We start from the raw sequence: 57,671 nt of genomic DNA on the forward strand, positions 1-57,671 counted from the left end.
TTTTTATTCTACAACTCGACCCGGCGACCTTCCCGACACGTCGGGACATTCTAACCAGCTGAACTACCACTCCAATATTTTTATTCTATAACTCGAACCGGCGACCTTCCCGACGCGTCGGGACATTCTAACCAGCTGAACTACCACTCCAATATTTTTATTCTATAACTCGAACCAGCGACCTTCCCGACACGTCGGGACATTCTAACCAGCTGAACTACCACTCCAATATTTTTATTCTACAACTCGAACCGGCGACCTTCCCGACACGTCGGGACATTCTAACCAGTTGAACTACCACTCCAATATTTTTATTCTATAACTCAAACCAGCGACCTTCCCGATACGTCGGGCAATTTTGCCAGCCTTTAAACCTGAATTAATCAGGGTGCATAGTTACTTCGAATGTTGTTTTATGATGTGCTTCTCTTTTGAAGTGATGCAAAGGTAGGTGTTTGTTTTTTTTCTCACAAGGGGAGCCGGGAAAAAATATTGGAATGGCATTTATTGCTTTCATTTTCAATGAGATTGATTTTTATGGGTGGGTTCCCAGATGGTATGGTTTTAAATGGAAGCCTGATCACGCTTTGAAAGTAAATTTGAGCGCAGGGGTTGTTTAGACTTTTCACAAGGAAAAGAGGTATTTATTGGACCATTTTGTCTGCAATTGTGAAAATAATTTTTATATTAAGCCAATTCATCTTTTTTACAATTTAAATTATTTAATCGTGAAAGAATCCGTATTGCACCAGGAAATCCCGTTTTTTAAGAGCCTTCAGGAATACCTCAGAGAATTTGTATATGGTGGAATAGACGGAGCGGTGACCACATTTGCTGTGGTTGCAGGGGCGGTGGGAGCAGGACTTGATCCCCTGATCATCATTATACTGGGCTTTGCCAATCTTTTTGCCGATGGCTTATCCATGTCTATTGGGGCTTACCTGTCTTCCAAGTCAGATAAGGAGAATTACCAGAAGCATAAAAACATCGAATATTGGGAAATAGAAAATTTACCAGAAAAGGAAAGGGAAGAAATTGAAGTGATCTACAGGGATAAGGGATTCGAAGGGGAATTGCTCCAAAAAGTGGTCGATGTGATTATTTCAGACAAAGACAGGTGGGTAAATGAAATGATGAAAGATGAACTCAATATGATGGAGGAAAGTAAAAGCCCTCTTAAAATTGGACTGGCAACCTTGATTTCTTTTATCGTCGTGGGATTTATTCCCCTTACCGTGTATGTGTGGGATTACTTTTATACCACTACTTTTGACGTCTTTTTCTGGACTTGCCTGCTTACAGGATTGGCATTTTTGGTGGTAGGCACCTTGAAAAGCTGGGCCAATCAAACAGGCCTCTTTAAAAGTGTATTAGAGACACTTGCATTAGGTTTTGTCGCAGCCCTCGTGGCCTATTATGTAGGAGATCTGCTTGAAGCGTTCCTCCTGAAATAAAAAAAGGAGCCAATGAATTCAAAGACTCCGTTATGGGTTTATATTAACTGACTGCAGCTATATTCTTTGGCAATTTGCCGTACTGAGTAAGTATTTAATTAGTAATAATTTTTTAAACTTAACAAAAACTTATGTAAGCACAAGGGACAAATAAACTTATCTTTAAATAAAAATGAATTAAAATATAACATTCTGTTATATCAATAATATTAAAATTAAATTTTGATTAATTAAATCAAAAAAGCCAAAATAAGTGTTAAAAGTACATTTAATAAAGGGATTTTACCAGCAATCCAGGTGGCAATAGCCCATGACCAGGCTGGTTCGGAATGAATTTAATTCTTTAATTTTGGAGTATAACAAAGAAAATTTTTTATTACCTCCTTCTATTTCTATAGTCAACAAAATCACAGCTAAAATTTTGGTTTAATGCAAAAAAATGTTTAAAATACCATATCGATTTTTATAAATATAGCACTGTTTGGTTTAATTGCCTTAAAGCACCACAAAGGTTATACTTATAAAATTTGATGTGAATTAACCATTAAACCTAAACACCAGTTTTATGCAACAACAAGACTACTTGTCATCAGGATTTCCATACTTTCGGAAAATCCTGATAATTGTTTGCCTATTGGCTTTCAATGCCCTGAGTAACTCACTTTACGGGCAGCAAAGAACAGTAACGGGAACCGTTACTTCAGCAGACACCGGCGAAACACTTCCCGGCGTAAACATCCTGATCAAAGGCAGTTCTACCGGAACAGCCACGGATATTGATGGCAATTACAGCATACAGGTTCCTTCCTCAGATGCCATCCTCTCCTTTTCGTTTATTGGATTTGAAGTATTGGAAATCAGGGCAGGAAATAACAGTACAATTGATGTGGCATTGGAGCCGGAGTTATCCGCACTGACGGAAGTTGTGGTCGTGGGGTATGGTACTCAGGAGAGGGCCAAAGTCACCGGTGCCATCTCATCCGTAAGTAGTGAACAAATCCGTGCTTTGCCGGTGCCCAACCTGGCCTCTGCCATCCAGGGTAGGGCAGCAGGAGTAAGTGTAACCAATGCAGGTTCGCCTGGTACAGATCCCATTGTCAGGGTTCGTGGTATTGGTACGGTTGGAAACAATGACCCACTTTATGTCATTGATGGTGTTCCTGCCGGAGGACTGAATCAAATCAACCCGGCGGACATCGAATCAATAGAAGTTTTAAAAGATGCTTCCGCTGCGGCCATTTATGGATCAAGGGCTGCCAATGGCGTGGTATTGGTTACCACCAAGAAGGGAACCCAGGGAGCAGCCAGGGTTTCGGTGGATTCCTATTATGGAACACAGACTGCCTGGAGACAGCTCGATTTGCTCAACAGAGACCAGTACCTTGATTTTGGAAGGGATCTTCTGGAAAATGGAGGAGATTCCGCCCCTCAGCGTTTCGATAACCTGGGAGAATTTGCCAATGTGGAGACAGACTGGCAGGCTGAAATGTTTCGTTCTGCGCCTATTCAGGACCACAACGTAGCGATCTCAGGTGGAACAGAAACGGTTTTATACAATGTGTCTGTAGGCTATTTTAAGCAGGAAGGAATCATGAGGGGAACAGGTTTTGAACGTGTTTCATTCAGAAGCAATACGGATTTTAAGATCAATGACCGGATTAGTATCGGCCAAACGCTCACCCTTGCCTATTCGGACAGGGACAATGAACCTTTCTCAGGAGGCAGAAGCCAGATAGAACATATCGTCAAACAGGTGCCGTATATACCGGTACGTGATGCCAGCAGGTTAGGAGGCTTTCGCTCCCCGGACAGGGTGGATGGTTCAGATCCGGAAAACCCGGTATTGAATGCAGAATTGAGAACCAACCGGCAGCAAGATTTCAAGATTTTAGGTACAGGATATGTGGATGTGGCCATTTATGACAACCTGAAATACAAGTTTCTGGTAGGACTGGACATAGGTTTAGGTACCCAGGATCAATATACTCCGAGATTTGATGCCGGAGATTTTAATTTCCAGCCCTTTGCTTCTATCCAGCAAAACAGATCCACGTTTGTTTCGCCACTAATCAGCAATCAATTGTCTTACAGCAAGACTTTCGGAGACCATACCATTGATGCGCTTGCCGTACTGGAACAGCAAACATTCAAACAAACCGGACTTCAGGGTTCGGGGCAGAACTTCCTGACCAATGACGTGAGGGTTTTACAAGGGGTCCAGAATCAGACTACCAGCGGAAATGAAACAGAATATGCCCTGATAAGTTATATCGGCAGGATCAATTATGATTACGCCCAGAAATACCTGATCAGTGCTTCTGTAAGGAGAGATGGGGGATCCAGGTTTGGGCCGGCAAACAAATGGGGTACCTTCCCATCACTATCCCTGGGCTGGAGGATGAGTGAGGAAGGTTTTATGCAAGCTGTTCCGGAAATCAGTGACCTGAAATTGCGGGCCAGCTATGGAGAAACAGGAAATGACCGTATAGGGGATTACGTTTATCAGGGGACAATCAATAGCAATTTCTTTTACAATTTTAATGAAAGCCTACAGGGTGGTAGTACCATATCCAATTTGGCCAATGCTGATCTGAGGTGGGAAACCACCATCATGCGGAACATTGGTCTCGATCTGGGTCTGTTCAATGACCGCTTCAATCTTTCAGTGGAATGGTTTGACAATACCACCGAAGGAATGATATTGGGCGTACCGATTCCCCCTTCGTTGGGATATGACGGCGCTCCTGTTGCCAATGTTGGGAATGTATCCAACAAAGGCCTTGAGTTTACCGCAGGTTACCGGAAGTATACAGGAGATTTTCAATTTTCCATAGATGGAAATATTGGCTTTGTCAATAATGAACTTACTTCTTTGGGAACAGGAAATACCATATTCGGTCCCGGCTTTCAGGGTGATCAAATGACTTTCACAGAAGAAGGGCAGCCAATCGCATATTTCTACGGTTGGCAGACTGACGGTATATTCCAGGAAGGAGAGGATTCCAGTATGCAACCCAATGCTTCCCCGGGAGATATCAGGTTTGTAGATACCAATGAAGATGGAACAATAGATGATGCAGACAGGACCAATCTGGGGCATTACCTACCTGATTTCACCTACGGATTGAACCTGTCCGCCAATTATAAGAATTTTGATTTGAACATGTTTGTCCAGGGGGTTCAGGGTAATGAAATATTTAATCTACTGAGGTTCCACACCGAAGGTATGACCAGGCTTTTCAATGCAGGCACTCAGGTTTTGGACCGGTGGTCTCCTGAGAATCCCAATACGGACTTCCCCAGGGCGGTCTCCGGTGATCCAAACAGGAATGCCAGGGCCAGTTCCCGATGGATTGAGGATGGGTCCTACTTAAGGATCAAAAACCTTTCTTTGGGCTATACCATTCCAGCGGCTACATTGGAGGCATTTAGCCAAGGCTCCATTTCCAACATCAGGGTTTACCTTTCCAGTCAGAATCTCCTGACTTTGACAGATTACTCAGGGTATGATCCGGAGATTGCGGTGAGAACCGGTGTGGACTCCACCCTGGGAACAGGAATTGATTACGGGCAATTTCCCGCTGCCAGGACCATCATGGCAGGATTACAGCTTACCTTTTAATTACGGATGAAACCATTTGAAATCATGAAATCGACACGATTAAAATCATCATTAAACACACAGGGCAATGATTATTTTAATCGTCAAAGATTCCATCTGACCAATAAAAAAAATTATAAACAGATGAAAACAAAATATATTCTTACTATCATGCTGCTTTTCATTGGATTTGTATCCTGTGACGAGGAAAAATTAGATCCGGTTAACCCCAATCAATTGGGTATAGGTACCTTTTACCGAACCGGTCCCCAGCTTGAAGCGGCAGTAAATTCAGTTTATGCCGGATTGCAGGCCAATAACCTGTATAACCGGGAATATTTCTTCCTGCAGGATCTTTTATCGGATGACTGTGATACCGGAGGCCCTCAATTGGAAGCACCCAGGGCTCAGGTGCTCAATCATGTATTTGATGCTTCCAATCCTTTGATTACAGCCAATTGGAGAGGTTGGTTCAGGGTGGTTCACAGAGCTAATCTGGTATTGGAAAATGCAGAAAATGCAGTTGAAGAGATTTCAGATAACCTGCGAGATCGAATAGTAGGAGAAGCCTATTTCCTAAGGGCTTTAGCTAACTTTGAACTGGTGAGCCTATGGGGTCCCATTCCATTGATGACCTCGTCTGCCGAATCTCCTGATGGTTTTCCCAGGTCTCCTGAAGAGGACGTGTATAATCAGGTCTTTAATGACCTTACAGAGGCCATCAACAGGCTCCCCCTGAAGAGTGAGTATTCTGGTGAAGACCTGGGAAGAGCAACCAAAGGCGCTGCCCAGGCCCTTGCTGCTAAGGCTCACCTATTCAGGGCAGATTTTCAGGCTGCCAGGCCTTTTTTGGAAGAAGTGATCAACTCTGGTGAGTATGCCCTGGTAGATCGCTACCTGGATAATTTTGAAGCAGAAAATGAAAACAATGAAGAATCAGTTTGGGAAGTTCAGTTTTCAGAGGAATTCGGTAATGATGGAGGCTGGAATGCAGATGGATCGAATATTGCAGAGGTAACTTTCAGGGGTCAGGAATATGGCCCCACCGCCTGGAGAAATGTTATCCCTTCAATTGGTCTGGTGGAAGCATATGAAACCGTAGAAAACGGGGCAGAAAAAGATGATCCCAGAGGCAGGTACACCTTTTTCCGGATTGGAGATACCTACAACAATGGTCAGAGCGTGCTGACCGGGGACAAAGTACAGGGATCTACAGACCGGCCTAGCTGGAGGAAATACCAGGCCATCTATAAAAGAGAAAATGAAGATACCAATTCCGGTATAAATTTCAGGGTAATTCGCTATGCCGACGTATTGCTGATGATGGCAGAAGTGGAAAATGAATTGTCAGGTCCTGCAGCTGCATTGCCCTATATCAATCAGGTAAGGGCCAGGGCCGATGTGGATATGCCTCCCTACCCCACCACTTTGTTTCCAACCGGATCCCAGGAGGAAATGAGGCTGGCCATCATGCATGAGCGCAGGGTAGAACTCGCTGGTGAGCAAGTGAGGAACAGAGACATCAGAAGATGGAGGAGACAAGGTGTTTTACCGGCAGAACCTATCCCGGTTTTCCAATCAAGAAATGATGTATTGCCCATTCCTTTGGTAGAGATTGACAATAATTCTGCCTTGTCCAATGCAGATCAGAATTCAGGTTATTGATAAATAATATGTAATCACCATAAAAACAGCCGCAGATGTTGCGGCTGTTTTTTGTTTGCTGCATTTTTTCTGACAAAAGGTTTGATTTGCATTTACTTGTCTTCTTTACGGTTCCCTTTATTCGGAAATGAACCCTAATTTGGTTAAAAAAGCAGTTGTTTCAGTGATGGTTTGTTGGTAAATATCCTGGTTTTTAAAATTAAAAAAACCATGTCCCTCCCCCTCATAAAGGATCAATTCACAATAACTTCCTACCTTTTCCATGACCATTTTGTAATATTGAGCTGTGACTACGGGGATCAATTGGTCTTCCGTACCTAAAAAAAACAACGTAGGAGGCGCACCTTCCGAAATATTGTGAATGGGGGAAAAATTCTTGTATTCGTCTCCGATCCTCTCATATCCATAACCTCCCGGACCATTGTCTATTACTGGATTGAAGAGAACAAGGGCAGCAGGTTTGGGATTGACCCTATGATGATCCGTATCAAAACCTTTTGTCAAAGCAGAGGCTGCTGCCAAATGGCCGCCGGCGGAACCTCCGGATGCCACGATCCTGGAACTGTCAACACCCCATTTTTCAGCATTGATTTTAAGATACCTTAGGGCTGCTTTGGCATCCTCCAAAGCTTCAAATGGACTGGTTTGATGCCTGGATCGGACCCGGTAATCGGCCAATACGGTAACCATTCCCTTTTGGGCAAAATATTCGGCATGTGGCCTAAACTGGTCCGTAGAACCACCGTTCCAACCGCCTCCAAAAAAGAATATTATTGCCGGCCTTGATTCGTCTTTATCCTGCGGAAGGTAAACTTCCAGGCTCAGGCTATCCTCTGGAGTGGTTTTGTATATTTCTTTGATCGGACCCTGGGCAAAAGCCAGGGAATACCCTAAGAGAAAAAGGGATAAGCAAGGCATGATCCGCCCGGAAATAATGGTGTTTTTCATATGATTACAATTGTTTTTTTAGTGGCCATATGGAACCTCGCATACTTTGTAATCTTCCCTCTGTGGGTCGCTTGCGTCATGCTCGATTTCATGTGATGATGGTTTGAAATTGAAGTCCCTGATGTTTGATGCGGTCCATTGCTTCCACCGCTTTTTCTATGCCATGGGCTACTCTTCGGTCAAATAATTTCCGGGTAGATATCAGGCTATCTCCAAGGTAGCCGGAGTCAGGTTGGATGATGATGGTTTGGAAGGATTTTAGTTGCTGGTCGGTCCTTTTCCGGAGTTTGTAGTTAAAATTAAACAGGTTTTGGTCTTCACCTACCTGGGTTAGAATATCATTGATCCTCAGGTATTCCCTGATGTCATTGTTAAATATTTCATTGAGGCTGATATCAGTCAAAGCCCTCAGACCAATTTGTGCGATGTTGGCTCGTTGATAATCACCCGGAACAGGATCGTGAGCATTACAATTGATAATCATCAGGGTATAATCGTGTTGCGGATCGTTATTAATATCATCCAATACATCCCCCAAAGGAGAAACATTTTTGATACCCCCGTCTATCAATTGATCCAGTCTGCCCCTGCTGGTTTTTATCAGGGGAACAGGAGCCCAAATGAGCGGGATGGAAGAAGAGGCCAAAACACCTTTCTGAAAATCCTCATCTGAGGAAAATTCCTGGCTTTCTACGGCATGGTAATTCCCATCATTCAGGGATACAAAACCACATCTGAACAAGCTATTCTTAACATTTTCTTGCTTTATAAGTCCTTTTAACTTTTTTTCGAGTGGGCTATTGTCGGATAGGGCCTTGAATTCACTGAAGTTAAGGGTAAAGGCTTCTGCTGCCTGATCGAGGGTTTTCCGTAAAAAATCCCTTTGTTTTCTTTTCGAGAAAAGGAGGGGAAGGATTTGCCAAAAGGACAAATCGGGTTTGAAATCCGGTAAAAACCTGTCGAACAAGAAGGCAGGGTTGATTTTGAACGCAATTTCTTCAGAGGTGGATTGGGTATCAATAAAATCAGAGGTGTAGATTTCTTCCACGCCATTTTGTCTGACTTTTGCCCAGATTTCATTTAAATCATCAAATTGTCTGCTGGCTATCAGTGCTCCATTCAGTGAGCCTACCGATACTCCGGCGACAAGGTCAAAATTCAGGGGATCCCGGTCACAACCCAGGGTATCCCAGTTATCCTTGATATAATTTAGCGCACCCATTTGGAAGGCTCCATTAAAACCCCCTCCACTAAGGACCAATGCTAGTTTCTTCATTTTAAAATTTGCGAATAAATCAGCTAAAATGCAATTTTATATTTGAGAATTATGGGATCTTCTTCATCAGATAACCTTTGAATGCTTTGAAGCAGTTGTTTTTCATGTCTTCCAAAATAAGATATATCCAGAGCTCTTTGCCAATCCTCTTGCCGCATTAGCTGATAAAAATACCCATCTTTGGCGTAGGTTTTATTACGAACATTCATTAATGCTTCCGTTAGTTTAACCTTTTCTGTATCACGTTGGATAAAAACATCATAGAAAGGAAAAGTGGAAAGATCATCCATGTTAAAATGGGGGTTTTTTCGTATTCCGTAGGCCATTAATTTTAAAGTTCCATCACTGATAGAGATGTGACCGGTGTTAAAGGCATAATTTTGTGACAGCAAAACTTTTTCTATAAATGCCCCGCCGTCCAGCTCGAAATCGATCGGATCAATGCTTTTATCACCAAAATTAAGGGTAGTATAAATGAATACAGTATCTTCGTGATAAAGGTAAATGGTGTCAGAAAGCCCAAAATTTAGTAAATGACTATTTCCCATTCTGGCGAGCAGTCCAGGATTCAACTCTCCGCTATATGGTAAGCTGGATACAGGGAGGGTTTTTGAAGTCTTTGATTCCAAATGAATTTCATGAAATATTTCATTTCTTTCGTTTCCTGAGGACTCAGATGATATCAAGAATTTATTAGGGGAAATAAACGAAACTGTAGGTACAAAGTTAAAGTCTCCTAAAACTATTTGCTCTTTAAACTCGAACGCCGGAAGGCCATATTTAACAATGGTTCCTTTCCCTGTATTGACATACATTTCATTATTTTCCACCATCAATCCATGCAAGGATGGATATTCTTCCGGACCATCACCTTTCCGGTTCCAGCTCCTGATGTAATTTCCTGCCAAATCAAAAGCATGTATGGATAAGTCATTGTGGCACCTACTGGCATAGTATAACCTGTCATTGATGACCAATTCGTGAATTCCGCAAGATAGGTTTATCAAACTGTCTTTTGGAGCAAGTAAAGGAATAAATTCAACATCCGATACACAGTCTTCAAAACCAAGAATAGAAGTCTCATCTAATAGAAAGGATGAGGCATGGAGGATGTTTTTTTCCTTAGGTTGGCATTGGACCAAAACCCATCCCAGCAAAAAAATGATCGACAAGGAAACTTTGTTGTTTTGGATTTTCTTAATTGGGCCCGGCTTTGGCAATATTTTCATCGACCTGATGTTTAAATTTTTCAAAATTTTCCCGAAACAGTTCAACCAGGGCACTTTTGGTTTTTGAAAACTGTTTTTGGTCTTTCCAGGTGTTTTCCGGTACCAAAATTTCGGAAGGAACTTTGGGGCAGCTTAATGGAATTTCCAATCCGAAATCTTCCTCTTTTTGGGTTTTTACCTGGTCAAAATCCCCCTGGTGTATGGCATCCAAAATGGCCCGGGTATACTTCAGTTTTATTCTGGATCCCACACCAAAAGCACCACCACTCCAGCCGGTATTTACCAGCCAGGCAGAAACCTGGTTCGTTTTCATTTTTTTAGCCAATAATTCCGCATAGGTATTGGGATGCCACATCATAAAGGCGGCCCCGAAACAAGCACTAAAGGTGGCCTGGGGTTCCTTGATACCCATTTCCGTACCTGCCACTTTAGCGGTATATCCGGATATAAAATGATAACTGGCTTGTTCAGGGCTGAGTTTGCTTACTGGCGGCAAGACACCAAAAGCATCACAGGTTAAAAAAATGATGTTTTTTGGTGCACCCGCAACACATGGTATCTGGGTGTTTTCTATAAAATCAATGGGGTAGGAGGCCCGGGTATTTTGTGTAATTGACGTGTCTGTGTAGTCCACTTCTCTGGTTTCCTGATCAAATACTACATTTTCCAGGACTGTTCCATAGCGGATAGCATGAAATATATCAGGTTCCTTTTCTTCGCTCAGGTCAATGGCCTTGGCATAGCATCCCCCTTCAATATTGAATACCCCATTTTTGTGCCAGCAATGTTCATCATCTCCGATGAGTTTTCGTTTGGGATCTGCGCTCAGGGTAGTTTTACCAGTGCCGGATAAGCCGAACAACAGGGAAACGTCTCCCTCGGTTCCTACATTTGCAGAACAGTGCATGGGCAGAACATCCCGCATGGGCATCAGGTAATTCATGATGGAAAATATGCCTTTTTTCATTTCTCCGGCATATTCTGTCCCCAATATCACCACTTCTTTCCTTTCCAGGCTCAAGCCAATGCTGGTTTTTGAGGTCATGGTGGTGGTAAAGTGATTGGCAGGAAAACTTCCTGCATTAAAAATGACATAATCTGGTTCACCAAAGGATTTTAACTCTTTCCTTCCGGGCATGATCAGCATATTTTGCATAAACAGGGCATGGTAAGCTCGGGTGCATATGATCCGGATCTTCAGTCGGTAATCAGGGTCCCAACCGGCAAATGCATCCACTACATACAAGTGTTCCCTGGTGTTGAGGTAGTCTATGGCCCTTTCCCTATTGACCATAAATGTATGTTCGTCCATGCCATAATTTACCGGGCCCCAATCTATGTTTTTCTCAGATGCAGGATGCTTTACCACCCTTTTATCCTTTGGGCTTCGTCCGGTTTTCTTTCCTGAATACACCATTAAGGCACCTTTATTGGAAATAGCGGAGCCTTTTTCTAACTTTAGAGCAGACTCATAAAGGATAGCGCGCTCACTGTTTCTCAAAATGTTGGTTACTTCTATACCGTAAGCTTGCAAATTAAAATCCATAAATAATTTTGGTTTCCATTAACTAAAGTTTGAAAATACAAACTTTTCTTTAAATGGTCAAAATAAGAAACCAAAAGCCTGATATTTATCAGGCTTTTGGTTTTTAATTGGTATGGTACGGGAATTACATCTTACCTTTCAGCATTTGATTCCAGTAAAGATAGGGCAAACCATATTTTTTTAGCAACCACATGGGGTAGAGCTCTTTGGAGGTATCAAAAAGCTTGCTCAGCAGTGGATCACTGTCCCTTACATTATCGTATTTAAATTCGGCTAATACCATCTTGCCATACCCGGTAACCAGCGGGCAACTGGAATAACCTTCATATATTTTTTCTCCGATTTTATTGCTTTTGATCAAATGAAGCAGGTTGTTAGCCACTACAGGAGCCTGTTTTCTAATGGCGGCACCTGTTTTGGCAGTGGGTAATGCTGCTACATCACCTAAAGCAAATATATCAGGGTAATCCAGGTGTTGCAAGGTATTGATGTCTACCTTTACCCAACCTTTAGAGGGGCCTTCCTGGTAAGCAATTTTTGATTGTTGTATGAATTTTGGTGCTTCCTGTGGTGGGGCCAGGTGCAACATCTCATAGGGCATTACGATTTCGGTGTCTTTGACAACTTCTTCATTGATGCGATTATCTTCAGTCCCTACACAACTGTTGATGCCGGATTGGGAATATTTAAAATGGATCTTTTTATTTTTAGCGTCGATCTTTATGGGAGAATAAAAGGGTTTGAAATAAATATCTCTTTCCTGAATAATTTTGTTCAGGGTTTTAGCAAAATCCTTCACCCCAAAAATCACCGTCCCGGGTGTAGCAAAAATTACATTTGATTGCTTTCTCAGCCCATTTTTCCTGAGATAGTCCTCTGCCAGATACATGATTTTTTGCGGCGCACCGCCACATTTGATTGGGGTGGTTGGTTGGGTAAATACTGCATTCCCTCCTTTAAAGTTGCGAAGGACTTCCCAGGTATATTCCGGATCCACATAGTTGGAACAAACCCCGTTTTTACCCAAACTTTCTCTTAATCCCTCAATTCCGTCCAGATTCATAACCAGGCCCGGAGCGACGACCAGAAATTCGTACCCAAATTGGCCGGAGGTTTCTGTAGTAACCATTTTTTTCTCAGGATCAACGGCAGTTGCAGCATCTTTGATCCAATCAACTCCTTTGGGTATATAGTCTTTCTCTTCCCTTATCGTTTTCTGCATGTCAAATGTCCCAGCCCCCACCAGGGTCCAGGCTGGTTGGTAATAGTGCTTCTCTGAAGGTTCAATTATCGCAATTTGCAGGGTTTTATCTGCTCTTTTCAATCGTGCTGCCACCATAATCCCTGCAGTTCCTCCACCGATAATTAAAATCTTATAATTTTTCATTGGTCTTTTTGGTTAATTACTCCTAAAAAAATGAAATTTAAACATATTAGTATGTAATAAAAATCACAAAGCACTCAGCTTTTTTGCTTTGGTGTTTTGATGCAATGAGGTCAATTGCATAAATGCTGCTTTATCAAAGCTCGCATGATCGGAATGTAGTGGCAGGGAAGGTGCCAACTGTTGCATAAAAAATCGGGTACCCTTCATCCATCCAACCGGAAAAACTCAGATAATATGGTTTTGGCCTTGCTTTTTTTCCATTTCAATAAATTCTAAAAAATAAGGGTACTGGCACGATGTTTAGCGGTAGCCTAGGGTATCCATTTGATGTGTTTGAAATTGGGTTTTCGTTTTTGAAGAAAGGCATCCCGCCCCTCTTTGGCTTCCTCCGTCATATACGCCAGGCGGGTAGCTTCCCCGGCAAAAACCTGCTGCCCCACCATGCCATCATCGGTAAGGTTGAAGGCAAATTTGAGCATTTTTATGGATGTGGGTGATTTGGCCAGGATTTCCTGTGCCCATTCATAGGCTGTGCTTTCCAAGTCATCATGTGGAATGACTGCATTGACCATTCCCATATCGTAGGCTTCCTGTGCAGAATAACTTCTACCCAAAAAGAAAATTTCACGCGCTCGTTTCTGCCCTACCATTTTGGCGAGGTAAGCAGAACCATACCCACCATCAAAACTGGTCACATCCGCATCTGTTTGTTTGAAAATGGCATGTTCTTTACTGGCAAGGGATAAGTCGCAAACCACATGCAGGCTGTGTCCACCGCCCACTGCCCATCCCGGAACCACCGCAATGACCACTTTAGGCATGAAACGAATCAGGCGCTGTACTTCCAGAATGTTAAGTCGGTGCATACCGTCGTCTCCTACATACCCCTGATGCCCCCTGGCTTTTTGATCTCCCCCACTACAAAAGGAGAATACCCCATCCTTGCGTGAAGGTCCCTCTGCAGATAACAGCACAACTCCTATTTGGGTATCTTCCCTTGCATCCAGAAAGGCGTCATACAATTCTGTAGTGGTTTGGGGCCTGAACGCATTTCTAACCTCAGGTCTGTTAAAGGCAATTCTTGCCACACCTTCACATTTATGGTAGGTAATATCCTTGTAATCCTTTACTTTTTTCCAATCGATCATCATTGGGATAATTTTAGCAGGCAAGATAACAGGGGAAATTAATTTTTAGAAATTATTACCAAAGTAATCTACCGAATGGTCCCTTTTTACTTAGTTTTGCTTCCAAAAAGCAGTTATGATCGTTTTCGGCAATATTTCCTATACCATAGATCAGATAAAAGCTGGTGATAAAGGCTCCCTGCCCATCCGTTTTGAGAAGGGTTTTGAATTTTGCTGGCAATGGCTTAACGGATGGGACCGTTTTAGTCTGCAAACTTCCGGATCCACTGGCAAACCAAAGGAAATCGAAGTGAACCGGAAGCAATTTATTTCAAGTGTCAGCGCAACCGGAGCATTTTTTGGGGTAGAAAAAGGTTGGAATTTGCTCTGCTGCCTGGATACCGAAAAAATAGCCGGTAAAATGATGTTGCTCAGGGCCTTGGAATGGGAGGGGGATTTGTTGGTTCAGCAGCCCGGCGCCAACCCCCTGGAAAAACTGAAGGATTGTGATTTTGACTTTGTGGCCATGGTTCCGTTGCAGGTGGAAGCTTGCCTAAGCAATCCCAGTACAAGAGAAGCATTGCATGAAATTAAAAATCTGATCATAGGAGGAGCTCCTATTTCCATTTCCTTAAAAGAAGATTTGAGCCAATTGCCCGGAAAGGTGTTCCAATCCTATGGCATGACCGAAACCGTTTCACATATCGCCCTGGCCGATGTAAAAAAAGCAGGGACGTTGGTATATGGTGCGTTACCAGGTGTGGAATTGAAAACCGATGGCGACCATCAACTTTTGGTCAAGGCACCCATGACAGGGGATAAGTGGTTAGCTACCAGGGATATTGTGTGCATGAAAAGTCCAGATTCCTTTGTTTGGAAGGGGAGAGCCGATTTTGTGATCAACTCTGCCGGGATTAAAATACATCCGGAGGAAATTGCCCGTCAGCTCCATACAACCATTCAGGTTTTTTTTCCAGAAAAAAAATTCTTTTTCACCGGCAAACCTGACCATAAATGGGGGCAAGCCCTTATTTTGGTCGTGGAAGGCGTTGCGGATCAAAAAAAAGCAGCAGCTTTTTTACGTCAGGCGAAAGAAATGCTACCCAAATACAATAATCCAAAAGAGGTGATATTTATTCCTGAATTCAAACTTAGCAGTTCCGGAAAAATAGATCAATTGCTTACTTTAGCCACATGGAAAAATTCATGATATTTATTTTCCTGGCCGTTTTGGTGAAGTCAGAAAGTCCTGATCCCACCCTTTACATTACCGTATATGTGATGGGTCAGGAAAAGGGCCTGGTACAGTTGCTGGTCTTTGATTCGCCTGAGGGGTTTCCTGATCAACCACATAAGGCCCGTAGAAGGGAGGCAGCAGAAGTAGTAAATGGAAGAGCCCTTTTTGAATTTGGGGGCTTGAAGGAAGGAAGCTATGCCGTTTCTGCTTTTTATGATGCTGATAGAGACGGTAAGATGAAAAAAAATATTTTTGGTGTACCCAAAGACCCCTATGGGTTTTCAAAAGATGTTAGAAAGGCCTTTTCTGCGCCCACCTTTCAAAGTGCCGCTGTCCGGCTACCGGCAGATGGATTGGCAATAAGCTTTACTCTCAAATGATGATGAATAAAACCCTTCAAATAACGGTTGCTGTGATAGGGCTATTGGCAGCGCTGCTATACATGCTTTATTTTTTCAATGTAGTATCTCATCCTTATATCCCCTCTATAAGTGGTGGCCTTGTCATAGCGGCGTACTTATTCGGTATTTATGCCAAAAGGCAAAACAGGGAGTGAAATAGGGCGGTAGTTCATGAACCGGCTGTTCAGAGGTATTAAAATGCAGGGTAAATCCATTAATATGATGTTTGTCATATTTTTTTCTGACAGATGTGAGATATTAAATATTCGGTATTGGCTATATTTGAATCAGTAATACAAAGCCATTTAAATCTAACCAGTCATGAAAAAGCTATTGGTTCCCACCGATTTCTCTCCATATGCAGATGCTGCCCTGGATTTTGCCATACAGCTGGCACAAAAAGTAGATGCTGAAATACTGATCATGCATGTGATCCTGACCCCTGTCAATTGGGTCAAATTAACCAAGGAACAAGAGAAACTATATCCCGACACTTTAGAGGTGATCAGGAAGGCAAAAGTTGAATTAAGCACCAGAAAATCAAAGGTCAGTTCCCTGGGACTAGAAGTAAGGGAGTTGATTCATTTCAGCGATGGTAAAGAGCGGCTCATCAAATTTCTATCTCTTGAAAATATAGATATGGTAATAATGGGTTCCCATGGAAAGTATGGGTTCAAATCCCACGTCCTTGGGTCCAATACCTATACGGTACTGAGAAAATCTGAAATTCCTGTTTTTATAATTAAACCAGGTGACAAAGCCTTCAGCTTCAAGAAAGTGATTTTGGCCACTGATTTCAAAGAGGATTCCGGAAAAGCTTTTCAATTACTGGGAGATACCATTCGTTTGATGGGTGGAGAACCGGAGTTGCTCTATGTGAATACTCCTGCAGATTTTCTGGAGGATGAACAGATCAGAGAAATAGGAGCGGATTTTTTGGACAAATATGCTTACTATCCGCATGAGATCCATATTTATAGTGCCTATAATGTAGAGCGGGGTATTATACAATATGCACGGTCGGTAGATGCAGATGCTGTAGCCTTAATAACACATGGAAAAACTGACTTGCAGCAGTTGTTTTCACCCTCAGTAACAGAAAATTTAGTAACGTATCTGGATAAACCTGTAATCAGCTTAAATGTAACAGCTAAAGAGCATTAAAAAAGGCCGGTAAAGCCGGCCTTTTTTAATGCTTTGTTAGTGATTTCAGCCAAAAAACTCCTTGAGGGCGTTTATTTTACGCTCAAGAGACGCTTCCGTTTTTCGGTAAGCAGCCCTGTTGGGTAATGGTTCATTGACAGAAATATAGTATTTTATCTTGGGTTCCGTACCCGATGGTCTGGCAGATATTTTGCTCCCATCCTCAAGGTAAAACTGGATTACATTTGATTTATCCAGGTCCAGGTGGAATTCCTTTCCAGCTATCATGTCATAAATCCTGCTTTCCTGAACGTCGATAATTTTTTCGACTTTTATTCCATTGATGGATGATGGCTTGTTGGTTCTAAAGCCTTTCATCAGCTCCTGAATCTGCTCAGCGCCATCCTTGCCCTTTTTGGTAATGGAGATCAGGGATTCTTTATAAAATCCATATTTCTGGTATATTTCAGCCAGTACATCTATCAAACTCATCCCTTTTTGCCTGTAATAAGCCGCTATTTCAGCTACAATGGCACAGGCAGAGACACCATCCTTGTCTCTGGCAAAATCGCCAACCAGAAAACCATAACTTTCTTCTCCTCCGGCTATAAATTCTTTTTTACCCTCATTTGCCAGAATAACCTGGGCGATATTTTTAAAACCTGTCAATACATCATAGTAATCAACCTCAAAATCTTTACTGATTACACCCAGTAAATCAGTGGTTACAATCGTACTGACCGTAAATTGCTTACCTGTCAAACGGCCTTGTTCCCGATAGAGGTTTAACAAATAGTAAATGATCAAGGCACCGGTTTGGTTGCCGTTTAACAATTCGTAATCTCCATTCTCATTGGGAACAACCGCTGCTGTACGGTCACCGTCAGGATCACAAGCCAAAACCAGCTCAGCTTTGACTTTTTTGGCCAATTTGATCGAAAGATCCAATGCTTCAGCCTCCTCAGGGTTAGGGTATATAACGGTAGGAAAGGTACCATCAGGTTCCTTTTGCTCTTCCACGATGTGTATGTTTTCAAAACCAAAAACCTTCAGTGCGGCTGGTACCATTTTGCCGGAAGCCCCATGAATAGGAGAGAAGACAATGGGCATGTCTTTGGCCAATATATTGATCTGCGGAGAAAGACTTAATTTTTTCACTTCATTGAGGTAGATCAAGTCAAAGTCCTCTTCAATGAATTCTTTCAAATCATCATTTTTATTCCAATTGACATCGTCAATTGATTTAATTTTTAAAACTTCGGTAATGATATTCTTGTCATGGGGAGCGACTACTTGCCCGCCATCATTCCAGTAAACCTTATAGCCATTGTATTCTTTGGGGTTATGAGAGGCAGTGACCATCACGCCGCTCTCACAACCGAAATGTCTGATGGCAAAAGAAAGCATTGGCGTTGGGCGCATTTCCCTGAAATACCTGACCCTTATACCATTTGCCGTCATTACATTTGCCGTTGTATCTGCAAATAGGGTATTGTTGAGCCTTGAGTCGTTTGTTACGGCAATGCTGATTTCCTGGTTAGGGAAACTTGCTTTCAGGTAATTGGCCAGTCCCTGGGTCGCCATGCCTATGGTATAAATGTTGATCCTGTTGGAGCCTACCCCCATTATGCCTCTCAAACCTCCCGTACCGAATTCCAAATCCCTGTAAAATGAATCGATCAATTCAGTTGGGTCTTCTGCATTTAACAAGGCATTTATTTCAGCTTTGCTTTGGTTGTCGATGTTGCTGTTGAGCCAGGCCTGGGCTTTGTTAATTATGGATGCATCTGTCATGTGTAAAAAAAAGCTTTTTTGTTTTTTAGGTTTTGAGCCAAAATATAAGCAATAATATGGATTTACCCTTTATTGCCTGGTAGATTTTTAGGTGCGTTCCATTTTAAAAATTGAATGTTCAATTTTTAAAATGCGGTGTTGGAATATGTTTACGGATTATATACCTTCATATTTTAATTGAAAATAGCAGATAGTTTTTATGGATTTTGATAAATTAGACAAGGAACTTTCCCAAATCGTGGAGTTGCGCATAAGGCTGAGTGAAATTACCTATGCGGATGCCGAATATGATGAAATTGAGGAACAACTTCATGATCTTGAAGATACCCTGAATGAAGAGTATGGCAATGAACTGGAAGAAAAGCTGGAAGAGATATATGCCACCTTGTCTTCAGATAACGATGTTTTATTGCCTTCGGCTTATCTGGCCAATAAATATATCCCCATGCAACCGGATGCCAGGGGAGTGGTAACCTATGATGTGCAGGGTATGGAAGGTGTGCCCATAGAATCAGAACAATTTGACGGTCAGGATGTACGGATCGCTTTGGTACCCAACCCTGTCAGGTTTGTGATGGTAATCAATGGCAGGCCGCTCAAAGACCTCTGGCGGTCTAGATAAGCTGCGGCCGGAATAACCCAGATTTTATTAGATTTTTTACAGCAATGACTGATTAATTCTTGAATGGCAACAAATACGAGGAGTTTCATTTCATTGCTATTTTTATTATTATTCCATCTCTTCGCCGGATGTTCTGATTATATGAATAGTCGTAAAATAAGGGATGCATCTGTAGACCCGGATGGTCAGTCTGTTTTCAATGAAAATGCTACAGAAGCACTTACTGGCAGTACGAATGGGGAGGACATACAGGTGGGTGTTTTCTTTATGCCTTCCTGGAATGTATCTGGAAATGAAACGCAGGACCTGGACAGTTTCTGGTCGTGTTTGCGGGGAAGGGAGAATTGTAGTTTTCTGGCCGATAAAAGATCCTGGGGTCCCAATGGGAGGATATACAATGCCAGATACCCCTATGAAGGTCCCTATTTAGATAAAAAGCCCATTAAAGAATTGAAAGGTTTCTACCAAAGGGATGATCCGGAGGTGGCCCGAAAACAATTGGATTACATGCATGATTATGGGATTGATTTTTTTGCCTACAATTGGTTTTTTGGCAGACATTATTATTACCATAAAAACTTTGCGCCTCAATCCGGGCTTTACTACCCCGAAGATTGGCCCATTGACTCCCAGAGGGATGGACGGGTGAAGGTCCCGGGTTTGGAAGAATGGGATGGTCAGTTACAAGTTTTACTGCAGGAGAACTCCAAAAGACCGGAAAGCAAGCAGCTGAAATTTGCCTTGAACTGGTGTGATGACAGTGAGGATCGTTGGATACAATGGCTCCGTATGGCTTCCCCCCAGAACATCAACTCCCGGACCAATTTTCCGGGAGAATCTCCCGATCAGCAGCTTTACCTCAAGGTCCACGATAAAATCACCCTATTGTGGATTGATAAATATTTTCAAAGGAAAGACTATTTGAAGGATGAATCAGGAAGACCGGTGGTCTATATTTATTTTCCTCATGATACAGAGGCCAGGGCTGGATATTACGGGATTGGATTGGATGAATTGCTCGACAGGTCCAGGGAATTGGCCAGAAATGCCGGCTTTCCGGGTATAAAATTTATTGCCGTAACATCAGGAGCGATGACCCCTGACCTGATGCCTTTTGCCTTGCCTACTTCCTGGAAGCCGCTGGATCCAAAACAGCCCTGGCAGGGCGGAAGATATGCTGATCGCATGCTGTTTCAGAATTATGTTCCCCGGCTCAAGGGGTTGGGCTTTGAAGGAATGACCGCTTACATCTACCATGATTTTTATGAACGGAATAATAAAAGTTATGCTGACATGCAGAAAACCTATCAGGGGCATTGGGACAAATGGTCAGGCTATTTTAAAAGGGACCGTAATTTCGAATATCAGGTGCCCGTAGCCATGGGTTGGGATAGGAGGCCGGCTGGTGGTACCTGGCCTCAACAAAACGGGCTTCCAAGTGAACCACTAAAGGATAAGGTGATTTCAGACAAGTCTTCATTCCGGACAAAGCTTGTCGCAGCCAAAAAGGTATTGGTTGAAAACAGGGATACCAATGGAAATACCCTGATGGTGTGTTGTTGGAATGAATACCTCGAAGGCAATCACATTGAACCTACTGAGGGGCATGGTTTTGATTATCTGGAAGTGATTAAATCCCTTTTTTAATCCCGTAACTTCTGATTGCTTATACCCAAAGCCGCCGGAAAAATAGCAGGGAATTTTTGAAGCTCAGGATCAACCGAATCCAAGATTTTTCCTTATTTTATCCAATAATATATTGGCGGAGTTGCGGGCCTTCCTTTCTCCGGCCTCAAGCCTGGCTTCCAACTCCGGAAGATGATTCATGTAGTGATCAAAGGCTTCCCTTTCTTTCTGGTACTTATCCAGCACCAAACCCAGCAATTCTTTTTTAGCATGCCCGTATCCAAAGTTCCCGCCAAGGTATTTTTCTCTTAGCACCTGTGTTTGGGAGGGATCAGCCATTAGTTGGAATAATTTAAATACCGTACAGCTATCAGGATCCTTCGGTTCTTCCAGGGGCGTACTGTCTGTAACGATGGTATTGATGTTTTTCTTCAATTGCTTTTCGGGCAAAAAGATGTCTATATAGTTGTTGTAGGATTTGCTCATCTTCTGGCCGTCTGTTCCGGGTATGATCATGACATTTTCGCTGATTCGGGCTTCCGGAATGGTCAATAGCTCCTCTCCAATGCGATGGTTGAATCCGCTGGCGATATCCCTGGAAATCTCTAAATGTTGCAATTGATCTTTTCCTACCGGTACCAGATCAGCCTCATATAACAATATATCCGCTGCCATCAAAACCGGATAGGTAAAGAGGCCGGCGTTTACATCTGCGAGGCGGTCGGCTTTGTCTTTAAAGCTATGGGCATTGGCCAGCATGGGGAAGGGGGTAAAGCAACTCAGGTACCAGGTAAGTTCCGTCACTTCCGGAATGCGGGATTGTCGGTAAAAAACTGTTTTTTCAATGTCCAGGCCGAATGCCAACCAGGCGGCAGCCACCGCATTTACATTTTCCACCCGCTGCTTTGCATCCTTAATGGTAGTCAGGGAGTGAAAATCTGCAATAAAAATAAACGATTCATTGTTATCCCTAAGGCTAAGGTCTATAGCCGGTTGTATGGCTCCCAATATATTGCCCAGATGAGGTTTTCCTGAACTTTGAATTCCTGTAAGTACTCTTGCCATGACTATAATTTTGTTGCAAATTAACTAATTAAAGAATAATTTGCGGCAATTTTAACGTTATTTGCTGGTATGAAGAGGATAGTATTTTTATTGGGCTTTAGTAGTTTATTGTTTTCCTGTTCGGGAGAGGTTAAGAGTCAGGATGTTGAAGGTTCTGGCCTGGTTTGGGAAAAAAAGCTGTTAAATATTGGAGCGGTCTTGGAGGAGAATGGTACTGCGACCGCTGATTTTTATTTTGTCAATAAAACAGACACTTTGGTTCTCATTGAAGAAGTGATGACAGATTGTGGTTGTACAGTGGCTGAATATTCAAGTGATACCATTGCGCAGGAAAAGGTAGGCCATGTCATGATCACTTATGATCACCAATCCAGAGGAGGTACTTTCTCCAAGATGATTGTGGTCAAAACGAATGTCGATCCGGAAGGGGATTCTTTATTTCTGGAAGGTGTAAATGTACCCTATCCCAAAAATCCTGAGACCCATTATAAAGTAAAAAAGGGAGGTTTGGGTTTTGTTTTTGAAACCAATAACTTGGGAACGCTATTTACCAATCAGACCAAAATTAAACCACTGGATTTTTATAATTTCAATGATTCACCTTTGCAGTTGAATCAGGTGCAAAAGAATATCCCGGAACACATGCAGGTTCAAATGATCCCGGCTGTGGTACAGCCAGGAAGCCGTGGCGTGTTGGAGATCAGCTATGATCCAGCTTTAAAAAATGACCTGGGCTTTATTGAAGAAACAGTAGATCTATCTTTAATTTCCTCGGAGAAAATCGACTTGTCATTAAGTTTTATTGCCATCATTCATGAATACTTTGACCCTGTACCTGTCAATCAATTGGATAGTGTTCCGAAACTAAAGATTAGCGAATTAGAGGTGGATTTGGGTAAAATCAGTTCGGGGAATAAAGTTTCCAAAGTTGTCACGCTGGAAAACGCAGGTCCCCATCCCTTAAACCTGAGAAAAGTGGTTTCCAATTGTGCCTGCATTTCTTTAGATATTCCCACACATGAGCTTCAAGCCGGCCAAAGAGTAGATTTGGTGTTTACCTTTGACCCCAAAGGCAGGAGGGGAATAGACCATAAAACCATCACTTTCTTTAGCAACGATCCCCTTAATCCAACCCAAACAGTAATCATCAAAAGCCGGATAGATTAAGTATTTGTTTTGGAATGGCCCCTCAGTCCGGAATTGTTTCGTATAATTCAGGCATAAAATCGGCTAATTACCCTGGCAGACTTGTAATTTTGGTTTTTATACCAGAATTTTGGTATCCATTGAAAGCTGCTTGTGCCGCGTCATCGTCCAGATAAAATTGGATCCTATTTCAGAACCATTGCATGGATAATCCCAAGAAAGAAATCATAGATAAAATCAGGCAGTTAGAAGAAAAATTCAGGGCATCAGGTCAGGATTTATCTTCTTATTTGGAAGGATTGCTTCATGCGGATTACCTGAATTATTGGGACTATATCAATTTGGACACATTACTGACTTTACAACAACCCAGAACTTCATTTAAGGATGAAAAAATTTTTATCATTTACCATCAGATCACAGAATTGTATTTTAATCTGATCTTGTGGGAATTGGAGCAAATGGCTGCGGTGAAGGAAATAGAGCTCGATTTTTTCAAGAGCAGATTGAAAAGGGTAATCATGTATTTTGACTTGTTGATTTCGTCGTTCGCAGTGATGTGGAAGGGGATGGAACGGGAACAGTTCATGAAGTTTCGCATGTCTCTGTTGCCGGCAAGTGGTTTTCAAAGTGCCCAATACAGGATGATCGAAATCATGTGCACGGATATTCAAAACCTGGTTTACCTGGGAGAACGGGAAGATTATAAGGACATCAATCTGACCAGCATCGATAGTCTTTTTGATATCCTGTACTGGCAGTATGGTGCCAAGGAGTTGGCCACCGGTGAGAAAACCCTAACCCTTAAATCTTTTGAGCAAAAATACGGCGGCTCCCTGAAAGAACTCATAGCCAAATTCAGAAAGAACAACCTGTGGAAAAAATATTTGTACCTGCCCGAAAAAGACGAAGAATTAACAAATTTAATGCGGGAACTGGATGAAAAGGCCAATGTTTACTGGCCCCTTGCCCATTATAAATCTGCCGTGAAATACCTTCAAAAAGACCCCATGGATATAGCAGCTACGGGTGGGACGAACTGGCAAAAATTTCTCCCTCCCCGGTTTCAAAAGGTTATTTTTTACCCGGAACTCTGGTCAGAGGAAGAGATCAGTGAATGGGGCAAGAATTGGGTAGAGAAAGAATTGTTGGGAGGAGCAAGATAACGATGAGAAAAGTACTGAATCTGGTTATCACACCTGAGGAAGCGTTTAACGAAAAACTTTTTTTCCAGGTAGTCAGCAAAAAATCAGGTTTAGCTGATAAAGGGGATTTAATCATTCGTCCAGTTCACCGGTCAATTGATGCCAGGGGAAGAAAAGTGAGGGTAAATGTAACCGTCGAAGTATTCCCGGGTAGTATTCCTCCTCCACGTATAGCCTCGGTCAGGGATTACCCCAATGTCCGGACCAGGGAACCCCTGATCATCGTTGGGGCCGGTCCGGCAGGCTTGTTTGCAGCCCTGAGGGCCATTGAACTGGGGGTAAAACCCATTGTTTTGGAAAGGGGAAAGGATGTCAGGTCCCGAAGAAGGGATTTGGCAACTTTAAACAAACATCATGTGGTAGATCCGGATTCAAATTACTGCTTTGGGGAAGGTGGAGCCGGTACCTATTCCGATGGTAAATTATATACACGCTCAAAAAAAAGAGGGGATATCCGAAGGATCATGGAGATATTGGTTGCACATGGAGCCAAGGAAGAAATCTTAGTAGATGCCCACCCTCATATCGGTACCAATAAATTACCTGTTCTGGTAGAAAACTTGAGGGAGCGAATCCTTCAGAGTGGTGGAGAAATCCATTTCCATACCAAAGTATTGGATTTTATTTTAGACCAGGGTAGCATTAGGGGTGTCATTACCTCTGAAGGGGAGCAGTGGAAGGGTATGGGAGTGATTTTGGCTACCGGACATTCTGCCAGGGACATTTATCAGTTATTGGCCCAACGAAAGGTCCTCATAGAAGCCAAACCCTTTGCTTTGGGTGTGCGGATAGAGCACGATCAAAACCTCATTGATCGCATCCAATACCACTGCCCGGTAGACAGGGGGGAATATTTACCACCTGCTGCCTACAGTTTGGTTCAGCAAACGGTTATGGAAGGAAAACAAAGGGGTGTCTTTTCCTTTTGCATGTGTCCGGGAGGATTTATTGTGCCGGCTGCCACTTCACCGGGCGAGATAGTAGTTAACGGAATGAGCCCCAGCAGGAGGGATGGTAAATTTGCTAATTCCGGTATGGTGGTCGCAGTGGAATTGGAAGACCTGAAAGCCTACAGGCAATATGGTCCTTTGGCTGCCATGCATTTCCAGCAAGAGGTGGAGCAGGCCGCCTGTTTGGCGGGAGGAGCTACCCAAACAGCCCCTGCCCAACGCATGGTGGACTTTGTCCGGAATAAGCCGAGCAGTCAACTTTTGAAAACCTCCTACCAACCTGGAATTCAAAGTGCAGACATGCAGGATATTTTACCGGATTTTATTGGCAAACGGCTGGCCATGGCTTTTCCATTGATGGGTCAAAAAATGAAAGGGTACTATACCAATGAGGCACAATTGATAGGGGTGGAAAGCAGGACTTCTTCCCCGGTGAGGATTCCCCGTGATAAAGAATCATTTGAACATCCTCAAATTAGCAGGTTATATCCCTGTGGTGAGGGGGCAGGTTATGCAGGCGGGATTGTTTCTGCAGCAATGGACGGAGAAAGGTGTGTAGAAAAACTGGTTTCCAAATACAAAAGAAAACTGGCTTGATGCTTGATGAACATTCAGCCATGAGTAAATTAACTATGCCGAAAGAAAAAAAGACCGTAATAATCGGAGCCAGCCCCAATCCTTCCAGGTATGCCTTTATTGCTGCCAAAATGCTGAAAGAAAATAATATACCCATAGTGCCTGTGGGAATCAAAACCGGGAATGTTTCCGGCGAGGAAATCATGAACCTGAGAGAAAAACCCAAGGTCGCTGATGTGCATACGGTTACCCTTTACATTGGTCCTCAAAACCAACCCGAATGGTATGCTTACATCCTTTCTTTAGCACCTCAGAGGATCATATTTAATCCTGGAACTGAGAACCCGGAATTTATGGGTATGGCAAAAGAAAAGGGCATAGAGGTATTGGCTGCTTGCAACCTTGTGATGTTGCAAACTGGTCAGTTTTAATGGATTGATACCGTACCTTTTTGCCTTTGAAAAAACTTTTCCATAATCCATATATGAGGAGCCGATATCAGGCTTACCAAAACAAAGAAGAGTAAAATCAATTGTTCTGAAGAAAACCAGCTTTTGGCAATCAATAAAATAAGGACGATACCAAATAGACTTAGGAAGGAAAAGGGAATAAATACTTTATAGTCAGCTTCAGGATTTTCTTTCCGGATATTCTTATAAATATTTAAAAGATTGGGCAGAGAATGCCAAAACCCAAAGTAGGTCGTGAAGGCCAGGATCAATGGGAGCTGGTATAAAAAAATACCCAGCCATATCATTTCAAAAAGCAAAACAAAGGTGGGTGTTTGGATATACAGGCTCAGGACCACAGCCATCACCCAAAAAGATACTGGAACAATCCATAACGGAAAATCCGGAGAACTATACAGCGTCAGGATAGGGGCAATGATGATCTGAGTCGCTTCAAAGTCTCCAAGTAGAATAACACTCAAGTAAAATGCACCAACAATGAAGTAAAATGGAACCGTCAGTTTATTTATTGGTTTTCCAATCCAGTGCCCTTGCCCAAAATGATACATAGAAATCGCCAGAAATACCAGAAGGGAAAGCTGAGGCAGGAACAGCCAGCTCATCAAGTATACCAATCCAATGCTCAGGTACTTTAAAATAAACCAAAAGGAGGGTTTCGAATGGGAACCTTTCTGAAATAGGAGATGGTCTACTGCTCCATGGGGGATGCCTACCAGTCCCATCACCAGGGCAAACCAGGCAAATTGGAAAAGATCGAAATCTCCGGGAATAAAGGACAATACAGCGGCCAGGATGAGGGCGATTAATTTGCCGTAATTTTCAATAGGCTTCATAATTTCTCAGGGATTTTAGAAATACACCGAAATTTACTTTTTTGAGCAAGGCGATTTCTTGCCAGAATCCTGTTTTCTCATGTAAAAAATCCAGGATTTCTGCCCCCTGATTTACCTGAAACAGATTAAAAAAGGTTTCAGGCAATCTTTCCGGCCACTTGTAGGCGATGTTTAAAATAATATTATCATAAAATCTAAACCTACTTTTTCTGACATAATGAGAAGGCAGTTTTCCGGATGGAGTTTTGACCATGGATTCCACTATGCTTTTGCAATGCAATTGAATATTGTGGAACGTGTAACCAGTAGATGCTTTGGTGCAGCCACCTACGGTGCCAGAATGTATGATGGAAGGGAAGGTTTCTCCAACCATCTTATTGGTGGTCATGGGTATAAATCCATGTTCTTTTCTCAGGATTTTAAATTGAGAAATTCCCAAATTGTTCCTGATGTATTTTTGGAGTTGTTGTTGTAAAAATGAGGCATTCAATCGCTTTGCCTTGGTGAATTGTGTGTATTCTACCAGACCTTTTCGTTTTCCTAACGGAAGGATGTAAACGAAGTCAGAGGTATTTTTTTTCCCTGTTCTGAAATCCATTAAAGTAACACTTTCCGGGTCAAAACAGTCTTCCTGAGATTCGATTTCCCAACCCAGGAAGGATTGGTGCAAAAGCGGTTTGGTAGTGCTTGCCCCGGAATAAACGGAGGAATTAAATACCATTTCACCGCTAAAGGACCCATGGTGAGCTGTATCTACAGAAGTAGTATTTTGTTGGGCAGAAATGTTCATTATTTCGTCCTGAATAAAGGTGATGGTAGGGTGTTGCTTCATTTGCTCCCATATTTCCCGGTATAGTTCCGTGGAGGAAAGCATGTAGTAGTTAAGTTTACCCAGGTTTTTTTCCAGGAGCTCTTGCTCAGATATAATTTTTATTTTATTCCATGAAATGGGTGAATGAAGACTTTTGGGATGTATTTCGAGTGGTTTTTCAGACCAATAGCACCATGTTTTTTCTGATTGATGTTCCATACCTTTATCAATGACCAGAATGTCAGAATTGATCAGGGAACTGTTGATGCAATGATAGAGCATACTCATTCCCGCTGCACCCAGGCCGGTAATAATGATTTTGTAGGTCATCCAGAAGCTAAAAAGAGGAGGTACTGATATGGTTTCAGTACCTGCCTGTTTCAAAGAATTAAACTGTTTGAGTAGAAGTTTTATTGGATTCTTTGATGGCAACCGAGTAGATTACCAAGCCAAACCCAATTTTGTTTATCGCATCAGCCAGGTTGTAGAATAAGTCAATACTACTCACCTCAAACAATCCTGATAGCAAGTTACCTGGCAAAACCATGTATCCGATGGGATAAATTGACCAGCCCAGGGTGATAAAGATTTTGAGCAAAAACATCGCCTTTTTGAGTGCAGGACTGTCAGAAGATTGAGATAGCTTCGCTACATCACCGGCAAACACTTCATAGACGATGTACAGGTAGCCTAAAGTGGAAATGATGCCCCAGAAAATATTGTTTTCCAGGCCAGACGTTTCCCCTATGTAACCGGTTACCAGCATGACCAATGAGGCAATGATCAGTTTGGTAAGGGTTGCTCCTTTGGCACCAAAGGGCTTGGTTAACAAATAAAATTCCACGCACATAAGCGGGACAGTGAGGGTCCAGTCTACATACCGGAACGCTGTGGGGCTAGATCCAGTTTGGAGATAAAAATCTCTCATGTAGTAATAATGAATCGCTGCGATTCCGGTAATTAACCCTGAGACCAACAAGGAAGTTTTCCATTTACCATCTACCGATGACCTTTCTGCAAAGAAAAATACAGCGGAGGCAAACATGGCCATGTACCCAATAAAAAAGGTAATGGCGACCGGGTCACTATTAATGATCCTGTCCAGGCCGATAATTTCTGCTAATAAGACGAAATTCATAATTTTTTAGTTAAGGGAAAATTATTTAAGTTTGAAATAAAATTCATTGATTATACAATTAAAAAGAATAAAATTTGTTTGAGTATTAATTTGTAGAACAAAAGAAAAGTGTACGTATGGCGTTAATTTGGTTTCAAATCAATGGATTTGGTAAGCAAATTTTAGCGAACAATAGCAGGTTTTTACTTAAAAAAGTCGTTTTTTTTACCTATTTTTGTCTTTAATTCAGTTTTTAAAATTTGAAATGGTCAAGGGTTTTCTTTTGCCATGTAAATGATCTATGAGTAAGGAAAAAAAGTCGTCAAACAGAAACGATTATTCTGCCCAGAATATTCAGGTTCTGGAGGGATTGGAAGCGGTTAGGAAAAGGCCTGCCATGTACATAGGAGATATTGGAGTCAAGGGCCTTCATCATTTAATTTGGGAGGTAGTAGATAACTCCATAGATGAAGCTCTGGCAGGACATTGCGATTTCATATCAGTAAGCATCAATGAAGACAATTCTGTTACTGTGCAGGACAATGGTAGGGGAATTCCTATTGATTTTCATACCAAGGAAAATAAATCTGCCTTGGAAGTGGTGATGACTGTCCTGCATGCCGGAGGTAAATTCGACAAGGACACCTATAAGGTTTCCGGGGGGCTTCACGGCGTAGGGGTTTCCTGTGTCAATGCCTTGTCTTCCTCATTGAAAGCTACTGTCCATCGTGAAGGGAAGATTTATGAGCAGGAATATGTCAGAGGTGTTCCCCAATATCAGGTTCGGGAAATCGGAAAAACGGAAAGTAGGGGCACGCATATTCATTTTAAGCCTGACCATGAAATCTTCCAGGTACTGGACTTCAAATACGAAACCATCGCAACGCGACTCCGGGAAATGTCTTTCCTGAATGCAGGGATAAGAATTCAACTCAAAGATTTAAGGGAAAAGGATGTCGATGGTTTGTACAGGACGGACGAATTTTTTTCTGAGGGCGGATTGGTTGAATTTGTCGAATACCTTGATGAAACCAAGCAAAAAATCATTGAAAAACCCATTTACATAGACACTGAAAAAAATGGTGTTCCCGTACAGGTAGCCATGGGATATAACAATTCCTACACTGAAAACGTAGTGTCTTATGTAAACACCATCAACACCTATGAAGGGGGTACCCATGTTTCAGGCTTCAGACGAGCACTTACCCGCACCCTGAAAAGCTATGCGGATAAATCAGGTATGCTTGAAAAAGTTAAAATTGATATTTCAGGTGATGATTTTCGGGAAGGACTGACTGCCGTCATATCCGTTAAAGTAGCAGAGCCACAATTTGAGGGGCAGACAAAAACCAAGTTGGGCAACTCAGATGTGACTGGTGCTGTGGATACCGCAGTTTCTGAGGCTTTGCAATTTTGGCTTGAGGAACATCCCAAGGAGGCGAAGATTATCGTAGGTAAAGTAGTTTTGGCTGCTCAGGCCAGACTTGCCGCTAAAAAGGCAAGGGAGATGGTGCAGCGAAAAAATGTGCTGGGTGGTGGAGGCCTTCCTGGTAAGTTGGCCGATTGTGCCAATTCAGATCCAGCGGTGTGTGAACTATATCTGGTCGAGGGAGATTCGGCCGGGGGTTCTGCCAAACAGGGTAGAGACAGGGATTTTCAAGCCATCCTTCCACTTAAAGGAAAGATATTGAATGTAGAAAAGGCCCATGAGCATAAGATCTACGACAATGAAGAGATTAAAAATATCCTTACAGCACTGGGGGTGAAATTCGGTACGGCAAATGACGAGAAGGAATTGGACCTCTCTCACCTTCGGTATCATAAAATAATCATCATGACAGATGCGGATATTGACGGTTCGCATATCCGTACCCTGATTCTTACCTTGTTTTTCAGGTACATGAGAAATCTCATAGAAAATGGGTATGTCTACATCGCACTTCCCCCATTGTATCTGCTCAAAAGAGGCAAAGATGAAAGGTATTGCTGGTCTGAAGAAGAAAGAAAATTGACGACCGCCGAGCTTGCACCCGATGGAAAAGTGGATAGTGTGGGCATTCAGCGGTATAAGGGACTGGGTGAAATGAATCCTGAACAGCTCTGGACGACTACCATGGATCCTGAGACCAGGACATTGAAGCAAGTAACCATAGAATCCGCTGCGGAGGCTGATCACCTGTTCAGTATGTTGATGGGTGATGAAGTAGCTCCAAGAAGGGATTTTATTGAAAAGAATGCAAAATATGCCAAGATCGATACATAATTGGCTTGATATTACGTTCGGAATAAGAAAAAGGGCGGTATGCCCTTTTTTTTTTCCACGATTTATTTAGTATCATTGATTGACTTTTTGCCTTTAAAAGAAAATGACTATGAAACTCATCCAACCAGATAAGATTGAAGAAACCATACATAACAGTGAGCTCATCAGCCGGGACCTCAGCTGGCTTAAGTTTAACGAAAGGGTTTTTGACCAGATAAAAAAGGACAGGAGAAATATCTTTGAAAAATTCAAGTTTCTGGCCATTGCCGCTTCTAATCTGGATGAATTTTTTATGATACGTGTAGGTTCCCTGTACAATTACCTCGACTACGATAAGGTGAGAATTGATTATTCAGGCTTAAGGGAAGACGACTTCAAGAGGAAATTGATGATTGAGTCCCAAAATTTTCATAAAAGACTGCAGCGTCATTTCGTAAAAGAGTTATTGCCCATGACCGAAGAGTCAGGATTCCTGATGAGCAACGTAGGTAATTTGCATGAAAAAGAACAAAAAGCGATTAAAGATTACTTTTATAAGGCTGTTTATCCCATGCTTACGCCCATGGTTTTTGATGGGTACCATACCTTTCCTATCCTGATGAACAAATTGTTGATTTTTGGAGTGGTGACCATAGGTCCTGGTGAAAAAAAGGATAACAAGAAGCTTTCATTTGTGCAGATCCCTTCCAATATACCCCGGTTTTTTGAATTGGAAAGGGAGGACCTGATGATTTATGTGCCCATTGAAGAAATGATCAGGGAACATATCGTGTCCCTTTTCAGGAATGTTACCATAGAATCCATCAACCTTTTTCGAATCACCAGAAACGGAGATTTCACCCTGGAAGAAAGTGAGGACATGGACTCTAATTTTCTGGAAGAGGTGAAAAGGAAACTCAACGAAAGGAAGACAGGTAGGGTAGTCAGGATAGAAATCGAGGAAGGATACAGCAAATGGATGGTGAACTTGCTAAAACAGCGATGGACCCTTCAAGACGATAGTATCTTCAAAATAGAGCGCAGGAGCCTGATGGATTTTACCGGTCTTTGGCAGATCATAGGAAACAAGCGTTTTAAAGATCGCTTACCTGCCGTGCCAAATCCTATTCCACCACTTTCTTATCCTGAAGCCGCTTCAGAGGACATTTTTCAGGTATTGAAAAACAAAGATGTTTTGCTTCATCATCCCTATAACGATATGGAGCCAATTTTTGACTTACTGGACAAGGCAGCTGATGATCCCCATGTCATGGCTATAAAGATGACCATATACCGCCTGGCAAAAAATTCCAGGGTAGTGGGTGCCTTGTTAAAAGCTGTGGAAAATGGCAAACACGTATCGGTTTTATTTGAGGTAAAAGCACGCTTTGACGAAGAAAACAATATTCGGGAGGCTAAAAAAATGCAAAAAGCAGGTTGCTTTGTGATCTATGGTGTTAGTAATTTCAAAACCCACACCAAGTTAATGCTTATTGTAAAGAAAGAAGAAAATAAAGTAACCCGGTATGTGCATGTGGGTTCTGGGAATTACAATGAAGAGACCAGCAGGATATATACAGATATTGGCCTGTTGACTACCAATGAAACACTGGCCAATGATGTGTCAGAATTTTTCAATGTAATCACCGGTCATTCTGCTCCTACCAACTATCAGAATTTAATCACATCTCCCAGGGACATGCGGAATAAGTTGATTGAATTCATCGAAATTGAAGCAGAAAACGCCAGTAAGGGCCTATCTTCCGGTATTTTTATAAAAATTAATTCTCTTGAAGACTCCGCATTTATTTTTGCCCTGTACAAAGCTTCTCAGGCTGGGGTGCCTATCAAATTGATTGTCCGGGGAATTTGCTGTTTGCGGCCAGGTAGAAAAGGACTGAGTGAGAACATAGAGGTGATTTCTATTGTAGGTGATTTTCTGGAACATTCCCGGATTTACCATTTCCATAACAATGGAGATTACAGAACATATGTGGGTAGTGCGGATGCCATGGTCAGGAGTTTTGATAAGAGACTGGAATCCTTGTTTAAGGTAGAAAACGAATTTCTTCAGAAACAGCTGATGAATATCATCCGCTTTAATCTCAGGGACAATGAAAATGCCTATGTGATGCAGGAGGACGGTCAGTATATCAGTAAATACCCGGAAAAGGGCGAGGAGCCGTTTAATATTCACCAACAGTTTTTCCAATTGAGCCCGGATATGATTGAAGGGGTGAGGCTTATTGAATAAAGTTTAGAAAGCAGGGAAAAAATGCTCCCTGTTTTTTATATTTTTTTCGAAAAGCTGGTATATCAACCCGTCTTTCAAGCCCAGGGCAGGAACCATGACCCTTTCAACATGTGCTGTTTCCAATGCTGCCAAATATATTTTGGTGGCTGGAATGATTACATCTGCGCGATCTTCGTTCAGGTGAAGGAGATTGATTCTTTCCGCTGGGGAATATTTTTCGAGCAGCGATAGAATTTCATGGATTTTACCTACCTGCAAAAACAAACCCTTTCCCCTTACCTGGGCCAGTTCGAAAACTTTATTGATATTTCCTCCCGTAGCTATTCCCGTCACTGTTTTTTCCCCGGAAAGGTGTTCTTTGATAAATTGCTCCATATGCCTGGGTATAAATTGGGAAACCTGACTCTCAAGGGTTCTCACAGATCCGATTTTGAATGATTTGGCTGCTATTTTTTTTCCTTTTTTGAATATATTCAGCTCTGTACTTCCTCCTCCTACATCCACGTGAAGATAGGTTTTTTCGCCAATGTGTTTCCAAAGCGATTTGTTGATCAATTCCGCTTCTTTGTTGCCGTCAATCAATTGAATTTTAAGGCCGATTTCCTTTCTGATTTCCTCTATCAATTCTTTCCCGTTTTTAGCCTCTCGCATGGCGGAGGTGGCACATGCCTGATAATCGTCTACTTCATAAAGTTGTATCAGAATGTGAAAGGCCCGCATGAGCTCCTTGAACCGATACCTGTTTTCAGGGCCAATTTCTTGGTTTTGAAAGACGTCTTTTCCCAGGCGCAGTGGGAATCTCAGGTATTCCAGTTTTTTGAAATTGTATTGGTTTTGAAAGAAGTGGACCTTCGTAACCTGAAGTCTGATGGCATTGGAGCCAATATCTATGGCGGCTAATTTCAATGGATTATGTTTTTCTCAGCGATGTTAAACTTAAAGGAAAGGGAGTTGTTTCTTCTACAAGCTGTTTTGAAGAAACAACTCCCCAAGGAAATTGCCAAATTTATTTGTGAAGTTTTGCCTGTAGGCAGACTCATTTTTTCCTTCCAACGGCCAATAAGACGAAACCAGCGATAACAGCAATGCCACCGGCATAGGGTGGCCAATTGACGCTTTCTTCACTTTCTGCATTTACTTCAATTGGCCCGGCATCAATGACCGTTTCCTCAGTAGTGTAGGAGATACCGGTAATTAAAAACATCACAATGCCGGCGACAATAAGTATGATTCCTAGAATTTTCATAATATTTTAAAAGATTGATTAGACCATCTTTAATGCAAATAGCTTACCACTTGTAAATTTTAGATACTAAATCAAAATAAAAATTTACATTTTTTCGTACTTACCCTTTTTTAGCTTTCTCTTTAATCTAAAAAAATTAATGAAACCTAGCACCAGTAAAGCCACGCTAATCAGGAAAGAAAAGTACCCGAGCTCCTTTACATTTTCCAGATCTTCTACTTTGATTAAAGCTGTTCCGCTGACAATAAAATACAAGCTGGTGCGAATATAGGCCAAAAGTGTCCTGTCATTGGCAAGTTTTGTTCGTTGACGAGCTAAAAAATCTCTTACAATCAGTAATTCTTCTGTTTGATTTTCCATAAATTTATCTTTCGTTTGTGATCCCAAATGCTAAACGGTATCAAAAAACCTTAAATTAACAGATTTTTGTTGCAAATGTAAAGGTAAAATCTTCAAACATTTGTGGGATTTATCACATTACTATATAACATATACTTGACATGAAAAAATCTTTATTGGTTTTTACCCTAACCTTTTTTTCCTTTGGCCTGCTAATGGCTCAGGAAATAACCCAGGAGGATATTTCTCCCCTGGACACCACTTATTGGGAGTCATCCTTCAGTGCTGGATTAAATTTTAACCAAGCCGGATTCAGCAGCAATTGGAAAGCCGGAGGAGTAAATTCCGTGGCTTTTGGAAGTATAGTGGCAGGAAAAGCCTCGTATAGAAAAGAGAAGTTATCTTGGGATAATGAGCTGGAGTTGTTGTTTGGTATCGTAAGAAATGAAGGGGAGCAAACCAGAAAATCCAACGATAGGATATTTTTGGATTCCAAATTAGGCTACCAGCTGAGCGAAAAATGGTCTTCTTATTTTTCCATGAATTACCTGACCCAGTTTGCAGCAGGGTATAACTTCAATGATGATGGGAGCAGAACATTGATTTCCAAATTCATGGCACCTGGCTTTCTTACCTCCTCACTGGGGTTTGAATTCAAGCCAAGCAATACATTTTTTCTACGGATTGGGCCTTTTTCTCCACGGTTTACCTTTGTCACCGATCCCGAAATCATCAACAATGTGCCCTCCAATTATGGCGTTCTTGCCGGGGACCAGGTAAGGGTGGAGTGGTTGGCCATGCAGGTGTTTGCAGGTCTGGACAAAGACCTGAGTGAAAACCTTAACCTTAAATCAAGGTACACCATGTACGCCAACTATCAGACCTTATCCCTGGAAAACATCGACCACCGACTGGACCTGACCATAACAGCAAAAATCACCAATATTATTAGTGTGACTTTAACCGGAATCGGTTTGTATGATATAGATCAGGACCCTGGCGTGCAATACAGCCAGGCCCTGGCATTGGGGATTCTTTACAAGGTAGATAACAAAAAATAGACTTTTGTTTACTTTTTGGCTGGTAAATTTGGTTTTTAAACAGTTATTGTTAATTTTGTTTGCATTATGGTAGTTAAATAATAGTTGGTTTAGTTTTCAAAATAAAAAGCAGGAGAGGTTCTCCTGCTTTTTTGCTTTTCACACCTTTTTACGCTGGATTATTTCTTTTCTGCGTATTTTCGTTCGTCCTTTAACAAATGAATGTATTTTGATGAACCCTGAGAAACAAAAACTATCCCTTCTGTCCGATAAAATTGCAGGATTGTTGACTTTTATTAAGGACAGGTTTGACCTGCATGAGGGCAAGGAGGATGAAATCGAGACCATAGTATACATCAAAAAGAATATAGAGTTTCGTGGGGCCAATCTTTGGATCCTGATCTTTGCCATACTGGTGGCCTCCGTTGGCGTTAATGTTAATTCTACTGCTGTTATCATTGGAGCCATGTTGATTTCCCCATTAATGGGACCCATTATGGGGATAGGTATGGGGGCCGGGATCAATGATTTTGAATTGATTAAAAAATCCTTGAAAAACCTCGGGATTGCTGTTTTGATCAGTATCATGACTTCCACCCTGTATTTCTCCTTTACACCTCTGAATGAAGCACAATCTGAGTTGCTCGCCAGGACTGAACCCACCATATGGGATGTTTTGATTGCTCTTTTCGGTGGACTCGCAGGGATCATCGCCGGTTCAAGAAAGGAAAAAAGCAATGCCATTCCAGGTGTGGCCATTGCTACTGCCCTGATGCCTCCCTTGTGTACGGCCGGGTATGGATTGGCCACCTGGAACCTGTATTATTTTCTGGGAGCCTTTTACCTGTTTTTTATCAATTCGGTTTTTATCAGTTTGTCGACCTACCTGATTGTCCGCTTCATGGGCTTTCCCAAAAAAGAGTTTGTGGATGTGCAACGGGAGAAAAAGGTGAGAAATTACATCACCATTTTTATTTTAATCACTGTAGTCCCAAGTATTTATCTGGCGTATAACATTGTCAGGAGAACGATTTGGGAAAAATCCGCTAAAGAATTTGTTCAGACCGAATTTGACTTCCCCAGTACACAAATTATAAACAGCAACTACATTTATGAACCGGACAGCAGTGTCATCGAAGTCGCTTTGGTAGGGCAACGAATTGGTGAAGAGGAGATATCGATTATTCAGAAAAAGACAGCTGCGTTTAAGCTGAACCGAACCTACCTGATCGTCAAACAAAGTGGTGATACAGGTATGGATATGAATATGTTGCGATCAGATGTACTGAAAGATTTATACGAAAGAAATGAAGCCATGATTCAAGGCAAGGATCAAAAAATAGCCTTTTTGGAAAGGGAAGTAGCGCAATATGCAGCATCTACAGGTATGGTCAATGATTTGGCACAAGAAGCCAGGATTAACCACAGGGGTTTGACTGCATTTTCTGTCAATAGATCAGTAGTGGCTAACTTGTCAGAAAACAGGCAAGACACCATCATGATCGCAATCGCTACTTTCGAAAGTAAGCCTGACGAAATGGAGGAAAACCGGCTGAAAGAATGGCTCAGTATCAGGACAAAAGCAGACTCAATCTCACTTATCATTAAATAATAACCGAAACCAAAACAGAATTCTATTTTCAACTGACTAAGTAAGGCAATCACCTGTCGCGTTTCGTATTTTCAACGTTTGTTGTTGGTTGAGCTAACAAAAACCTGACAAATTTACTGACTTTAGGAAGAGAATAAATTGGTGTCGATCAGTTCAAAGATAAACATCCATGACCTTTGTGTGTGCGTAAAAGGGGTGTAAAACACAAAAAGCTATGAAACACTGTCTCATAGCTTTAGTCAATTAACAATAAACCCAAAATAACCTGCTGTAGGAGAAGGAGTCGAACCTCCACGGGGCAGTTAGGCAAAATACGAGCTCGCTACTTGCTTTATCCTGGAATCCCCACCCCCGAGACAGGAGGGCATGTCTGCCAATTTCATCATCCTACATTATAAAAGACCATTTGCCTTTGTTTGATATTTCAAAGGTAATACAACCTGATTAATTTTGAAAATATAACAATGAATAATTTAAAAAAATACATTAAATTTAATTTTTAAGCTAAATTATTTCAAAATGATAAATTTGATTATCGGAAATGCTTCTTCATTAAGGAATTTTAAAAAGGCAGCTTTTTATTTTTTCCTTAACTTGCCATAAAACGAAACAACAACTGATGGGAGAGCCAATCAAGACTTATGAGATGCCTGAGATAACCAATCAGCGGACATTTCAGATTTATGAAGTGCAGGGAAAAACCATTCAAAGTAAAACCTACCCCCATGAAACCACAAGGCCTCACCGACATAAATACTATGAGATTTGCGTTTTTGTCAACGGGGCAGGAAGGCACGAGATTGATTTCGAATCGCACCTGATACACTCCAATAGTGTGCATTTCCTATCGCCGGGACAGGTTCATCTCATCAGTAGAGAAAATGATTATCATGGCTACCTGATGGTTTTTTCCCGCGATTTTTATGCCCTCGAATCCTATCACGAGGATCCTCTATTCCAATTGCCCTTTTTCAATAACCCTACTCTGGTTCCTATTTTAAATCTGAATCCAGCAGATTTTAAGGAGCTTTTGGTACTAATCCTTCAAATACGCAAAGAATACCTGCAATGGAATGGATTTACCTCCGATATCTTACGCAATTACCTGCAGATTTTCCTAATCAAATGCAAACAATATTACCTGAGGTATTTTGCTGAAAAAAACAAGACCATGGATCCTCACTTTTCTTTGGTACAGCAATTCAATGCGCTGGTAGAACAGCGGTTTAAACAGGTGCATCAGGTGCAGGATTACGCCAACCTGATGGGACTGGCGCCCGCCATATTGAACAAACATGTCAGAAATATTACTGGTTTTACGGCTGGAGAGATCATTCTTGACCGCCTCATGCTGCAGGCAAAAAGATACCTGATATATACAGACCTGTCCAACAAACAAATTGCCTACCAGCTGAATTATCAGGATCCTTCTTACTTTAGCCGGATTTTTAAGAAAAAAACCGGCTTTTCACCTTCTGATTTCCGAAGGGTAGAAAACGAAAAGTACCAGCATTAAATCAAAAAACACCTTTTTATTAACTGCATTTAACGATAACTTTAATCCCGCGAATTAAAAGTGCATGACTCGGGAATGGTTTTTCAGATTTTAATTCTGAAAACCTATGCTGTGATCGTATAATCAAAACAATTTTAAACCCTTTAAAAAAATGATAGCAATAGATTCTGAAATTCAAGCCAAAGACCTGAAAAAGGGACTGGATCGATTTTGGCAACTCTCAGCCGAAAAGATCACTTCCATAGAAAAAGAGTATCCGCAAAACCAGGGCTCACCGGTTTTTACCGTAAACGGAAAATATACCACCAGGGGATGGACGGAATGGACCCAGGGATTTCAATTTGGGTCTTCTATATTGCAATTTGATGCCACTGGGGAAAAGGGCTTTCTGGAGAAGGGCAAAATGAAAACATTGCAATTCATGGCCCCCCACATCAGCCATACCGGGGTACATGACCACGGTTTTAATAATGTGAGTACCTATGGCAATTTATTACGGCTGATGGTGGAGGAAAAAATTCCCTATGTGGAATGGGAGAAAAACTTTTATGAACTGGCGTTGAAAATTTCAGGTGCTGTTCAGGCCAGTAGGTGGACAGCCATCAAAGATGGAGGGTTCATGTATTCCTTCAATGGCCCCCATTCCTTATTTGTAGATACCATCAGGACCGTTCGGATTTTGATGCTAAGCTATAGCCTGGGGCACGTGCTACAGGAAGAGAATGACAAAAAGGTTAATCTTTTGGTCAGAGGCTTGCAGCATGCCAAGGCTACGGCAGATTATTCCGTCTATTACGGAGAAGGCAGAGACAGTTTCGATACCTGGGGAAGAACAGCCCATGAAAGTATTTTCAATACGAATGACGGCAATTACCGCTGCCCGAATACCCAACAGGGTTATACCGGTTTTTCTACCTGGACAAGGGGGCTGGCCTGGGCCATGTGTGGCTTTGCGGAGGAATTGGAATTTCTGGATAATCTGTCAGACGATGCCTTGAAGGCTTATGGCTCTCCCGTAGAGATTGAGGCATTTATGTTAAAAGCGGCTATTGCAAGCTGTGATTTTTATATCGCACATACCCCTACGGATGGCGTACCCTACTGGGATACCGGGGCTCCGGCCTTACATAAATTAGGTGATTACCTGTCCCGGCCTGCAGATCCTTTTAATGAGCATGAGCCGGTGGATAGTTCCGCTGCGGCCATAGGTGCCCAGGGCTTGTTGAGATTGGGGCATTACCTGCAAAGGAAGGGTCAAACCAAGAAGGGTAATGAATACTGGCAGGCAGGATTAACCGTTTTAAAGACTTTATTGGAGGAACCCTACCTGAGTACTGATAAAACTCATCAGGGAATACTGCTCCATTCCATCTATCACCAGCCCAATGGCTGGGATAATGTGCCCAAGGGGCAAAAAATTGCCTGTAACGAATCCAGTATGTGGGGAGACTACCACGCCCGTGAGCTGGCGCTTTATGTTCAGCGCATTATCGATAAAGATCCTTATTACACTTTCTTTAATTGTTTATCATGAGTGCACAACCCATAAAAGACCTGAGTAAACTTTGTATACATACCATTACCACCAAGCCATGGAGTCTGGAAGAGGCCGCCGAACAATATGAAATGGCTGGGGTAAAGGGTGTTTCAGTCTGGCGACAGTACCTGGGAGGCCGGGACATTGCTGCCTCAGGAGAACGACTGAGAAGCCATGGCCTGGAAATCGTATCCCTGGTCAGGGGAGGTTTCTTTCCCTCCGTTTCTGCCAAAAACAGGGAACAGGCTATTCAGGATAACCTCAAGGCAGTGGATGAAGCCGCTGCCCTCGGTGCTCCCATGATCGTACTGGTTTGTGGGGCGGACCCGGGTCAGTCCATGGAAACTTCCAGAGGGCAAATCAGGGACGGCATTGAAAAGGTACTGCCACATGCCCAGGCAAACGGAGTGAAATTGGCCATTGAGCCATTGCATCCCATGTATGCCGACACACGTTCTGCCGTCAATACCCTGAGGCAGGCCAATGAGATGGCCGAAAGCATTGACTCAGACCACGTAGGTATTGCGGCGGATGTCTATCACCTTTGGTGGGATCCAGACCTCAGGACAGAATTGTTGAGGTGTGGACAGAATGGAAATCTTTTCGCCTTCCATATCTGCGATTGGTTAAGCCCTACGGTAGATTTTCTGAATGACCGCGGTTTGATGGGGGAGGGATGCATCGACATTCCTACCATAAGAGGCTGGGCCGAGGAGGCCGGTTTTTCCGGATTCAATGAAGTGGAGATTTTCTCCGACCGGCACTGGGCAGGGGATCAAAAGGAATTTTTGGATAAAATTGTAGCCAGTTATTACCATTGCTAGTAAAACCAATAAACGTATGGAACATAAAATAGGAATAATCATGAATGGTGTCACCGGAAGAATGGGCACCAATCAGCACCTGATGAGGAGCATTGTGGAAATCATCAAACAAGGGGGCGTACAACTTTCTAATGGCGATACCATCATGCCGGATCCGGTTTTGGTAGGTAGGAATAAGGGCAAATTGAAAGCCCTGAGTGAGAGATCTGGTGTGTCAAAATATACTACTGACCTGAATGAGGTCATGAATGACGATCAATACAGCATTTATTTTGATGCCCAAACTACCGGTAGGAGGGCAGATGCCGTCAAGCAAGCTGTCAAAGCCGGAAAGCATGTATATTGTGAAAAACCCGTCGCTGTAGACACTGCCACAGCCCTGGAATTACATGAAATTTGTCAAAAAGCAGGCGTGAAAAATGGGGTGGTACAGGATAAATTGTGGCTTCCCGGTTTGAGGAAATTAAAGCGCTTGATCGAAAATGGCTTTTTCGGAGATATTCTTTCTGTAAGGGGAGAATTTGGATATTGGGTATTTGAAGGGCATACCGTCCCGGCCCAAAGACCTTCCTGGAACTACAGGAAAGAGGATGATGGCGGCATAATCGTTGACATGCTTTGCCATTGGAGGTATGTATTGGACAATATTTTTGGCAAGGTAAAGGCAGTTTCCTGTACAGGAGCGACGCACATCAAAGAACGCGTTGACGAGCAGGGTAAGCCTTATAAATGTACTGCTGATGATGCAGCCTATGCCACCTTTGAATTGGAAGGAGATATCATTGCCCATTTTAACTCCTCCTGGACAGTGAGGGTGCGCAGGGATGACCTACTTACCGTACAGGTAGATGGCACCAAAGGTTCAGCAGTGGCAGGATTGAGGGAATGCTACATACAGCATTACGGAAATACACCCAAACCCGTTTGGAATCCGGACATTGTTCAACCCATCGATTTTTATGATGGATGGGCCAAAGTGCCCGAGCAGGAGCCCATGGATAATGCCTTTAAGGTGCAGTGGGAGTTGTTTTTGAAACATGTTGTTGCGGATGAACCTTTTCCCTGGGACATGAAAGCCGGAGCTAAAGGGGTGCAGTTAGCAGAAAAAGGCCTGGAGAGCTGGGAGAAAAGAGCCTGGGTAGATATTCCGGAGCTATAATAATATTTGATGATGAAAAATGTAGCTTTAGTGACCGGTGGATCCAGGGGGATAGGCCTCGGGATTGCCAAATGTTTGGCCAAATCAGGATTTGACCTGGCCATCAACGGCATGCGAAAGGAAGCGGATACGGCTGAAAGCCTGGAAGAGTTGAGGGCTTTGGGAGCTGATGTGCTGTATTGCAGGGGAGATGTGGGAAGTGCAGCTGACAGGCAGGGGATCATGGACCGCGTGAAATCCCATTTCAATCGCCTTCATGTACTGGTAAATAACGCCGGAGTAGCACCCAAAGAGAGAAAAGACATTCTTGAAGCATCTGAGGAGAGCTTCGATTATGTTTTGAAAACCAACTTGAATTCGGCCTATTTTCTGTCTCAATTAGCGGCCAATTGGATGATTGAGCAAAAAGAGGGAGCGGAAGATTTTAAAGGATCCATAATCAATGTATCTTCCATTTCAGCCACTGTTGCCTCGGTCAACCGTGGGGAATATTGCGTAGCAAAGGCAGGAATGAGCATGGCTACCCAGCTTTTTGCAGTAAGACTGGGTGAATACAATATTCCTGTATTTGAAGTAAGGCCTGGCATCATAGCCACCGATATGACATCAGGAGTAAAGGATAAATACGACAAGCTGATCGGATCTGGGCTCTGTGTTCAGGAAAGATGGGGCTTGCCTGAGGATGTTGGCCTCGCCGTAGCAGCCCTGGCCAAAGGTGATTTTCCTTATTCCACCGGGCAGGTAATCATGGTGGATGGCGGATTGACTATCCCGAGGCTTTAGTTATTTCGAATGGCCGGTGTATCTTACCGGCCATTTGAGTTTCAATTTTGATCTTTGTTATTATTCAAACAACAATTGTATATATTGTCAATTCAATTTGTTTAAACCCAATACTAATGGAAAAAAAGAGACTATACTGGAGGATTTGCTGCATCGCAGCCATTATCCTGAGCATCATTACGTTCACCCCTTTGGTTATTCCTCAGGGCGTTTCCACGCCTGAACTAGGAGGTGTTCCCTACAGCCTTTGGACAAGTTTTATTATTACCGTGCTTTTGGTCGTCCTCACCTATATAGGTACAAGGGTGCATCCTGGCATGCAAAATGAGGAGGAGGACTTATGATTTTCTGGGTATGGGTATTTGGCCTCATCTATGCAGGCCTCTTGGTTTTTGCTTCCCTGAAGTCCTATAAGAAAAACAGGTCTTCGGAAGAGTTCATGATGGCCGGATCAAATATAGGCCTCACGCTGGGTGTATTGACTTTTGCAGCAGCACTTTTCAGCACCTTCACCTTTCTGGGTATGCCGGATTTCTTTCGGATAAACGGCGTAGCTGCCTGGATTTTTCTGGCCGTTTCGGATGGCGCCATGGTGTTTTTGTTACTGTGGTTTGGTTACCATATCCGGATGAAGGTAAAAGGAATGGAATTCCGGGGAGTGGCTGGATTGATTTCCAGGTGCTATGAAAACAGATTGGCCGGATATGTCTTTTTCCTGAGTTCATTTTTGTTTTTGATTCCTTACGTGGGCATCCAAATACAGGGAATTGCCATTTTTATGGATGCCGCTTTTCCCGGATCTTTCCCTGCCTGGGGCTGGTCGGCAGGGATTGTTTTAATCATGTTGATTTACAGCGAAATCGGTGGATTAAAGGCCATCATTTTTAGTGATGCCATTCAGGGTTTACTCCTATTGGCCGTTATCTGGATCATCGGTTGGGCATGTTTAAGTCATTTTGGTGGGATTGGACCCATGTTTGATAAAATTGGAGCGGTACAGGAAGATTTGCTTTCAAGTCCGGGTCCACAGGGTCTTTTAACCCCTCAGTTTTTGCTTGCTTCTTTGATCGCCATATTGATGATTCCTGTGACCCAACCACAGTTTACCACCCGGATTGTGGTGATGAAGAGCATGAAAACCATGCAATTGATGGCAGTTTCTTTGGGAGCTTTTGCCATTTTGGTTATTTTACCTACCATTTTTATCGGGATGTATGGAGCAGATCTTTACAGTGAGTATGGAAGGGATGAGTTTTTTGCCAATGCATTTCTCTACGACCAGCCAGATGCCGTGGCTGCACTCGCCATTATTGGCCTGATTGCCGCCGGTCTTTCGACTACCAATGCCCAGATATTTGCCCTGGGTTCTGAGCTGAGAGGGCTGCTCAGGGGAAATGAAAACAGCATCATGACCAAAACCAAGATTGGTATTTTTGTTTTTTCGGTGATTGCTTTTTTCTTTTCCATTATTGTCATAGACCAATTGGTTTTGTTGGCCAGGGTAAGTTTCGCAGGGACAGGCATCATGGGTCCCATGATTATCTTGGGGATCTTGAGTAACCGGAAAATTTCTCCGGCGATCATTTACCTTTCATTGACTGGCCTGATCATTTTCCTGCTTTCCTTGGGCGGCTGGATTCCAGATATGTATTTTGGCGTAAGGCTGGATTTGATCCTCTTTATTGCATTGGGACTAGCGGCTGTAATCAGCCATTTAACCGGTATTAAGCGCCAATTGATCCGACCAAAAACAGAAACAGAAAACTAAAAGAATCAATAAAAAAATGAAGAGGGGGCTGACCCAGATTATCAATGGAAATGTCATTACTCCGCATGAAATTCTTTTCAATGCAGCTGTCCTGATTAAGGACGGCAGTATTGAAAAAATATGCAGGGACAATAAAGCCATTGAACAGGCAAATATTATAGATGCCCGGGGCCAATACGTGTCCCCGGGCTTTATTGATATCCATGTGCATGGCGGGGCGGGCCATGATTTTATGGACGGAGACCAACATGGATTCCTGGAAATTGCCCGGCTACATGCCAGCCATGGAACCACGGCTATGGTGCCCACTTCCCTAACCAGCGAAAAAGACCAACTGATTGATTTGTTGAAGGTTTATGAATCCGCTCATCAGGAAAACTCCGATGGGGCAACATTTTTGGGTTTACACCTGGAAGGCCCCTATTTTGCCATGAACCAACGTGGGGCTCAGGATCCCAGGTATATCCGGGACCCGGATCCGAAAGAATATGAGGAAATACTGGAACATGCCCATCTAATCGCCAGATGGAGTGCTGCACCAGAAAGAAAAGGAGCATTGGCATTTGGAAGAAGACTGAGAGAAAAAGGAGTTTTGGCTGCTTTGGCCCATACGGATGCTGTTTATGAAGAAGTTTTGGTGGCCGTAGAGGCAGGCTATACTTTGTCCACCCACTTGTATTCAGGCATGTCAGGGGTAAGCCGGAAAAATGCATTTCGCTATGCAGGGGTGATTGAAAGCAGTTTGCTTCTGGATGAACTTGACGTAGAAATCATTGCTGATGGGGTACACCTGCCCGCTCCTTTGCTCAAGTTGATTTACAAGGTGAAAGGACCGGAAAAGATAGCCCTGATTACAGACGCCATGAGGGGAGCCGGAATGCCGGAAGGTGAAAGTATTCTTGGTCACAAAGACAATGGTTTGCGGGTAATCATTGAAGACGATGTGGCCAAACTTCCCGATAGAAGTTCCTTTGCCGGAAGCGTAGCTACCGCTGATCGCCTGGTGCGAAGTATGGTGAAAATGGCAGATGTGCCGCTTTTGGAGGCAGTAAAAATGATGAGCCGTACGCCTGCCAGGATTATGGACATACAAAATAAAAAAGGCGCCATTCTCCAGGGAATGGACGCCGATCTGGTACTTTTTGATAAGGATATTCAGGTAAGCCTGACCATGGTTCAGGGTAAAATAGTCCATGATACAGCTGGTTGATCATCAATCAATGTTTACCCACCTTTCATTTCTGTCGGATTCAAAAATGGCCTGAAGGATCCTTGCATTGGCTTTGGCATTTTCAAGCGAGACGGGCACTTCTTTATCCTCCAGAATGGCTCTGGAAAAATCAATGGCTTGCTCGGTGTATTGGTTGCTCAATGGAAGGATTATTTTTTCAGGGTCTGGCTGAAGAAAATTACCATCATGGATCAGTATTTCGTTTTTCTGGTCAGCAGGAGCATTGAAGGGAATCCGAATTTCCATCACTTTTTCTTCCCCATAAAAAAGCATGCGCTGGTAAGGTGTTAATTGGGTGCTCACTGTAAAAGTCATCTGGATCTCATGAAAATCAATCAAGACCGATCCCAATTTATCTGTACGAAAACGGGGGTCATATTCCAGCATGGAGACCAGTCTTCCGGGTTCTTTTTCCAGCACAAAGCGGGAGGTAAAAACAGGATAGCAGCCGATATCCCAAATTCCACCACCCCCCATTTCGGGAACATTACGGATATTGTCTTCATTGACATTGTAGTAGCTGAAGAAACCATGAATGGCTTTTACCTTGCCCAGGTAATTTTTTCGGACCAATTCCCTGGCCTTGATCCATTGGGGGTTGGATGCCACCATAAAAGCTTCTCCAACCTTTACGCCCTTTTCGTCTCGCGCTTTGATCAGACCATCTATTTCTTCTGCATTCAGGGCAAGAGGCTTTTCGCAAAGGACGTGTTTGCCGGCATTGATGGCCTGCAGGGTGTAGGGAACATGCAGGTCATTGGGTAGGGGGTTATAAATCACATCGATTTCAGGATCGTCAATCAAATCCTCATAAGATCCATAAGCTTTAGGAATTCCCAGTTCTTGGGCAGCAGCAGTGGCTTTTTCCAAATCCCTGGATGCCAGTCCGTACACTTCGTGTAAATCACTATTTTTCATGGCAGGAATTACTTTTTCCCTGGCGATTTTCGCTACCCCCAATACGCCCCATTTAAGTCTTTTTTTCATGTTTTTACAAATTTTGTTGGAAAGTGATGGTAGCCATCGATGGATGGCTGGAATTTATTGTTGAAAGCAATTTAAGATTATTGTTGACCAAAGCCAATCCGGACTTTTATTACTATGTATATTGATTATAAATTAAGGAAACATGCTGTTTCAGCAAAATCAATTGTACCAGTCTAAAAATTTATATTCAAAAATTTACCCCATGAATAAAGAAATAAAATTTTGAAATATATTTAAACTCAAAATTAATCACTTAAAACTTGTATTGTCATGGTTCTTCAGGCTTAGCCAGGGCAGTTAAAACTATTTGCCAATCCCTGGAAATTTGATTATTATGCAATCGATTGCGCAGGCCAGGATATCTGCAGCGCAACCAAATAATGAAATCAATCATTAACCAACATTATAACCATGGAAAATAAATTTTCGAGAAGGTCTTTTCTACACTCTGTAAGCCTGCTGGCGGCAGGGGCTACTCTGAGTACACCCCTTACTGGTTTTGGGATGAAAAGAAAATTAAGGGTAACCCTTGTAGGCACAGGGGTCAGAGGTACCTCCTTTTGGGGAAGAAGGTTGGTGGAGCAATACTCCGATATACTGGAATTTGTCGGGATCAGTGATATCAACCCGGGAAGATTGGACTATGCGCTGGAATACATGAAGGTAGATTGTCCCACATTTATCGATTTCGATGAAATGCTGAAGGAAACAAAGCCGGATTTGGTGATTGTGACTACCATGGACTCCACCCATCATGAGTTCATTATCAAAGGCCTGGAGGCAGGATGTGATGTGCTGACAGAAAAACCCCTGACTACCGATGAAGACAAGTGCCAGCAAATCCTGGAAGCAGAGAAGAAATCAAATAAAAATTTAATTGTAGGCTTTAATTATCGTTGGAGCCCCTATATCACCAAGATCAAGGAGTTGCTCCAGAACAAGGAGATTGGGGAAATTACCTCGGTGGATTTCCATTGGTACCTCAACATTCACCACGGTGCTTCCTATTTCCGCAGATGGCATGGCGTGACTGAAAACGGGGGATCGCTTTGGGTGCATAAGGCTACCCATCATTTTGATTTGTTAAACTGGTGGTTGGATTCTGATCCGGAGGAGGTATTTGCTTACGGAGCGCTAGAGCACTATGGCAGCAATGGCCCTTTTCGTGGAAAAAATTGCCGCTCCTGTGAACATAAAAATGACTGCAAGTATTATTGGGACATTACCAAAAGCCAGCGGGACATGAAGCTTTATGCGGAAAATGAACACCATGATGGCTATTTCAGAGATGGCTGCGTATACCGACATGAAATTGATATTTATGATAAAATGTCGGCAAATATTAAATATACCAATAAAGCAGTGGTCAATTATTCACTGACCACCTACAGCCCATACGAAGGTTGGAAAATTGCTTTCAACGGGCAAAATGGAAGGATCGACGCCTGGTTGGATATTCCGTTCATGAGTAACGAAACCATGGATCAGGAAGCCCTGCATGCGGCAGAAATGAACCAGAATAATACCGGTGAGGAAATGAACAGGGAACCGCTGGTTTTGCATAAAAACTGGGAAAAACCGCAAATCATTCAGGTAGTAAGTGAGCGTGGAGGCCATGGTGGTGGTGATAAAAGATTGCACGATAAGATATTTAAAACTCCGGATGCGGCAGATCCTTACAAGCATGCTGCCGGGTTGAGAGATGGCATCATGTCTGTCCTGATTGGCGTAGCTGCAAGAAATAGCATCAATTCCAATGGGCCGGTAAAAATAGCAGACCTCACCAGTATTCAACCCAGTCCTACCCGGGGTTAAATTGGCTTTTTATTTTCCCCTCCATTCAGGTAAACATTGCCCATGGAGGGGTTTTTTTAAATTCTTTCAAAATTTACTACCTTACTTCCTATGAAAATTGAACATATAGCGCTTAACGTAAACCATCCACAGGCCGTTTCTGATTGGTATGAAAAAAACCTGGGATTGACCGTGGTTAAGAAAATGGATAAAGCTCCCTTCATGACTTTTTTGGCTGATGACAGTGGGAAAGTCATGATCGAACTTTATCAAAATTCCAAAGCTGCGGTATTGGACTATTCCAAGCTTGATCCTTTGATGCTGCACCTGGCCTTTGTTTCGGAAAATCCGGAGGAAGAAAAAAGGCGACTGGAAGCAGCAGGAGCCACTTTGGTAAGTGATGATACGCTCGAAGATGGAACCAGGCTGTTAATGCTCCGGGATCCCTGGGGCCTGGCCATTCAATTCTGCAAAAGGGCCAAACCCATGCTAAAGTAAGTTTATTTATGGCTTTACCGGCTGGGTTTCAATTGAAAATTTCGGGTGATATTGAACCCGAAATGGATGTCTCCACTAAAAAAGTCACCAGTAGTGGAGGGGATAAAGCCGGTTTCGGTCATTTGCTGGGCATTGGTAAGGTGTAATTGAAAAACATGGCCTCCGGTTTCAATGTCTACCCCAATAGCGAGGGGATGGGTATTTTGATTTTCCTGCTCGCTGAACCGATGATAATATTCTACATTCAGGTGGATGCTTTTACTAATTTGGTAACTCATTCCTACCCCCATTGCCAGCAAAGCGTTAGGGTCTGTCCTTTCCCGAACCAGGTTGCGGTGAATATAGCTGGGCATCAGTTGAACAGAAGCCTTTTGATTCAGTTTGCTGGCTACTAATAATTGATGTGCATATTGCAACCTTCTATTCAGGTTCATGGGAATCTCCGGCCGGCGGATAGTGTTGATGGAGGCATTGGAAAGCCAAACCAGGGTTACTGGCAGTTTGATTTTACCCTGTCTTTGTTGATAAAGGCTGATTTTGACAAAACCATCATACATTTTGTTGAAAGAATTTCTTCCTATCCCCAGGGTAAGCCAATCCTCCCATGCATAATCCAATCCCAACCTCATATTGGCCTGGTCCATGCCAAAGAATTGATAGGCACCGGAATTCATCCTTCCAAAGCGGTGGGAAATTAAAAATTCCAAATTCCCCTTTTCCCTGGTTTCAACCGTATGGCCGTTGATCAACCTGATGGCTTTAAAGGTGAAAGTGGGAGTATTCCATTCGGTTTCATCTTCTTCCCTGAGCTGGTCCAATAAATTGTCCTGGGCTGAAGTGCTGAGAAAGAGAAAATAAAAGATCAGGAAAATTACCAGTATTTTGTTTTTCATCGGTCTGTTTTTTCAAATACAAATTTCACCCTTACCTCTACCTCTTCCGCAATGTTATAAAACAGCACCTTTGGTATCTGAATGTCATAATCTTCGAGTTTTACGGGAAAAACGGCGGCCATGATGATTTGGTCGCTTTTGAAATTGACATTACCCGGAACCCGGACCTTATTGGTTTGGCCGTGAATGGTTAAATTGCCTTCCGCAAAAGCCTCCTGGGATCCGGATCTCTCCCGATCATAGCCGCTTAGTTTTCCTTCAAAGGTGGCTTCCGGATAGGTGTGAGATTCCATGAATTTGTCATTAAAATGTTCCTGCATCAGGGATTTCGGGAATTGGAAGGCTTTAATGGGTACCAGAAAGGCCAGGCTGCCAGTCTGTTCATTAAATAAACCGGTCGGGGCATTGTTTACAGCCTGAATATCCTCCACTGGGGCACTGCTAAAGAATTCAATTTCCCCAGACACCGTTTTGTGACCCTGGGCTTGAAGGGACTGGGATAACAGGAAAATAATGATGGTTATAAAGCAATTTTTCATAATGGGTTAATTATCCAATGCACCGTTTTCTACCCAACAGTAGATGGATTCTAATTCAGCGGCAGTCAATTGTTTGCCTGATTCCGGGGCTGGCATAAAACCACTTTGGGTAAAATTCCTTATCTGATTCGCAAACTGAATAATATTTTCGGGTTCAGAGAGGTTTACCCTCTCTGAACCCGATACATGGCATCCCGAAATGGCACAATTCTGGTTAATAATGGGTATGATATCACCTGAAAGTGAGGCGGGCTGCTCGCCACATCGCTCTTCCTCAGGCAATAAATCAGCTTCATTTTCATTGGTACAAGAGAATAATGTGCAAGCAAGCAATAATAGCCATAAGCAGGGTGAATAAAAGTTTTTAATAGCCATCATCATTGTTGTTATCAGGATTGGAGTCATTGGGCATATTTGCCGTGGCATTGTTACCAATATTTCCCTGTGCAATTAAGGTGGACATGGCAGTGGAACTTAAATGCACGTTGGCATGCCCGTCAAAATTCAGCAGTTCTTCATAGTTGATGGCGGTGCCATCACCGGTTTGGGTAACAGTAGTTTCACTGACTCCAGTGGCACCATCTACATTGTTCAATCCAATGGCGATACCACCACCTTCACTGGCAACATTGTGGTGGATATGGGCTGGGTGAGAATTTCCGGCTTCAGTACCCTCCAGTTCAATCCGGATTAAAGTGCTCGTTTCACTTTCTTTGGTGAAAGTAATGGTACCCTGTATCATGGGGTCCGACACCGAATTCAATACATACTCTTTTTGGATAACCCGGGGGCCATCATCATCTTTTTCACAGGCTATTGTGAAAAAAGCGAGCAGGATAAACATGTTAAGCGTTAGTTTGATCGTTTTCATGATTTCAGATGTTTAAAATTTTAATTTTTGATTTGAGGGATAATATTTGATACCAAAGAAGATTCCTGTACTTTTCAAATCCAGGTTTCCTTCCCCGATACCCACGAGGGGCAAGCGATAATAAGGTTCCACCTGGACAGCCAGTTTTCTACTCAGCCTTCTTTCATAGCCAAAGCCGATGTTCCAAATACCAAATACATGTTGGTTATTCCCGGTTATTTCCAATTCCTCTGAATAAGGATTACCTCCATAATTTTCATAGGTCAAAGTATAGTTTTCCTTCATCATGAAATAGGAAGACAGACCTGTACTTATAAACCATTTGTCATTTGCACCCATTATGGGGTAATACCTGAAATTAACCGGCACTTCAAGTATCCAACAGTCACCTCTTAAGGATTGATGGGCTGCATATCCATCCCAGTAGCCGGGGCCCTGTTGGTAGGTCTTTTTTGAATGCAAGGCACCTGTGGAAAAGCTCCACCTTCCACTGAAGAAATATTCCAGGCTTACACCAATGCTTCGGCCAAAGGGTGGAAAATTATTATACCTGACTGCACTGATATCTGGAGACACCTGAAAGGCAAGGGCAATGGTATTTTTTAGATTATCTGGTGAAACCGCTTTTATTGGGATGAATGCAGTTGTTTGGATTTTGAGTTTTGGGGATTTGAGCCCAATCCGGTTAAATTTCTCAAAAACCTTGTTTTTTGCATTCGGGTCCAAAATTAAATCAGGAAGCGCCAGCCTTTCATTGGTCAGGTTTAGCTCTGAAATAGCAGGATAAGATGGAGCATTACCGGAAACAGCGGTGTTATCCCCAGATACTTTTTGTTCCCTGCCCGGGGACAGGGCTGCTGAGGTAAAGCTTAAATCTTTAATTTTTATTTCTATATTTTTATAAGGATCTATTTGGGTTAAAAGGGAAGACTGGGAGATTGAGGTGGTTTCATGGCTTGCCGGAATTTGCCTGTAAGCAGCCTCCATCCAAACAGTGAAAGTAAGACTGGCAAGCAGCAGTAATCCTAAAAGGATCCATTTGTGACCATTCAGGGGTTGGGACACCTTATTCTGGTCCAGAATCTTTTCCATTTTATTCCAGTCTTCCGGAATTAAGGGGATTTCAGGGGAGGAGGATAATTTTTTTAAGAAATCATCCAGCTCTTTATCAGTCATGTTTGATACTTGCTTCTTCATGATTTCTAATGGTTAACATGTCCCTTAGCTTCTGTCTGGCCCTGTGCAGGTTTGACTTTGAGGTTCCTACTGAAATACCCATCAAGGATGAAATCTCCTGATGATCGTAACCTTCAATGACATAAAGGTTAAATACTGCCCTGTACCTGATAGGCAAGGCCTGAATCAATTGAATCATCTCCATGTATTTAAGGTCATCCGAGACATTTTTTCCTGGATCAGGGATTTCCGGAATGTGTTCCAAGCCAATATGGTTGGAGTGATGCCGGTTTTTTTTATAATAATTGATGGCACCATTGATCAATATCCTTCTAAACCATAAAGTGAATGGTTGTTGGGAATCATACCGATCTATGTGCTGAAAGACCTTCAGGTAGCCGTCATGGAGGATCTCCAGACTTTCATCTCTGTTGGCCGCATATCGGAGACAAATGCTCATACCATAACTGTAAAACTGCTTGTACAGCAACTCCTGACTTTTCCGGTCTCCACTGGAAATGCCATTAATGAGCTTATCTGTCAGGTATTTTTCCACAATTGCCGGGTTTGTATCCGCCTATACAATAAATAAAATGTATGGGTTGCGTAGGACTGATTAATTTACAAAATAATTACCTCTATTTTTGAGAAATTACCCGAACAAGGTTTTGGGCTACCCTGGTTTATTTGCTGTTCTGATTGAAATCAGATATTTTTTGCGCTGCAAAATGTGCCGGTTTTTTTGCTTTTGATACCCATTTGGAAAACGAACAGGTAACCATCCGGCTATCCGGGAAACAGTCTGGATAGGCTTCTTTATGAAAGGTACCCCCAGGTCATGCGATCCTTATTTTACCAGGGCATGCTTCCCACTGAAGGGCTTTTTCGAGATTTATCTTTAGGAGGTATCAGGTTCACTCAATCAATCAAACAGGGAAGTCAAACGCTGATCAAAAGGAGTATTTTGGCAATGCACAGTGGACCATTGATCACAATTAATTCCGTTTTGCAGGGATTTTACTTTAAATTGATGATTGTTCCTGAATTCCAGGAAAATTTTAATAAAAAACATCAAATAGGAATGATAGCCATGAATGGATTCCGAATAACCTCTTCTTTGTTACTGATCATGTTTAGCTTTTCCCTATTTGGTCAGCGTCAAATGGAATACCTGGACAGGGGTTTGGTAGCTGTCAAAGATGAAGCCGGTGGAATATTCCTAAGTTGGCGCTTATTGGGAGATGAACCTGTGGAAACCGGGTTTGACATTTTTAGAAAATACCCTGGAGGCAAGGCTGTAAAAATTAACCGTGCACCCTTAACCAAGGCTACTAATTATAGGGATCTCGAGGCAGATCTCAGCCGGAAACCGAGCTATGTTGTTAAAAGTGATAACCAAAGGCAAAGCAAGGAAGTATTGGTTTGGGAAGAAGGGTACCTGGAAATTCCTTTGCAAACACCTGCAGGCTATCGTCCCAACGACACTTCGGTTGGGGATTTGACCGGTGACGGACAGTACGAATTGGTAGTTCACATGACCGGCAGGTCCAAAGACAATTCCCAGGACGGGTTTACAGATCCGCCTATACTGCAAGCCTACACCCTGGAAGGAAATATGCTTTGGGAAATCAATTTGGGAATCAATATCAGGGAAGGAGCCCATTACACGCAATTTATGGTCTATGACCTTGACGGGGATGGTAGGGCAGAAATTGCCTGTAAGACTGCAGATGGCAGTAAAGATGCCCTGGGTCAGGTGATCGGTGATGAAACCAGGGACTGGAGGAATACAGCGGGCAAAATCCTGGATGGCCCCGAATTCCTGACGGTGTTTTCCGGCAGTACAGGGGAAGCTTTATCCACGGTTGATTACATTCCGGGCAGAGGTGATGTATGCGGTTGGGGCGGAGAAGGTGGCAATGCAGGGAATGATTGCAATGGAAACCGTGTGGACCGGTTTTTAGCCGGAGTGGCTTATCTGGATGGAAAAAGCCCTTCGCTTTTGATGGCCAGAGGATATTATGGCAGATCGGTGATTGCTGCCTGGGATTTTAAGGAGAGCAAATTGCAATCCAGGTGGGTATTTGACTCGGAAGGTCGGAAAAACCCCTTTTCGGGCCAGGGGAATCACAGCCTCAGTATCAATGACATCGATCATGATGGAAAAGATGAAATCGTTTATGGGGCTATGGCCATTGATGATGATGGCAGCGGGATCTACAGTACAGGGCTTAGGCATGGAGATGCCCTGCATGTCAGCCAATTTCACCCGGAACAGCCCGATCAGCTGGTCTGGGGCATTCACGAAAATGAAACGGATGAAGCCGGATATGGCGTAGCCCTTTATAATGCCCGGAACGGGGAAGTTTTTTGGGGCCATGAGGAAGGAAAAGACGTGGGGAGGGGGCTGGCAGCCGATATTGATCCCCGGCACAAGGGGGCGGAATACTGGTGGAATGGTACGCATGGTTTGTTTAATTACAAGGGAGAGGAAATCAGTAATAAGCCTAATAGCATAAATTTTGCTATCTGGTGGGATGGGGACCTGTTGAGGGAATTATTGGATAAGAATTATATTGACAAATGGGATTATGAAAAGGAAGTGCTCCAACGCCTGATGACGGCTGAAGGTTGTCTGTCTAATAATGGCTCCAAATCCAACCCTGCGCTGGCAGCAGATATCCTGGGTGATTGGCGGGAAGAGGTTATTTTCAGAACAGCTGACAATCAGGCTTTAAGAATATTCACGACCCAAATTCCCTCTCCCCATCGGTTTACTACGCTCATGCACAATCCCCAATACCGCTTGAGTATCGCCTGGCAAAATGTGGGGTACAACCAACCGGCACATACAGATTATTACCTGGGAGTAGATATGCCGTCCCCAATGACAAAGCCGATCAACATTCTGAAAAAAAATTAATTTTTTTCACTTTTTTCAGGACAGATCAATTTGTATCTGCGTATAGGTTATGAAGCCTAAATCAAGTTGAAAACATGAAGAAAAAATGGTTGTTTTTGCCGGATATTTTTTTGGTCTTACTGGTTTGCATGACCTGCGAACGTAATGAAATGACTCATTTAAAGGAGGACAGGGAATTTATTCGTCAGGATCACCGGCACCTATCAGTAGATCAATCTGAATTTAAACGCCATGACCAACCCTTTACCATGGAATGGGAAAAAATTTATCAAAGCATTGAGGCTCGGGAAGCCAATTAATTCTCATTGGAACAATAGATTAAGTTGGTGATTTTTTAATCGTTCTTTTTTGGAGAAGGTAAGTGCAGCAGCGCTTACCTTTTTTTTCCGTTAAAAGTAAAAAATGAAGCCTCAACCTTACATGTATTTGAATTGATGCCTTTTTTAATTACTTTGTTTTGAAAAAGCAGGTTGTTGGCAATAATTGAATATGTTCACCCACAAAAGAATATTGGTTTACGCCTTTTCAGGCGTGTTTCTATTGGCGTTACTGGTATGGATACTGCGGATTGTACCCCTGGAAAACAAGCACCAGGTCATTCCGGGCTTCGTATTCGGGGAGCGGGTAGACTATAATCGGGATATAAGACCCATCGTGAACAACAAATGCATTGCCTGCCATGGTGGTGTGAAAAAATCGGGTGGATTCAGTTTACTTTTTGAGGAGGAGGCCTTGGCCGTCAATGAGTCTGGCAAAAGGGCCATAGTACCCGGCAATACCAGAAAGAGTGAATTGCTGAACCGGATCAGGCATCATGATCCGGAATTCCGCATGCCGCTGGAATCGGAACCCTTATCCGAGGAAGAAATCGATTTGTTTACCACTTGGATCAATCAGGGTGCGGTCTGGGATGACCATTGGGCTTACAAAGCACCCAAAGAAAAGGAAGTGCCCCAACCCAAAGGCGATTGGGCGATTACTGATATTGACCGGTTTGTGTTGGATAAATTGATTGAAAAAGGTTTACAGCCCAATCCGCTATCCGATCGCTACTCCCTGATTCGCAGACTAAGCCTGGACCTCACAGGACTTCCACCAGATCTTGCAAAAGTGCAGGAGTTTGTCAAAGATACTTCAGAAAATGCTTATGGGCGATTGGTAGACCATTACCTGGCCTCTCCTGCCTATGGAGAAAGATGGGCTGCCATGT

General features: G+C 42.8%; 51 protein-coding genes (1 of these 51 running past the window's edge). 30 read left to right on the top strand and 21 right to left on the bottom strand.

Going from position 1 to position 57,671, the window contains the following annotated elements; all coding sequences use genetic code 11:
- Window positions 1-728 precede the first annotated feature (728 nt).
- From GL182_RS19380 to GL182_RS19390, 3 genes are all read left to right on the top strand, one after another.
- Entirely contained in the window at window positions 729-1,454 is a 726-nt protein-coding gene (locus GL182_RS19380) for a VIT1/CCC1 transporter family protein (protein ID WP_163381449.1), read from the top strand.
- Between the two features lie 565 nt (window positions 1,455-2,019).
- The gene (locus GL182_RS19385) at window positions 2,020-5,076 is read left to right on the top strand and encodes a SusC/RagA family TonB-linked outer membrane protein (RefSeq protein WP_163381450.1); all 3,057 of its coding nucleotides are present in this window, start codon (window positions 2,020-2,022) and stop codon (window positions 5,074-5,076) included.
- Window positions 5,077-5,199: 123 nt separating this feature from the next.
- Window positions 5,200-6,720, top strand: a complete 1,521-nt coding sequence (locus tag GL182_RS19390; protein WP_163381451.1) for a RagB/SusD family nutrient uptake outer membrane protein — start codon at window positions 5,200-5,202, stop codon at window positions 6,718-6,720.
- 117 nt (window positions 6,721-6,837) lie between these two features.
- On the opposite strand, the gene GL182_RS19395 is transcribed toward GL182_RS19390, so the two are convergent.
- From GL182_RS19395 to GL182_RS19420, 6 genes are all read right to left on the bottom strand, one after another.
- Window positions 6,838-7,668, bottom strand: coding sequence for an alpha/beta hydrolase (locus tag GL182_RS19395; RefSeq protein ID WP_163381452.1), 831 nt, complete (start codon window positions 7,666-7,668; stop codon window positions 6,838-6,840).
- An 88-nt stretch (window positions 7,669-7,756) separates the two neighbouring features.
- Entirely contained in the window at window positions 7,757-8,944 is a 1,188-nt protein-coding gene (locus GL182_RS19400; RefSeq protein ID WP_163381453.1) for a patatin-like phospholipase family protein, read from the bottom strand.
- 23 nt (window positions 8,945-8,967) lie between these two features.
- Complete coding sequence (locus GL182_RS19405; RefSeq protein WP_163381454.1) at window positions 8,968-10,173, bottom strand: 6-bladed beta-propeller; 1,206 nt, start codon at window positions 10,171-10,173, stop codon at window positions 8,968-8,970.
- Window positions 10,142-11,719, bottom strand: coding sequence for a phosphoenolpyruvate carboxykinase (ATP) (gene pckA, locus GL182_RS19410; protein WP_163381455.1), 1,578 nt, complete (start codon window positions 11,717-11,719; stop codon window positions 10,142-10,144). The genes GL182_RS19405 and pckA overlap by 32 nt, the downstream gene beginning before the upstream one ends.
- A 124-nt stretch (window positions 11,720-11,843) precedes the next feature.
- On the bottom strand, window positions 11,844-13,106 hold the full coding sequence (locus GL182_RS19415) for an FAD/NAD(P)-binding oxidoreductase (protein WP_163381456.1): 1,263 nt from the start codon (window positions 13,104-13,106) through the stop codon (window positions 11,844-11,846).
- A 311-nt stretch (window positions 13,107-13,417) separates the two neighbouring features.
- The gene (locus GL182_RS19420) at window positions 13,418-14,257 is read right to left on the bottom strand and encodes a 1,4-dihydroxy-2-naphthoyl-CoA synthase (RefSeq protein ID WP_205603692.1); all 840 of its coding nucleotides are present in this window, start codon (window positions 14,255-14,257) and stop codon (window positions 13,418-13,420) included.
- A gap of 112 nt (window positions 14,258-14,369) precedes the next feature.
- On the opposite strand from GL182_RS19420, the gene GL182_RS19425 reads away from it, so the two are divergent.
- The 4 genes from GL182_RS19425 to GL182_RS19440 all read left to right on the top strand — a co-directional run bounded on the left by GL182_RS19425 (window position 14,370) and on the right by GL182_RS19440 (window position 17,035).
- Window positions 14,370-15,443, top strand: coding sequence for an AMP-binding protein (locus GL182_RS19425; protein WP_163381457.1), 1,074 nt, complete (start codon window positions 14,370-14,372; stop codon window positions 15,441-15,443).
- Entirely contained in the window at window positions 15,428-15,850 is a 423-nt protein-coding gene (locus GL182_RS19430; protein WP_163381458.1) for a DUF2141 domain-containing protein, read from the top strand. The genes GL182_RS19425 and GL182_RS19430 overlap by 16 nt, the downstream gene beginning before the upstream one ends.
- Window positions 15,847-16,026, top strand: a complete 180-nt coding sequence (locus tag GL182_RS19435) for a hypothetical protein (protein WP_163381459.1) — start codon at window positions 15,847-15,849, stop codon at window positions 16,024-16,026. The genes GL182_RS19430 and GL182_RS19435 overlap by 4 nt, the downstream gene beginning before the upstream one ends.
- Before the next feature lie 166 nt (window positions 16,027-16,192).
- Window positions 16,193-17,035, top strand: a complete 843-nt coding sequence (locus GL182_RS19440; protein WP_163381460.1) for a universal stress protein — start codon at window positions 16,193-16,195, stop codon at window positions 17,033-17,035.
- Window positions 17,036-17,080: 45 nt separating this feature from the next.
- Here the strand turns inward: GL182_RS19440 and GL182_RS19445 are convergent, their stop codons facing one another.
- On the bottom strand, window positions 17,081-18,808 hold the full coding sequence (locus tag GL182_RS19445) for a phospho-sugar mutase (protein WP_163381461.1): 1,728 nt from the start codon (window positions 18,806-18,808) through the stop codon (window positions 17,081-17,083).
- 199 nt (window positions 18,809-19,007) lie between these two features.
- Here GL182_RS19445 and GL182_RS19450 point away from each other — a divergent pair, with 199 nt between their 5' ends.
- Window positions 19,008-19,430, top strand: coding sequence for a hypothetical protein (locus GL182_RS19450; protein WP_163381462.1), 423 nt, complete (start codon window positions 19,008-19,010; stop codon window positions 19,428-19,430).
- Window positions 19,431-19,571: 141 nt separating this feature from the next.
- The gene (locus tag GL182_RS19455) at window positions 19,572-21,077 is read left to right on the top strand and encodes a glycoside hydrolase family 99-like domain-containing protein (RefSeq protein WP_163381463.1); all 1,506 of its coding nucleotides are present in this window, start codon (window positions 19,572-19,574) and stop codon (window positions 21,075-21,077) included.
- Between the two features lie 69 nt (window positions 21,078-21,146).
- Here the strand turns inward: GL182_RS19455 and trpS are convergent, their stop codons facing one another.
- Window positions 21,147-22,121: a tryptophan--tRNA ligase gene (gene trpS, locus GL182_RS19460; protein ID WP_163381464.1), complete on the bottom strand. Its 975-nt coding sequence runs from the start codon at window positions 22,119-22,121 to the stop codon at window positions 21,147-21,149.
- 69 nt (window positions 22,122-22,190) lie between these two features.
- Between trpS and GL182_RS19465 the strand changes: the two genes are divergently transcribed.
- The 4 genes from GL182_RS19465 to GL182_RS19480 all read left to right on the top strand — a co-directional run bounded on the left by GL182_RS19465 (window position 22,191) and on the right by GL182_RS19480 (window position 26,429).
- On the top strand, window positions 22,191-23,288 hold the full coding sequence (locus GL182_RS19465) for a DUF1573 domain-containing protein (RefSeq protein WP_163381465.1): 1,098 nt from the start codon (window positions 22,191-22,193) through the stop codon (window positions 23,286-23,288).
- 182 nt (window positions 23,289-23,470) lie between these two features.
- A complete protein-coding gene (locus GL182_RS19470) occupies window positions 23,471-24,433 on the top strand; it encodes a tryptophan 2,3-dioxygenase family protein (protein ID WP_163381466.1) in 963 nt (320 codons plus the stop codon).
- Between the two features lie 2 nt (window positions 24,434-24,435).
- Window positions 24,436-26,019, top strand: a complete 1,584-nt coding sequence (locus GL182_RS19475) for an NAD(P)/FAD-dependent oxidoreductase (RefSeq protein WP_163381467.1) — start codon at window positions 24,436-24,438, stop codon at window positions 26,017-26,019.
- Between the two features lie 20 nt (window positions 26,020-26,039).
- Window positions 26,040-26,429 (top strand): CoA-binding protein, encoded by a 390-nt coding sequence (locus tag GL182_RS19480; protein WP_240469896.1) that lies wholly within the window; start codon window positions 26,040-26,042, stop codon window positions 26,427-26,429.
- Here GL182_RS19480 and GL182_RS19485 read toward each other — a convergent pair.
- Genes GL182_RS19485 through GL182_RS19495 form a run of 3 tightly spaced genes read right to left on the bottom strand, consistent with a single transcriptional unit; the run spans window position 26,426 to window position 29,250 of the window.
- A complete protein-coding gene (locus tag GL182_RS19485; RefSeq protein ID WP_163381468.1) occupies window positions 26,426-27,301 on the bottom strand; it encodes a Brp/Blh family beta-carotene 15,15'-dioxygenase in 876 nt (291 codons plus the stop codon). The two genes, GL182_RS19480 and GL182_RS19485, sit on opposite strands and share 4 nt — an antisense overlap.
- On the bottom strand, window positions 27,288-28,496 hold the full coding sequence (locus tag GL182_RS19490; RefSeq protein ID WP_163381469.1) for a lycopene cyclase family protein: 1,209 nt from the start codon (window positions 28,494-28,496) through the stop codon (window positions 27,288-27,290). Before GL182_RS19490 ends, GL182_RS19485 begins: the two co-directional genes overlap by 14 nt.
- 4 nt (window positions 28,497-28,500) lie before the next feature.
- Window positions 28,501-29,250: a bacteriorhodopsin-like gene (locus GL182_RS19495; RefSeq protein WP_163381470.1), complete on the bottom strand. Its 750-nt coding sequence runs from the start codon at window positions 29,248-29,250 to the stop codon at window positions 28,501-28,503.
- A gap of 280 nt (window positions 29,251-29,530) precedes the next feature.
- On the opposite strand from GL182_RS19495, the gene gyrB reads away from it, so the two are divergent.
- Together gyrB and ppk1 are read left to right on the top strand one after the other, a co-directional pair.
- The gene (gyrB, locus tag GL182_RS19500; RefSeq protein WP_163381471.1) at window positions 29,531-31,492 is read left to right on the top strand and encodes a DNA topoisomerase (ATP-hydrolyzing) subunit B; all 1,962 of its coding nucleotides are present in this window, start codon (window positions 29,531-29,533) and stop codon (window positions 31,490-31,492) included.
- Window positions 31,493-31,601: 109 nt separating this feature from the next.
- On the top strand, window positions 31,602-33,725 hold the full coding sequence (gene ppk1 / locus GL182_RS19505) for a polyphosphate kinase 1 (RefSeq protein WP_163381472.1): 2,124 nt from the start codon (window positions 31,602-31,604) through the stop codon (window positions 33,723-33,725).
- 3 nt (window positions 33,726-33,728) lie between these two features.
- Here ppk1 and GL182_RS19510 read toward each other — a convergent pair whose 3' ends face one another.
- The 3 genes from GL182_RS19510 to GL182_RS19520 form a co-directional block, all read right to left on the bottom strand.
- Complete coding sequence (locus GL182_RS19510; RefSeq protein WP_163381473.1) at window positions 33,729-34,631, bottom strand: Ppx/GppA phosphatase family protein; 903 nt, start codon at window positions 34,629-34,631, stop codon at window positions 33,729-33,731.
- Between the two features lie 130 nt (window positions 34,632-34,761).
- Window positions 34,762-34,971, bottom strand: coding sequence for a hypothetical protein (locus GL182_RS19515; RefSeq protein WP_163381474.1), 210 nt, complete (start codon window positions 34,969-34,971; stop codon window positions 34,762-34,764).
- Window positions 34,972-35,055: 84 nt separating this feature from the next.
- A complete protein-coding gene (locus GL182_RS19520; RefSeq protein WP_163381475.1) occupies window positions 35,056-35,331 on the bottom strand; it encodes a DUF202 domain-containing protein in 276 nt (91 codons plus the stop codon).
- A 140-nt stretch (window positions 35,332-35,471) separates the two neighbouring features.
- Between GL182_RS19520 and GL182_RS19525 the strand changes: the two genes are divergently transcribed.
- The 10 genes from GL182_RS19525 (at window position 35,472) to nagA (ending at window position 46,759) form a co-directional block, all read left to right on the top strand.
- Window positions 35,472-36,371, top strand: a complete 900-nt coding sequence (locus GL182_RS19525) for a DUF3078 domain-containing protein (protein WP_163381476.1) — start codon at window positions 35,472-35,474, stop codon at window positions 36,369-36,371.
- 211 nt (window positions 36,372-36,582) lie between these two features.
- On the top strand, window positions 36,583-37,962 hold the full coding sequence (locus GL182_RS19530) for a TIGR00341 family protein (protein WP_163381477.1): 1,380 nt from the start codon (window positions 36,583-36,585) through the stop codon (window positions 37,960-37,962).
- Between the two features lie 619 nt (window positions 37,963-38,581).
- Window positions 38,582-39,478: a helix-turn-helix domain-containing protein gene (locus GL182_RS19535; RefSeq protein WP_163381478.1), complete on the top strand. Its 897-nt coding sequence runs from the start codon at window positions 38,582-38,584 to the stop codon at window positions 39,476-39,478.
- 151 nt (window positions 39,479-39,629) lie between these two features.
- Window positions 39,630-41,012: a glycoside hydrolase family 88 protein gene (locus GL182_RS19540; RefSeq protein ID WP_163381479.1), complete on the top strand. Its 1,383-nt coding sequence runs from the start codon at window positions 39,630-39,632 to the stop codon at window positions 41,010-41,012.
- Window positions 41,009-41,839, top strand: a complete 831-nt coding sequence (locus GL182_RS19545) for a sugar phosphate isomerase/epimerase family protein (RefSeq protein ID WP_163381480.1) — start codon at window positions 41,009-41,011, stop codon at window positions 41,837-41,839. The genes GL182_RS19540 and GL182_RS19545 overlap by 4 nt, the downstream gene beginning before the upstream one ends.
- Before the next feature lie 16 nt (window positions 41,840-41,855).
- Window positions 41,856-42,998, top strand: a complete 1,143-nt coding sequence (locus tag GL182_RS19550) for a Gfo/Idh/MocA family protein (protein WP_163381481.1) — start codon at window positions 41,856-41,858, stop codon at window positions 42,996-42,998.
- 12 nt (window positions 42,999-43,010) lie between these two features.
- Window positions 43,011-43,781 (top strand): 3-ketoacyl-ACP reductase, encoded by a 771-nt coding sequence (locus GL182_RS19555; protein ID WP_163381609.1) that lies wholly within the window; start codon window positions 43,011-43,013, stop codon window positions 43,779-43,781.
- 116 nt (window positions 43,782-43,897) lie between these two features.
- Complete coding sequence (locus GL182_RS19560; protein ID WP_163381482.1) at window positions 43,898-44,125, top strand: hypothetical protein; 228 nt, start codon at window positions 43,898-43,900, stop codon at window positions 44,123-44,125.
- Window positions 44,122-45,549, top strand: coding sequence for a sodium:solute symporter (locus GL182_RS19565; RefSeq protein ID WP_163381483.1), 1,428 nt, complete (start codon window positions 44,122-44,124; stop codon window positions 45,547-45,549). Before GL182_RS19560 ends, GL182_RS19565 begins: the two co-directional genes overlap by 4 nt.
- A gap of 16 nt (window positions 45,550-45,565) precedes the next feature.
- The gene (gene nagA, locus GL182_RS19570; protein WP_163381484.1) at window positions 45,566-46,759 is read left to right on the top strand and encodes an N-acetylglucosamine-6-phosphate deacetylase; all 1,194 of its coding nucleotides are present in this window, start codon (window positions 45,566-45,568) and stop codon (window positions 46,757-46,759) included.
- Between the two features lie 3 nt (window positions 46,760-46,762).
- Here the strand turns inward: nagA and GL182_RS19575 are convergent, their stop codons facing one another.
- Complete coding sequence (locus tag GL182_RS19575; protein WP_163381485.1) at window positions 46,763-47,767, bottom strand: Gfo/Idh/MocA family protein; 1,005 nt, start codon at window positions 47,765-47,767, stop codon at window positions 46,763-46,765.
- Between the two features lie 411 nt (window positions 47,768-48,178).
- Here GL182_RS19575 and GL182_RS19580 point away from each other — a divergent pair, with 411 nt between their 5' ends.
- Entirely contained in the window at window positions 48,179-49,582 is a 1,404-nt protein-coding gene (locus GL182_RS19580) for a Gfo/Idh/MocA family oxidoreductase (RefSeq protein ID WP_163381486.1), read from the top strand.
- 90 nt (window positions 49,583-49,672) lie between these two features.
- Entirely contained in the window at window positions 49,673-50,059 is a 387-nt protein-coding gene (locus tag GL182_RS19585; protein ID WP_163381487.1) for a VOC family protein, read from the top strand.
- Between the two features lie 14 nt (window positions 50,060-50,073).
- Here the strand turns inward: GL182_RS19585 and GL182_RS19590 are convergent, their stop codons facing one another.
- From GL182_RS19590 to GL182_RS19615, 6 genes are read right to left on the bottom strand one after another with little or no spacing between them, the layout of a single operon-like run.
- The gene (locus tag GL182_RS19590; RefSeq protein WP_163381488.1) at window positions 50,074-50,952 is read right to left on the bottom strand and encodes a DUF5777 family beta-barrel protein; all 879 of its coding nucleotides are present in this window, start codon (window positions 50,950-50,952) and stop codon (window positions 50,074-50,076) included.
- A complete protein-coding gene (locus GL182_RS19595) occupies window positions 50,949-51,491 on the bottom strand; it encodes a YceI family protein (RefSeq protein ID WP_240469897.1) in 543 nt (180 codons plus the stop codon). The genes GL182_RS19590 and GL182_RS19595 overlap by 4 nt, the downstream gene beginning before the upstream one ends.
- Before the next feature lie 6 nt (window positions 51,492-51,497).
- Entirely contained in the window at window positions 51,498-51,824 is a 327-nt protein-coding gene (locus tag GL182_RS19600; protein ID WP_163381489.1) for a 2-polyprenyl-6-methoxyphenol hydroxylase, read from the bottom strand.
- 31 nt (window positions 51,825-51,855) lie between these two features.
- Window positions 51,856-52,362 (bottom strand): CHRD domain-containing protein, encoded by a 507-nt coding sequence (locus GL182_RS19605; protein ID WP_163381490.1) that lies wholly within the window; start codon window positions 52,360-52,362, stop codon window positions 51,856-51,858.
- Between the two features lie 12 nt (window positions 52,363-52,374).
- On the bottom strand, window positions 52,375-53,559 hold the full coding sequence (locus GL182_RS19610) for a PorT family protein (protein ID WP_163381491.1): 1,185 nt from the start codon (window positions 53,557-53,559) through the stop codon (window positions 52,375-52,377).
- Window positions 53,531-54,094: an RNA polymerase sigma factor gene (locus GL182_RS19615; RefSeq protein ID WP_163381492.1), complete on the bottom strand. Its 564-nt coding sequence runs from the start codon at window positions 54,092-54,094 to the stop codon at window positions 53,531-53,533. Before GL182_RS19615 ends, GL182_RS19610 begins: the two co-directional genes overlap by 29 nt.
- 525 nt (window positions 54,095-54,619) lie before the next feature.
- On the opposite strand from GL182_RS19615, the gene GL182_RS19620 reads away from it, so the two are divergent.
- From GL182_RS19620 to GL182_RS19630, 3 genes are all read left to right on the top strand, one after another.
- Window positions 54,620-56,461, top strand: a complete 1,842-nt coding sequence (locus GL182_RS19620) for a rhamnogalacturonan lyase (RefSeq protein ID WP_240469898.1) — start codon at window positions 54,620-54,622, stop codon at window positions 56,459-56,461.
- Between the two features lie 74 nt (window positions 56,462-56,535).
- Window positions 56,536-56,760: a hypothetical protein gene (locus GL182_RS19625; protein ID WP_163381493.1), complete on the top strand. Its 225-nt coding sequence runs from the start codon at window positions 56,536-56,538 to the stop codon at window positions 56,758-56,760.
- Window positions 56,761-56,950: 190 nt separating this feature from the next.
- A protein-coding gene (locus GL182_RS19630; RefSeq protein WP_163381494.1) for a DUF1553 domain-containing protein crosses the window boundary here: on the top strand, window positions 56,951-57,671 show its 5' end (the start). It continues 2,096 nt past the right edge of the window; only the first 721 of its 2,817 coding nucleotides appear in the window; it begins with the start codon at window positions 56,951-56,953; its stop codon lies beyond the right edge, outside the window.

This window comes from Cyclobacterium sp. SYSU L10401, assembly GCF_010993705.1.
Classification (GTDB): domain Bacteria; phylum Bacteroidota; class Bacteroidia; order Cytophagales; family Cyclobacteriaceae; genus Cyclobacterium.

Excerpts from the sequence above, each read along its gene's own strand:
- trpS (WP_163381464.1), bottom strand. The coding sequence starts at position 22,121 with ATGGCAAGAGTACTTACAGGAATTCAAAGTTCAGGAAAACCTCATCTG.
- GL182_RS19450 (WP_163381462.1), top strand. The coding sequence starts at position 19,008 with ATGGATTTTGATAAATTAGACAAGGAACTTTCCCAAATCGTGGAGTTG.
- gyrB (WP_163381471.1), top strand. The coding sequence starts at position 29,531 with ATGAGTAAGGAAAAAAAGTCGTCAAACAGAAACGATTATTCTGCCCAG.
- GL182_RS19425 (WP_163381457.1), top strand. The coding sequence starts at position 14,370 with ATGATCGTTTTCGGCAATATTTCCTATACCATAGATCAGATAAAAGCT.
- GL182_RS19480 (WP_240469896.1), top strand. The coding sequence starts at position 26,040 with ATGAGTAAATTAACTATGCCGAAAGAAAAAAAGACCGTAATAATCGGA.
- GL182_RS19545 (WP_163381480.1), top strand. The coding sequence starts at position 41,009 with ATGAGTGCACAACCCATAAAAGACCTGAGTAAACTTTGTATACATACC.
- GL182_RS19495 (WP_163381470.1), bottom strand. The coding sequence starts at position 29,250 with ATGAATTTCGTCTTATTAGCAGAAATTATCGGCCTGGACAGGATCATT.
- GL182_RS19535 (WP_163381478.1), top strand. The coding sequence starts at position 38,582 with ATGGGAGAGCCAATCAAGACTTATGAGATGCCTGAGATAACCAATCAG.
- GL182_RS19605 (WP_163381490.1), bottom strand. The coding sequence starts at position 52,362 with ATGAAAACGATCAAACTAACGCTTAACATGTTTATCCTGCTCGCTTTT.
- ppk1 (WP_163381472.1), top strand. The coding sequence starts at position 31,602 with ATGAAACTCATCCAACCAGATAAGATTGAAGAAACCATACATAACAGT.
- GL182_RS19530 (WP_163381477.1), top strand. The coding sequence starts at position 36,583 with ATGAACCCTGAGAAACAAAAACTATCCCTTCTGTCCGATAAAATTGCA.
- GL182_RS19580 (WP_163381486.1), top strand. The coding sequence starts at position 48,179 with ATGGAAAATAAATTTTCGAGAAGGTCTTTTCTACACTCTGTAAGCCTG.
- GL182_RS19565 (WP_163381483.1), top strand. The coding sequence starts at position 44,122 with ATGATTTTCTGGGTATGGGTATTTGGCCTCATCTATGCAGGCCTCTTG.
- GL182_RS19610 (WP_163381491.1), bottom strand. The coding sequence starts at position 53,559 with ATGAAGAAGCAAGTATCAAACATGACTGATAAAGAGCTGGATGATTTC.
- GL182_RS19470 (WP_163381466.1), top strand. The coding sequence starts at position 23,471 with ATGGATAATCCCAAGAAAGAAATCATAGATAAAATCAGGCAGTTAGAA.
- GL182_RS19550 (WP_163381481.1), top strand. The coding sequence starts at position 41,856 with ATGGAACATAAAATAGGAATAATCATGAATGGTGTCACCGGAAGAATG.
- GL182_RS19485 (WP_163381468.1), bottom strand. The coding sequence starts at position 27,301 with ATGAAGCCTATTGAAAATTACGGCAAATTAATCGCCCTCATCCTGGCC.
- pckA (WP_163381455.1), bottom strand. The coding sequence starts at position 11,719 with ATGGATTTTAATTTGCAAGCTTACGGTATAGAAGTAACCAACATTTTG.
- GL182_RS19625 (WP_163381493.1), top strand. The coding sequence starts at position 56,536 with ATGAAGAAAAAATGGTTGTTTTTGCCGGATATTTTTTTGGTCTTACTG.
- GL182_RS19525 (WP_163381476.1), top strand. The coding sequence starts at position 35,472 with ATGAAAAAATCTTTATTGGTTTTTACCCTAACCTTTTTTTCCTTTGGC.
- GL182_RS19475 (WP_163381467.1), top strand. The coding sequence starts at position 24,436 with ATGAGAAAAGTACTGAATCTGGTTATCACACCTGAGGAAGCGTTTAAC.
- nagA (WP_163381484.1), top strand. The coding sequence starts at position 45,566 with ATGAAGAGGGGGCTGACCCAGATTATCAATGGAAATGTCATTACTCCG.
- GL182_RS19515 (WP_163381474.1), bottom strand. The coding sequence starts at position 34,971 with ATGAAAATTCTAGGAATCATACTTATTGTCGCCGGCATTGTGATGTTT.
- GL182_RS19390 (WP_163381451.1), top strand. The coding sequence starts at position 5,200 with ATGAAAACAAAATATATTCTTACTATCATGCTGCTTTTCATTGGATTT.
- GL182_RS19420 (WP_205603692.1), bottom strand. The coding sequence starts at position 14,257 with ATGATGATCGATTGGAAAAAAGTAAAGGATTACAAGGATATTACCTAC.
- GL182_RS19575 (WP_163381485.1), bottom strand. The coding sequence starts at position 47,767 with ATGAAAAAAAGACTTAAATGGGGCGTATTGGGGGTAGCGAAAATCGCC.
- GL182_RS19465 (WP_163381465.1), top strand. The coding sequence starts at position 22,191 with ATGAAGAGGATAGTATTTTTATTGGGCTTTAGTAGTTTATTGTTTTCC.
- GL182_RS19540 (WP_163381479.1), top strand. The coding sequence starts at position 39,630 with ATGATAGCAATAGATTCTGAAATTCAAGCCAAAGACCTGAAAAAGGGA.
- GL182_RS19415 (WP_163381456.1), bottom strand. The coding sequence starts at position 13,106 with ATGAAAAATTATAAGATTTTAATTATCGGTGGAGGAACTGCAGGGATT.
- GL182_RS19445 (WP_163381461.1), bottom strand. The coding sequence starts at position 18,808 with ATGACAGATGCATCCATAATTAACAAAGCCCAGGCCTGGCTCAACAGC.
- GL182_RS19435 (WP_163381459.1), top strand. The coding sequence starts at position 15,847 with ATGATGATGAATAAAACCCTTCAAATAACGGTTGCTGTGATAGGGCTA.
- GL182_RS19395 (WP_163381452.1), bottom strand. The coding sequence starts at position 7,668 with ATGAAAAACACCATTATTTCCGGGCGGATCATGCCTTGCTTATCCCTT.
- GL182_RS19560 (WP_163381482.1), top strand. The coding sequence starts at position 43,898 with ATGGAAAAAAAGAGACTATACTGGAGGATTTGCTGCATCGCAGCCATT.
- GL182_RS19555 (WP_163381609.1), top strand. The coding sequence starts at position 43,011 with ATGAAAAATGTAGCTTTAGTGACCGGTGGATCCAGGGGGATAGGCCTC.
- GL182_RS19405 (WP_163381454.1), bottom strand. The coding sequence starts at position 10,173 with ATGAAAATATTGCCAAAGCCGGGCCCAATTAAGAAAATCCAAAACAAC.
- GL182_RS19385 (WP_163381450.1), top strand. The coding sequence starts at position 2,020 with ATGCAACAACAAGACTACTTGTCATCAGGATTTCCATACTTTCGGAAA.
- GL182_RS19455 (WP_163381463.1), top strand. The coding sequence starts at position 19,572 with ATGAATAGTCGTAAAATAAGGGATGCATCTGTAGACCCGGATGGTCAG.
- GL182_RS19520 (WP_163381475.1), bottom strand. The coding sequence starts at position 35,331 with ATGGAAAATCAAACAGAAGAATTACTGATTGTAAGAGATTTTTTAGCT.
- GL182_RS19620 (WP_240469898.1), top strand. The coding sequence starts at position 54,620 with ATGATAGCCATGAATGGATTCCGAATAACCTCTTCTTTGTTACTGATC.
- GL182_RS19430 (WP_163381458.1), top strand. The coding sequence starts at position 15,428 with ATGGAAAAATTCATGATATTTATTTTCCTGGCCGTTTTGGTGAAGTCA.
- GL182_RS19400 (WP_163381453.1), bottom strand. The coding sequence starts at position 8,944 with ATGAAGAAACTAGCATTGGTCCTTAGTGGAGGGGGTTTTAATGGAGCC.
- GL182_RS19440 (WP_163381460.1), top strand. The coding sequence starts at position 16,193 with ATGAAAAAGCTATTGGTTCCCACCGATTTCTCTCCATATGCAGATGCT.
- GL182_RS19590 (WP_163381488.1), bottom strand. The coding sequence starts at position 50,952 with ATGAAAAACAAAATACTGGTAATTTTCCTGATCTTTTATTTTCTCTTT.
- GL182_RS19585 (WP_163381487.1), top strand. The coding sequence starts at position 49,673 with ATGAAAATTGAACATATAGCGCTTAACGTAAACCATCCACAGGCCGTT.
- GL182_RS19595 (WP_240469897.1), bottom strand. The coding sequence starts at position 51,491 with ATGAAAAATTGCTTTATAACCATCATTATTTTCCTGTTATCCCAGTCC.